The organism is Micromonospora sp. NPDC051227 (assembly GCF_044455385.1).
Classification (GTDB): domain Bacteria; phylum Actinomycetota; class Actinomycetes; order Mycobacteriales; family Micromonosporaceae; genus Micromonospora.
In genome coordinates, this window is the sequence record NZ_JBITET010000003.1 from 179,151 (window position 1) to 235,408 (window position 56,258).

Consider the following 56,258-nt stretch of genomic DNA (forward strand, 5'->3'; position numbering starts at 1 on the left):
GCCGGCGACGCTGGTCAAGGGCCTTGAGTACGACCATGTGGTGGTGGTCGAGCCGGCCGCGATCGTCGCGGCCGAGCCGCGCGGGCTGCACCGGCTGTACGTGGTGCTCACCCGGGCGGTGTCCCGGCTGGCGGTGCTGCACGTTGCGCCGCTGCCCGCACCGCTCGTCGACGGGTCAGCCGGCTGACAGGGCGGTCGCGATCTCCCGCAGCGGGCGGCCCGAGTCGGCCAGCGGCACGTGGAACGACAGCCACGACCCGTCGGCGAAGTCGATCCGCAGCCGCTTCCAGTTCAACCGGTACCTGCCGAACCGGGCGGTGACGGCCGTGCGCGGGACGGACCCGAGCAGTTCGATGTCGGCCTGGGCCCGTTCGTCCGCCGCCGAGTTGGAGAGCAGCCCGACGGGTGCTGTCGCGCCGAGCAGCAGCCGCTGGTCGGTGACCGCCAGCACGAGGGTCCGGAGGCCCGTGCCCTTCGTCGCCACGGTCAGGGCATGGTGCAGCACGGACGCTTGGGAACCTGCCTCGCCTCGACCTCCGACACCGAAGAAGAGCCAGTCGACGGCGTTGTCCGCCCGACCGAAGGTGACGTTCGGTGACAGCACGTTGAGCAGGGCGCCCAGGAAGCCCGGCCCACCCGTGGCGGGTGGCGTCGATGGCTGCGGGGGCGGGGCCGGGGTCAGCCCGCCGCCCGCTCGCACCTGGGCCACCGCGCGAACCTGCTCCCCGGCCGGCAACAGTCGGGTGATCCCGTCGACGTACCGTGCCTGGCTCTCGTCGGCCGTCATCAGCGCCCCTCGTGGTCGGCGGACCGGCGCGGATCGCCGCCTGGGTCGCCGATGACCTCACCGACCAGCTCCCGGACCTGGGCCGCGGCGGCCTCCTGCGCCCGGTTGGCGGCTGCGGTGAACTCCTCGGCCAGGCTGTAGGAGTCCAGTCGCATCGCCCGCGCGTTCAGCTCGGTAGAAATGATCTTGCCGTCGGCCGCGGCGGTCACCCGCACCAGGCCGGAGTCGCTCACGCCCTCGGCGCTGGTCTGCTCCAACTCCGCCATCCGGTCGGCGAGTTGCCGCTGCCATCCGTCCAGGTTGCGAGCCAGCGCCTCGATTCGGTCCAGGGCGGGGAAGGTCATGGCTACCTCTCAGTTCACGATGGAGTCGAAGACATTCTGCACACCCACTGTGTACGGGCCCAGGTCTTCGCTGTACGTGCCGTCCACCAGGTAGTTGCGGTCCTTCTGCCCGTCGGAGATGTCGTGCAGGCCCACGCCGGTGTCCAGCAGGGCACCGCCGAAACCGGGGATGTTGACCGGCGAGACCTGGTTGATGACGAACTTGCCCGGAAAGAGAGTCTTGAACTTCTCGACCTGGAAGGCACGCCCCTCGGGCGTCCAGCCGCCCTTGCTGAGCAGCTTGTACTGCTTCTTCCGCTGCTTGAGCTCCATGACGGTGTCCGCGTACCTGCGGAGCTGCCCGGCCACCTTGCCCAACCGGGCGGCGAGGCGGGTGAGCACCTCGGCGAACCGGGCGACGATCTTCACCATCCGACCCACGGTGGTGGCCAGCCGGGCCAGCACCCGGACCACAGTGGCTGCCAACGAGACGCCGGCGCTCAGTGCCGCGGCCACCGCCGCGATGATCACCTCGGTGAGGAACCAGAGCAGGAACTCGAGGATCAGCTCGACCAGCAGATTGAACGCGTCCACCGCCGCGTTCGCGGCCTCGACCAGCACGTCCTTGGTGCCGTCGAGCCCCTGGGCCAGCTCCTCGATCGCCGCCTCCACCGACTCCATCGAGGCATGGAAGCTCTCGGCGGCGTCGCCTGTCCAGGCGCCGCGCAACCGGGCCCGGTCGGCGATCTGGTCACCGGCGATGTCCCGTACCGCCGCGCCGGTGTCCAGGCAGAGCTGCGCGGCCCGCATCAGGTCGTCCGGTTCGCCGGCGACCAGCTCCAGCAGCTGCTCGAACGGCCAGAGCACCGCGTTGGAGAGCGGCTTGAAGGGTTCGGGCGTGCCCGAGACGATCTGCTCGAAGTAGGTCTTGTTGCGCTGCAACGCCTCGGTGCTCACGCCGGCACCGAACCGTTCGAAGCGCCGGTGCCACCCGACCAGGGGCCGGGCGCGATGACGTCGGGAGCCGGCGGCCGGCCGGGCACGAAGAGATCGGTGTTGGCCACGTCGGTGCCGCTGTAGGCGGCGGCGGTGTCGGTGAGCCCCTCGGCGATGTCCGCCATCATCTCGGCGCCGTCGGCCAGCCCTTGCAGGCACGCCTCGAACTGCTCGGCGTACGTCGCCGCGAGGTTGAAGGACGCCGGCATCACCCCGAAGGCGTGCCGTGGCACGTGCCCGTCGCCGAAGGCGCGGTGCAGCTCGCGGAAACGGGCCGCCCGATCCTTGGACCCGGCGGCGAACGCCGTCAGAGCCTCCGGCTGGACCTCCAACTCATTGCTCGGGCTTGACACGAACCCTCCCCTGTGGCCTGTGCGACCGATCAGTCGCCACGACTGACCACCATAGGCACTGCTCGCCGCATTCGGGTGGTCCCGTCGGTGATGACGGGGTCACCCGGTTCGACTTTGTTCCGTAAAGTAGTTTGCGTGGACCCCGACGATGATTCACCACCCACCGACGCCGCGGCGGCGCTCCGGCTGATCCAGGACCAGCGGTCGGCGACGGCACGCCGGCTCGATCCCGACGCCCGCCTGGTCTACTGGCCGTGGGGTGTCGCCTGGCTGGTCGGCTTCGGCCTGTTCTTCCTGCGGTTCCCCCCGGGTGAGCGGGCGCTGGTCCACCTGCCGAGCTGGCTGCCGCTGACCGTCCTCTTCATACTGCTCGCGGCCGCCGGAGCGACCCAGGCGGTGGTCAGCGTGCGGGCCTACGGCCAGGTGACCGGCGACTCCGCCCGTCGTGGGCAGTGGTACGGGTACGCCTGGGCCCTCGGTTCGGTGAGCGTCTACGCGGGGCTCGGACGGATCTCCGAACACCTGCCGCACGACCTGGCGGCGCTGCTCTGGTCGGCGACCGCCGTCGGGCTGACCGGCGCGCTGCACATGGCCGGCGGGGCGGTCTGGCTGGACCAGGACCTGTTCCGCCTCGGCGTCTGGATCAGCGTGATCAACCTGGTCGGGGCGTTCGCCGGGCCGGGCTGGCACCCTCTCGTCGTGGCGGTGGCCGGCGGTGGCGGAATGCTGGTGGCCGGCGCGCTCGCCCGGCGCCGACAACGACAGCGACAGCAGTCGTGACCGAGCTGGATCCGGTCATCCACGCGCAGGCCCGGCTGCGGGTGGTCGCCACCCTCTCCGCTCTCAACGTCGGCGACAAGATCGCGTTCCCCCGCCTACAGGAGCTGCTCGCGATGACCGCCGGCAACCTCTCGGTGCACCTGCGCAGACTCGAGGACGCCGGCTACGTGGAGATCAGCAAGACCCACCGTGGACGCACCCCGACGACCCTGGTCGGGCTCAGCCGGCGAGGCCGGCTGGCGTTCGAGGAGTACACCGAAGCGATCCGCGCACTGCTCGACCCCACCCCGTCGAAGGAGCAGCCATGACCCTCGCCCGCGCCGAACAGGCCAGCCGCCGGTACGGCGACGTCCTCGCCCTCGACCGTGTCGACCTGGAGGTCCGGGCCGGTGAGCTGGTCGGCCTGCTCGGGCCGAACGGCGCCGGCAAGAGCACCCTGATGAACCTGCTGGTGGGCCTGCGCCGTCCCAGCTCCGGGCGGGTCGAGTTGAACGGTCGCGACCCCCGCGACCCGGCGAGCCGGCGGCAGATCGGGGTCACCCCGCAGGAAACCGGTCTGCCCGGCACGCTGCGCATCGGCGAGGTCGTCGACTTCGTCGCCGCGCACTACCCCGACCCGGTGCCCCGGGCGGAGCTGCTCGACCGCTTCGGCCTCGCCGACCTCGCCCGACGGCAGACCGGTGGGCTATCCGGCGGGCAACGCCGCCGGCTGGCGGTGGCGTTGGCATTCGTCGGCCGACCCCGGTTGGTGCTGCTCGACGAACCGACCACGGGCCTGGACGTGGCCGCCCGGCACACCCTGTGGGAAGCGATCCGGGCCTTCCACGCCGACGGTGGCACCGTGCTGTTGAGCAGCCACTACCTGGAGGAGGTGGAGGCGCTCGCGCACCGGGTGGTGGTCATCGGGCAGGGCCGGGTGCTCGCCGACGACACAGTGGACGCGGTGCGCGGCATCGTTGGCGTACGCCGGGTCAGCCTCGTCGCCGACCACCTGCCCGACCTGCCCGGGGTGGTGCGCACCGAACGGGTCGACGGTCGGCTGCACCTGCTCACCACCGACGCCGACGAACTGGTTCGCGCGCTGGTCACGGCCGGAACGGCCTTCACCGACCTGGAGGTACGACCCACCTCGCTGGAGGAGGCCTTCCTCGCCATCACCAGCGGCGACGCGCCTAACGGGGACGCGCCCGCCGACGCCGACCGAGCCACCGCTGCCGCTGCCGGCGGCCGACCCACCACCGTCTGAGGAGGCCACCGTGCAGCTCGCCCTGGTCCACGCCCGCTACCAACTCCTGGAGATCATCCGGATTCCCGTGGCCGTCGTCGGCAGCGCCTTCTTCCCGGCCGCCGCCATGATCTTCTTCGTGGTGCCGTTCGCCGGCGAGGACTCGGCCGGCGCCACCTTCGCCACCGCGTCGATGGTCACCTTCTCGGTGATGAGCGCCAACATCTTCCAGTACGGCGTCGGTGTCGCCGAAGACCGCGACCAGCCCTGGAACCCGTACACCCGGACCTTGCCGGCCGGACCCGCGCCCCGGTTCGCGGGCCGCGTGCTGGCCGGCCTGGCGCTGACCTACCTCTCGCTGATCCCGGTCGTGGTGATCGGCGCGACGCTGACCGCGGCCCAGATCACCCCGGCGGCGTTCCTGCTGACCGTCGGCACCGTGGCCGTCATCTCGGTGCCGTTCACGCTGATGGGCCTCGCGATCGGCTACTCGCTGCCCAGCAAGGCGGCGATCGTCGTGGCGCAGGTCGTCTTCCTGCCGCTCGCGTTCGGCGGCGGCCTGCTCTCCGCGCCGGGTGAAGCACCCGGGTTCATCGAGACGATCGCGCCTTTCCTGCCCACCCGGGGCGCGGCCGAGCTGATGTGGTCGGCGGTCGGCGACTACCGCGTCGACCCGCTGGCGATGATCATGCTCGGCGTCTGGGTGGTGCTGCTCGCGGCGCTCGCCGGCTGGGCGTACCGGCGGGACGAGGGTCGCCGGTTCAGCTGACGATTCGTCCGTTTCCGCCCCAAGCCGCGGCGGGACGGTGCCAGGATTCCGGCAGGGGGTCGCCGTGGCCGCCCCGGCCGAGAGGGGTCTTGACGTGAGCACCGTCCCGCCGGGTACGCCCTGCTGGGCCGACCTGGCCACCCCGGACCTGACCGACGCGCGGCGTTTCTACCCGGAGCTGTTCGGGTGGACCGGCCAGGTCACCCCGGAGCCCGAGGCGGGCGGCTACACGGTCTTCCTGCTCGACGGCAAGCCGGTGGCCGGCGCCGGCCCGCCCGCGATACCGGACCAGATTCCGATCTGGTCGACGTACCTCGCCACCGACGACGCCGAGCTGGTCGCCGGCCGGGTCGAACGGGCCGGCGGGCAGGTCGTCGTACCCCCGTTCGAGGTCTTCGACAGGGGCTGGATGGCGGTCTTCGCCGACCCGGCCGGCGCCACGTTCAGCGTCTGGCAGCCGCTGGCCATGGCCGGTGCCGAGGTGTTCAACGTGCCGGGCGCGATGAGCTGGAACGAGCTGGTCACCCCCGATCCCGAGGGCGCGAAGGTCTTCTACGAGCTGGTGTTCGGCTGGCAGCCCGACGACCAGGCGGTGGGCGCCATGACGTACACCGGGTGGCGGCTCGGGACGCAGATCGTCGCCGGGATGATGCCGCCGCTGGCCGCCGACTTCCCGGCCGACCTGCCCGCGTACTGGACGGTGTACTTCGCGGTGGCCGACGCGGACGCCGCCGCGGCCCGCGCCTCCGAACTGGGCGGAACGATCCTGGTCCCGCCCCGCGACATCCCGGCGGGCCGCTTCGCCGCCCTCCGCGACCCCCAGGGTGCCCTCTTCTCCGTCATCGACCTGGGCCCCTGACCCAGCGTCACTCGGGCTCAGGGGCGGGTGGGGCGGACCGGGACCACGAGGGGGCCGTGGGCGCCGGGGACCACCCGGACGCTGGCCCGGTAGTGGGTCGCGAGCAGCTCCTCGGTCAGCACCTCGGGCGGAGTCCCGGCGGCCACCACCTGACCGGCGGCGAGCATCACCATCCGGTCGGCGTACTCGCCGGCCAGGGAAAGGTCGTGCATCGTGGCCAGGACGGTCAGGCCGTGCTCGCGGCGCAACTGGTCGACGACTTCGAGCACGTCCTGCTGGTGGCCGATGTCGAGCGCGCTGGTCGGCTCGTCGAGCAGCAGCAGCGTCGCGCCCTGGGCGAGCGCGCGGGCGAGGAACACCCGCTGCCGTTCACCGCCGGAGAGGGTGGCCAGTTCGCGACGGTGGAAGCCGGTGAGGTCCAACTGCCCCAGCACCTCGTGCACGGCGTCGACGTCGGCGGTCGACTCCCGACCCAGGGTCGGGATGTACGGGGTGCGGCCGAGCAGCACGTAGTCCAGCACCGACATGCCGGGCGGCACCACCGGGGACTGTGCCACCGTGGCCACTATCCGGGCGCGGTCCCGACGGCGTAGCGCGGCACTCGGCGTACCGAAGAGAGTGATCGCCTTCGGCGCGGGCAGCAGGCCGCCGACGGCGCGCAACAATGTAGATTTGCCGGCGCCGTTCGGGCCGATCACGGTGACCCACTCGCCCACGGCGACGGTGAGGTCGACGCCGGTCAGGATCGGCGTGCCGCCGAGGGCCACATGCAGCCCGCGCACCTCGACGGCCGGCGCACCGGGGGTGGATTCACGGCTCACGTGAGCACTCGCCGGGCGGTCCGCAGCACGAGGACGAAGAACGGGCCACCCAGCAGGGCGGTCACCACGCCGATCGGCAGCTCGGACGGAGCGGCGACGGTGCGGGCCACCACGTCGGTCAGCGCCAGGAACGCGCCGCCGAAGAGCAGCGACATCGGCAGGATCACCCGGTAGCTGGACCCGGCGAGCAGCCGGACGGTGTGCGGCACGATGATGCCGACGAAGCCGATCAGCCCGGTCGCGGAGACCGCCGCCGCGGTGCCCAGCGAGGCGGCGGCGATCAGCAGGTAGCGGGTGCGCTGCGGGTGCAGGCCCAGACTTCTCGCCTCGTCGTCTCCGACCGCGAGGACGTCCAGCTCGCGGCGGTGCAGCAGCACCACGACGGTGGTCAGCGCGGCGTACGGAAGCACCAGCAGCACGTCGTGCCAACCGGCGGTGGCCAGCCGGCCGAGCAACCAGGAGTAGACCGGCTGGATGCTGTCGGCGTGTCGTTGCAGGAGGTACGTCTGCCCGGCGGAGAGGAACGCGGAGACCGCCACGCCGGCCAGGATCAGCATGGCCGGTGACCCGCGTCGCCCACCGGCCGCGCCGAGCACGTAGGTCATCGTGACGGCGAGCAGCGAACCGGCGAACGCGGCCAACGGAATGGTCATCGGCAACCCGGAGAGCGTGCCCTGCCGGCCGGCGCCGCCGAGGGCGATCGCCGCGGTGACCGCTAGGCCGGCGCCGGCGGCCACACCGAGCAGGTACGGGTCGGCCAACGGGTTGCGAAACACGCCCTGGTAGCAACCACCGGCGAGGGCGAGCAGACCGCCGACGAGCAGGCCCAGCACCACCCGGGGCAGGCGCAGCTCGGTGACGATCGCGATCTCGCGCTCGGTCAGCCCGCTGTCGAGGTGCACCCCGGGAAACAGGTTGAGCAGCTCGGCGGCGACGCTGCCCGGGGGCAGGCTCACCGGGCCGAGCGACACCCCGACGACGAGCGCGACGAGCACCGCGACCAACCCCGCGACCAACCACCGCTTGCGCAGCCCGGCCGGCCGGGCCCCGGACGACAGCCCGGCGGGCCGCGCCGTGGACGGCAACCTGGTAGACGGAGCCACGGCAGGTTGCCCGGCGGGCCGGACTGTGGCGGGTAGCCCGGCGGGCCGGGCCTCGGCAGGAGGCGCGGCCCGCTCAGACGACGGCGGCGGCTCGGCCGGCCGGCCGGTTGGTGCCGGATCGGACACCTGTCGCGGCCCGGTCACCGACGGACGACTGTCACGCGGGCACCTTGGCGACCGCGTCGATGATGACCCGGAGCAGGTCCACGACCCGTGGGCCCCAGCGGGAGGCGACGTCGTCGTCCAGGGCGACGACCTGGTTGTTCTTCACGGCGGTGAGGCCGGCCCAGCCACTGCGCGCCTTGACCGTGTCGGCGCTCTGCTGGCAGCACTTGGCGTCGGCCAGGAAGACGAAGTCCGGGTCGGCCTTGACGATGAACTCCTGGGACAGCTGCGGGTAGCCGAAGTTCTTGCCGTCCGCGTCCGCCGGGTCGGCGATGTTGGTCAGGCCGGCCTGGCTGTAGAGCGAGCCGATGAAGGTCTTGCTGGTGGCGCTGTACAGCTCCGGGCCCAGCTCGTGGAAGTAGGTGAGCTTCTCGGCGCGCTGCGGCAGGTCCTTGACCAGCTTGGCGATGTCGTCCTTCATCCGGGTGGTGACGTCGGTGGCCTGGTCGGCGTGTCCGGTCAGCGTGCCCAGTTCGGTGATCTGCCGGTACGAGTCGTCGAGCGTGGTCGCCGCCGGGGTCTGGTACACCGGAATCTTCAGCTTGCCGAGCTGTTCGACGATCTTGTTGCGGTCGTCGGAGAGCACCACGAGATCGGGGTTCTTACCGGCGATCGCCTCGGCGTTCGGCTGGAAGGCGGAGAGGTCGGTCTTGGGCACGTCGGCCGGGTAGTTCGACTGGTCGTCGACGGCGGTCACCTGCGGGCCGGCACCGATCGCGAAGAGCATCTCGGTGGCGGTGGGCGACAGCACGACGATCTTCTCGGGGCGCTTGTCGAGGGTGAGCGCGCCGACGGTGACCGGGTAGGCGGCGGCCGCGGTGCCGGCGTTCGGCTGGTCGTCGGCCTTATCGGCGCAGGCGCCGAGAGCGAGCGCGGTGACCGCGAGGGTCGCCGCGAAGAGCCGAGGGGTACGTCTGAACATGGGGGCCTCCTGTCGGTCGAGGAGTGTGGTGCTTCGCCGACAGGGACTTTCGTACGCCCGCCCACGAGGCGCCCTTCCTCGAGAGCGCGTATCGCGACCGATCCGTAGGCGACCTGGCTCGTCCCCACCGGCCGGTGGGGCATCACAGTTGCGGGACAGCGCCGGGTTTCGCACCGGCTTCGCTGCGGACTGGTCGCTAAGACGGTAGCGCACCGCCACGAGGTGCCGGATCGATCAAGGATCGATCGGCGCTGGACGATCGACCGGACCGGGGCACCGTAGGGATATGTCCCGTATCTGGAGGCTCGGGAGCGGGTGGTGGGGCCCCGCCGGGGCGGGACGGGGCCCCACCCGATCAGGAGGACGTGATGGTGACGTTGTCCACAGCCGCCTCGACCAGGCTGGCTCCGGACGCGTCCGCCGCCTCGACGAGCACGCGGACCGACTGGCCGGCGTACGGGGTCAGGTTGAGGTTGGCGACCGCCCAGCTCCCGTTACGGTTGCTGGCCGCGCCGGCCTGGGTGAGCAGCGCTGTGGTGCCGCCGTTGTGCACCACGCTCACCCGCAGGTAGTCCGCCGACGAGGCGTTCGAGCCGTGAGCCAGGTACCAGGCGAGCGAGAGGGTCAACGTGCCGGACGACGGCAGGGTCACCGCCGGGGACCGGGCGCTGGTCACGCCGCCGTCGACGTCGTAGTCACCGGCCGCCGAGCCGGCCAGCCGGCCGGTGACCAGGTCGTTGGACCCGGCGTACGGGGTGAGCTGCTTGGCTCCGGAGGACGTGGTCGCCTGGGCGGCGCCCCGCTCGAACGCGCCGAGGGTGGCGGTGTCGGTGCCGGCCGGGTTGATGGTCCAGCCGGTGGCGGTCTCGAAGGTGTCCGACCAGACCGTGGTGCCGCCACCGCCGCCGCAGTACTGCGCCTGCTTGCCGATGGCCCGGTACGGGCAGTCGGCGTACTCGCTGAGGATCAGCACCGCCTCCCGGTTGCGCGAGGTCTGCGCCGGGATCACCTCGTCCGGCGGGTAGAAACCGCCGCCACCGGACGAGCCCGGGTACATCTCGAACGTGTACGCCCAGATGTTGTGGGTGGCCCACATCCAGTCGAGGCTGTCTCCGTCGGTGATGTAGAGGTCGCTGGACTGTTCCGGGGTGTAGCCGTTGGTGGCCGCCATCTGCTGACCGATGGTGGCGAAGGTGTTGTACTGGTCGGCGTTCATCCCGGTCGCGGTGTTCGCTGTGGTGTAGCCGTACGGCCAGAGCACCAACTGCGAGTACGTGTGGAAGTCGATGTTGGCCTTGATCTGCTGCACCCCGCCGACCACCCGGCCGTTGACGAAGTTGCGCAGCGCCTGCGTCTCGGGCGCGGAGAACGCCGACGGGCCCCGGTAGGTCTCCGACGAGGTGCTGCCGGACGAGCCGCCGCAGCATCCCCAGTTGTAGGACCAGTTGCGGTTCAGGTCGGTGCCGACGTTGGACGAGCCGCTGTTGGGCTGCCGGTTCTTGCGCCAGGACCGGTACGACCCGGTGGCGATGTCGTACTCGCTGCCGTCCGGGTTGACCGTCGGCACGATCCAGAGCTCCCGGCCGTTGACGATGTTGGTGATCCGGGAGTCGCTGCCGTAGCTGTCGGTGAAGAGGTTGAGCAGGTAGATCGCCATCTCGACGGTCAGGTGCTCACGGGCGTGCTGCTGGGAGTTGAACAGGATCTCCGGCTCGTTCTCGTCGGTGCCGACGTTGTCGGAGATCTTCACGGCCATCAGGTCGCGGCCCTCGTACGACGAACCGATGCTGATCTTGCGGGCGATCGCCGGGTGGTCGGCGACCACCTGGTTCACGACGGCGGTCAGTTCCGCGTAGTCGTGGTAGTTCGAGTCGGCCGGCGGGAAGGCCTGGGTGCCGAAGTCGCCGGCACCGCGCTCGGCGTTGGGTGGCGGGGCGAGCGGTTCCAGCCGGAAGCCGAGCTTGCCGATCGCGGCGGCCTCGCTCGCGGTGGCCGAGATGTGCAGCACGCCGTGTTCGGAGTAGTCGATGGCGGCTCCGGTGCGGGCCACCGCGTTGCGGTCGGCGAGGGTCCGGGGCCCGAGCACCCGGTAGCCGGCGGCGGCCTGCTCAGCGGTGCGGTCCGGTGCCGGTCGGGCGGCGACCGGACCGGCGGCGACGGTGACGATGCCCAGCCCGGTGACGACAGCGAGCACCAGGACACGGCGGAGGGGGATGGGCGTGCGGAGGGCCATGGACTACCTCCTCGATGGGCGGGAGATCCCGCTCGGTGAAGGACACTTCACCACCTGTCACATGGTCATATCAACATTGATCGCTGCGTTGGCCATCCCAGGCGGATCATCATGGCGGCAATGATTTTCCACCTATCAACATCTGGCGAAACTTCCCTCCAAGCGGAAAACTGACCAGCGACGATGCCCCCTCGACACCGCGGAGCACCCATGGCCAGATCCCGCCTGCGCGCGGCCGCCCTCGCCGGCGTCACCACGCTCACCCTGCTCACCAGCGCCGCGCCCGCGCTGGCGGCCCACCCGCCCGCCCCCGCCCACGACGAGCAGATCACCTACCAGGACTGGTCCGGGCCCGCCGACTGGCACCGCGGCAGCCGGGCCGGAACCCGCGTCGTGCCCGGCGCCCGAGCGGGCGTCACCCTGGCCCGGCCGGCCGGCACCATCGAGTACGCGGACCCGCACACCGGCGCCACCCGCACCTGGGAGTACGGCACCTGGACCTCGCCGGTGACCCGGGTCGGATTCGACGCCACCGAGCTGATCGCCTCCTGGAACGCGGAGACCCCCGCCGGCACCTGGATCCAGGTCGAGATGCAGGGCAGCTACACCAGCGGCGACCAGACCCCGTGGTACGTCCTGGGTCGCTGGGCGTCCGGCGACACCGACATCAAGCGGACCAGCGTCAACCGGCAGGGCGACCCCTGGTCGACGATCTGGACCGACACCTTCAGCATCGACGACGCCACCGCAGGGGTACTGCTGCGGTCGTACCAGCTCAAGCTGACCCTCTACCGCGCACCCGGGCAGAGCGCCGCCCCGGTGGTCCGGATGTTGGGCGCGATGAGCTCCACGGTGCCGGACCGGTTCACGGTGCCGCCGAGCGCCGGGCACATCGCCTGGGGCCGGGAACTGCCGGTGCCGCGCTACTCGCAGAACGTGCACTCCGGGCACTACCCGGAGTACGACGGCGGCGGCGAGGCGTGGTGCTCACCCACCTCGACAGAGATGGTGGTCGAGTACTGGGGACGCAAACCGTCGGCGGCCGACACCTCCTGGGTGGACCCGACCTACCCCGACCCGACGGTCAACCACGCCGCGCGGATGACCTACGACTACGCGTACGACGGCGCGGGCAACTGGCCGTTCAACACCGCGTACGCGGCCAGCTTCCCCGGGCTGGAGGGCCGGGTGACCCGGCTGCACTCGCTGGACGAGCTGGAGCGTTTCATCGCCGCCGGCATCCCCGTCGTGACCAGCCAGTCCTTCCTCGCCAGCGAGCTGGACGGGGCGAACTACGGCACCTCCGGGCACCTGTTCGTGGTGGTCGGCTTCACCGCCGACGGCGACGTGATCGTCAACGACCCGGCCTCGTCCAGCAACGACGTGGTGCGCAACGTCTACAAGCGTGCGCAGTTCGAGCAGATCTGGCTGCGCACCAAGCGCACCAACGCCAGCGGTGGCGTCTCCGGTGGCTCCGGCGGCATCGCGTACCTGATCAAGCCCATCTCAAAGCCCTGGCCCAAGGTCCCCGGCTCCACCAACTGGTAACCCCAGCCACCAGCCACCCGGAGCCCGCCCCACGCGGTTGATCATGAAGTTATCGCCCCGACCACTCGGCGTGTCGTGGCAATAACTTCATGGTCAACGCTGGGAGTCGGGGGTCTGGGTGGGGGGGTCGGTGGGGGTGGGGGTTTGGTCTTCGCCGGCCAGGGCGGAGCGGAGGCGTTCCTTCTCGGTACGGCGGCGCTCGGCAGCTTCGGCGATCTCCCCGGCCATCTCGTCCCGCCAACCGCGCAGCAGGAAGAAGGAGAGCGCGGCGGAGAACACCAACGCCAGCATCAGCTTCAGGAACACGTTCATGTCGACCAGCCAGAGGCCGGCCAGCACGGCGACGAACAGCCCGATCCGGCCCAGCGTGTACTTGAGCGCGGCGCTCACCTGCACCACTCCGTTCTCTCCGTCGCCCGCCAGTGCCGGCGGAAGGGTCGAGCCGCCCGACGGGCGGTCGTGGTCAGCCGGTCCGGCGGGCCAGCCAGCGGACACCCGGGAACCAGAGGGCCGCGTACGCAACTGTGAACGCCCCCGCCGCCAACGCGCCGGAGAGCAGCGGCGGCAACCCCGCGCCCAGACCGGCGATCAGCAGACCGGCGAACACCCCGACGGCGGCGGCGACCACCGCCGCCACCACCCGGGCCGCGCCGAACTCCCAGGCCCGGAAGTCGTCCCAGAACAGCCAGGCAGGCAGGATCACCGCCAGCCAACCGTTGGTGTGCCCGAAGTCGCCGGCGCCGATCGAGGCGAACGCCCAGTCGAACAGCACCAACGCGAGCACGCCGATGACCAGGCCGGCCAGGCACACCCCGAGCAGATCGCCCAGGGTACGGATGCGGCCCTCGACGTCCCGGCGGGGAAACCCACCCTGCTGCTCAGGTCCTCGTTGCTCGGTCATCGACTGCGAGGGTACGTGGTGGCTCAGGCCCAGACCTGCTGCGGCTCGGCGCGCCGCTCGGCCAGCGACGGGGCCTTGTCGTACTCCCGGACCACGTTGTAGCGGGTGTCCCGCTCGACGGGCTGGAAGCCGGCGTCCCAGATCAGGTGCAGCAGGTCGTCCCGGTGCATGGTGTTCGGGGTGCCGTACGAGTCGGCGTCGTGGGTGATCTTGTATTCGACGACGGAGCCGTCCAGGTCGTCCACGCCGAAGTTCAGCGAGAGCTGAGCCACCGACAGCCCGTGCATCACCCAGAAGTTCTTCAGGTGCGGCACGTTGTCGAAGAGCAGCCGCGAGACGGCGAACGTCTTCAGCGACTCGGCCGGCGAGGCCATCGTGGTACGCGCCTGGATCCGGTTACGGATCTTGCCGTCCGCCGAGTCGACGAAATCGTGCTGGTAGCGCAGCGGGATGAAGACCGCGAAGCCACCGGTCTCGTCCTGCAACTCGCGCAGCCGCAGCACGTGGTCGACGCGGTGCCGGGGCTCCTCGATGTGGCCGTACAGCATCGTCGCCGGGGTCTTCATGCCCTTGCTGTGGGCCAGGGCGTGGATGCGCGACCAGTCTTCCCAGTGGCAGGCGTGGTCGACGATGTGCTGCCGGACCTCCCAGTCGAAGATCTCCGCGCCACCACCGGTCAGCGACTCCAGGCCGGCGTCCATCAGCTCATCGAGGATCTCGTCGGCGCTCAGGCCGCTGATTTTCTCGAACCACTGCACCTCGGTCGCGGTGAAGCACTTGAGCTTCACGTTCGGCAGCGCCGCCTTCAGCTCGCGCAGCACCTTCGGGTAGTAACGCCAGGGCAGCGTGGGGTGCAGGCCATTGACGATGTGCAGCTCGGTGAGCTGCTCGTCCTCCATCTCCTTGGCCTTGCGGACCGCCTCGTCGATGCGCATCGTGTACGCGTCCTTCTCGCCCGGCTTGCGCTGGAACGAGCAGTACGCGCAGGACGCCGAACAGACGTTGGTCAGGTTGAGGTGCCGGTTGACGTTGAACATCACCCGTTCGCCGTTCAGCTCGGTGCGCTTGTGGTGCGCCAGCCGCCCCAGCCAGGTCAGGTCGTCACTCTCGTAGAGGGCGACCCCGTCCTCCCGGGTCAGCCGCTCACCGGCGTACACCTTCGCTTCGAGCTCACGCTTGAGTCCGGCGTCCATGGCACGTCCCTTCCACCTGCGGTCCGGATCGAGCGTACGTCGCGGTGCCGACGGGCCCGGCGGCACGGTCGCCGGCAGCGACCCACTTCACCAGACTCTCAGCCTCCCGTAACCCGGCAACGCATCGACATGAGTGGCGCGGTGCGGTAGTAACAAGGTGGGGCGGAACACACACACTGGTACCGTCCCGGCGGTCGCGCCCACCGAGCGCGGCGACGAGCGGTTGGACGGGGAGCGGCATGGTCTACAGCGGGCGCGGGCGACGGCAGCGACGACGGAGCCCGGTGATCTCGCCGGTCCTGCGTCCGAAGCTCTGGGCCGCCCTGCTCGGCGCGATCGCCGCGGCCGTGCTGGCCACCCCCGCGTACGCGGAGCCCGGCGTGCCGACCACCGCGCCGGACACCGGCTCGCGCCCGGCGGTCACCGGCTCGCTTCAGTTGCCCGGCGGCGCGCCGGTCGCTGGCGTGCCCGCCCCGCCGGTGGTCAACATCGGCAACGGCCCACTGGCCACCGCGATCTCCGCCGGTGAGGTCCAGGTCGGCGCGCTCGGCGAGGATTTGCTGGTGAAGCGGCAGAGACGCGTCGACGCGCAGGCGCAGCTCGACGCGGCCGGCAAGGCGCTGGCGACCGCACAGGACGCCCTGCTCCGGGCCCAGCAGACGGCCGACACCGCCGCCGCCGAGGCCGTCAAGGCCGCCGCCGCGCTGCCGCCGGGCGACTTCGCCCAGGACATCCGTGGGCTCAGCCGCCTCCAAGCCATCACCCGTGGCGAGAAGGTCGACGGCGGCACCACCGGCGTGGCCGGGGAGCTGTCCCGGGCCCGCACCGGCGAGCAGGCCGCGTACCAGAAGCACAGCCAGGCCAAGGAACTGCTCGTCGCCGCCGAGGCGGAGTTCACCGCCGGTGAGACGGCGCTCCGCACCGCCGAGGCGAGCCTGCTCAAGCTGCGCCGGGACAACGCCGCCGCGCTGATCGAGATCGAACGTCAGCAGGAAGCCGCCGAGCAGCAGATCGGCGCCGGCTACGTCTCCAACCAGAGCATCAGCGGCATGGCGGCGCACCCCCGGGCACTGGCCGCGGTCCGGTACGCGCTCGCCCAGCTCGGCGACCCGTACAAGTGGTCCGAGGAGGGGCCGAACCAGTTCGACTGCTCCGGCCTGATGTGGGCGGCGTACCGGTCCCCCGGCGCCGACTACTTCGACCTGCCCCGGGTCTCCCGCGACCAGTACGCCGCGACCCGGGGCCGCACCGTCCCGCAGAGCGCGCTGCTCCCGGGCGACCTGCTCTTCTTCGCCTCGGGCAGCAGCTGGACGACGATCCACCACGTCGGCATGTACATCGGCAACGGCAAGATGGTGCAGGCGCCCACCACTGGGGACGTCGTCAAGATCTCGGTCGTCCGCTGGTCCCGGCTGTACGCCGCCACCCGGGTGATCGGAGCGGTGCCGGCACCCCCGGTCGTGACCAATCCGACGCCGCCCGTCTCGCCCCCGAAGCCGACGCCGTCGCCCACGAAGACCACCAAGCCGACGCCGACGCCGTCGCCCACGAAGACCACCAAGCCGACGCCGACACCGTCGCCCACGAAGACCACCAAGCCGACGCCCACGCCGACGCCCACGCTGACGACCACCCCGACGCCCACCCCGACCGGCAACGCCACGCCGAAGCCGTCGAACACCCCGAGCAACACTCCGACGACAGCGCCCTCGGCACCGACCAACGCGCCGATCAGCGCGTCTCCGACGACCACGCCGAAGGCCAGCACGAGCGCGACGGGCAGTGGCAGCGCGACGAGCAGCCCCAGCGCCACGGGCTGATCCGCCACGACCGGCTCCGGCTGTCCGCTCGGGAAGATCTGTGGCACCGTGACAACCAGGCACATCCGACTCGACGTCACGGGTCCGGGTGCGAGCATGGCGCGGAGGGCGGAAATGGCCGAGCAGAGAGATCCGGCGGAGACTGTCGACCCCGTGGTCGACCAGGCCGGCCCACCAGGGCCGGACACCGCCGACCCGGTGGCCGCCAGCGATGCCAGCCCGGCCGCCACCAGCTCGACAGGCAGCGACAGCAGCTCGGCGGACGCCAGCTCCGCTGACAGCGACGCCGGCTCCGCTGACAGCGACGCCGCCCCGGCTGTCAGCGGCCCGGTCGGCAGTGGCACGGCAGCGGCCGTCGCGGACGTCTCGACCGAGGCCGATGACGACGCATCCGCCGGCGGCGACGAGCGCGAGAGCTCGGCAGCCGCACCGGTACGCGCACGTGCCAGCGTCGTGACCGCCGGTGCTCTCCGCAGTGACCTGCCGGCCAGCGCTCCGGTCACCGCGACCACCTACCGTGCGACCGGCTCGGCCAGCCCAGCCGACGTGTCGTTGCCGGGCCAGCGAAGCGACTCCTCCGCGCCGGCCCGGGCCAGCGCCACGGTTCCGAGCAGCAGCCGGGGCACTGCCAGCGCCCTGGGCACACCGGACCGTCGCGAGAGCGCGCCCGCCGTCTATCGAGCCGCGCCGGTTGGTGCCGAGCCGGCCCCGCCCCCGACGCCGTCGACGCCGGAGCCGGAGCCGGAGCCCGACCCCACGCCACCCGGCCCCGGGCCGACCGAGCCGTCGCCACCGGAACCGGAGCCCGCGCCGGCCCCGGGTCCGTACCCGCCCGGTCCGGTGCCGACGCCGAATCCTCGACCCACGCCGCCGCCCGGTCCGGTTCCGCCCGTTCCCGGCCCGCCCACCCCTCCGCCCTCGCCGGTGCCGCCCATCCCCGGCCCGCCGACGCCGCCCGTCCCGAGCCCGCCGCTGCCGCCACCCGGTCCGCCGGTGCCGGCACCGCCGGCCCCGCCCGGCCCGATGCCGGCACCGCCGTTTCCGCCGCCGCCGGCGATGACCGACACGCCCGGCGTACGGGCCAGCGCTTCGGTCTCCGCACCACCGGCCGGGTGGCCGGCCCCCGGTGGGGCGACCCGCCCGACGTCAGGTGCCGGATGGGCCGGGGCAGCCGCCTCCGCGCCGCCGGTGGTGCCCGCACCAGCGCTGCCGAGCTGGCCACCGTCCACCGCCGGGGCCCCTTCGTCGACCGGCAACAGCGGAAACTCCCGGGTGACCGCGCCGCCGAGCGGCCCACCGGCTGGTTCCGCCGGACGGGACGCTGCCGGCGTCCGTGGTGGGCGGCACGACAGTCACACCGACCTGGCCGGCACCGTCTACGGCAACGGCGAGGGCGCCGGCTTCACCACTGTCGCGATCCCCGCCAACGCGGTGGAGACCTCCGGCTCGCTGACCGGGCACATCCTGGCCCAGGGCTGGTCCGACACGCCGGCCGAGCAGTCCAGTAACACCCGGGTGATGATCGTGCTGGCCGCCGCTCTGGGGCTGCTGGTGGCGATCAGTGTCATGGTCGTCCTGCTGGCTGGTGACGCCCTGGACGGTCTGGTGGGCAGCGTGCTCAAGGGGTGAGCCAGCGAGTGCCAGCGATCGTGAGTCCGCCCACTACGGTCGGCCAACCGGCTGGCGGCTTCGCCAGACCGCCGTACACTGGCCGAGATCACTGACCCGGCGCGCGTGGTGTGCGCCCCTGGGCGATCTTGCGGGCGATCCGGCGGTACAGCCGCGGCAGGCCATCGCGAAGATGCGCCCCGCTCGAAAGGTTTTTGTTGACCACCTCTGCTGACCCCAGCACCGTTACGTCCGTTTTCAACTCAGTCCCGGCGGCCGACGCCGTCCGGGAACAGCTCGACGACACCCCGAGCGCGGCCGGCACCGCGCCGGTAGCGACCGCGCAGGCCGAGCCGACCGAGACCGCCGAATCGATCAGCTTCGCCGCTCTCGGCCTGCCCGAGCCGCTGGTCCGCGCGCTGGCGCAGCAGGGCATCACCAGCCCGTTCGAGATCCAGCGGGCCACCGTTCCGGACGCGCTCGCCGGCCGCGACGTGCTGGGCCGCGGGCAGACCGGTTCGGGCAAGACGCTCGCCTTCGGGCTGCCGATGATCGCCCGGCTGGCCACCCGCAACCGGGCCCGGCCGATGCGTCCGCGCGCCCTGGTCCTGGTGCCCACCCGCGAGCTGGCCATGCAGGTCAACGACGCTCTGGTGCCGCTGGGCAAGTCCGTCGGCATCTTCCTCAAGACCGCCGTCGGCGGCGTTCCGTACGACCGTCAGATCGACGCGCTGCGCCGCGGCGTGGAGATCATCGTGGCCACCCCGGGCCGGCTCGGCGACCTCATCGAGCGGGGCATCTGCCAGCTCGACGACGTCGAGGTCACGGTGCTCGACGAGGCCGACCAGATGGCCGACATGGGCTTCCTGCCCGAGGTGACCGATCTGCTGGCGAAGACGCCCGCGAACGGTCAGCGGCTGCTCTTCTCGGCCACCCTGGACGGTGACGTCGACGCGTTGGTCAAGCGGTTCATGACCGACCCGGTCACCCACTCCACGGCGCCGTCCACCGCCTCGGTGTCCACCATGGACCACCACATGCTGTTGATCCCGCCGCACGAGAAGTTCCCGGTGGCGGCCTCGATCGCCGCCCGGGATGGCCGGACCATGGTGTTCGCCCGTACCCAGCTCGGGGTGGACCGGCTGGTCGAGCAGCTCGCGGCCGTCGGCGTACGCGCCGGTGGGCTGCACGGCGGCAAGACCCAGCGGATGCGCACCAAGACGCTCGCCGAGTTCCGTGAGGGCCGGATGAACGTGCTGGTCGCCACGGACGTGGCGGCGCGAGGCATCCACGTCGACGGGGTCACCCTGGTGCTGCACGTCGACCCGCCGAAGGATCCCAAGGACTACCTGCACCGCGCGGGGCGTACCGCCCGAGCCGGTGAGTCGGGCGCGGTCGCCACGCTGGTGCTGCCCAAGCAGCGCCGTACCACCCTGGCGATGATGGAGAAGGCCGGCGTCGCGCCGGCCGAGACCCGGGTCCGGGTCGGGGACGCGGCGTTGGCCGAGCTGGTCGGCGCCCGCGAGCCCAGTGGCGTCCCGGTCCGCGTCGAGGCCGAGCCCCGGGGCTACGGCGACCGCTCCGGCGGCCCGCGCCGGTTCGGTGACCGCACGGGAGGCGACCGGCGCTTCGGCGACCGGCCGCAGGGCGACCGGCGCTTCGGCGACCGGCCCACCAGCGAGCGCCGCTTCGGCGACCGCCCGCAGGGCGACCGGCGCTTCGGCGACCGGCCCACCGGCGAGCGCCGCTTCGGCGACCGCCCGCAGGGCGAACGGAGCTACGGCGACCGGCCGCAGGGCGAACGGCGCTTCGGCGACCGGCAGCACAGCGACCGCCCGCAGGGCGACCGGAGCTACGGCGACCGGCCGCAGGGCGAGCGGCGTTACGCCGATCGGGACACTCGCGGATACGGCGACCGGCCGCAGGGCGAGCGTCGGTTCGGTGACCGGCCGCAGTTCGGTGACCGCGACGGTCGGGGCGACCGACCGACCGGCGAGCGGCGCTTCGGCGACCGGGACGCTCGGGGTGGGTTCCGCCCGGAGAGCCGGGTCCGGGATGACCGGCCCCGCGACGACCGGCCCCGCGAGGACCGCCCGCGTGACGATCGGCGCGGTTTCGGCGGGCGACCGGCAGCACGCACCCACTGATTGATCCACCGAACGCCGTCGTGAAGCCCAGGCTTCGCGGCGGCGTTCGCGCATGCGCTGCCGATAGCGAGCAGGTCGCGTAACGTCCGGCTCATGCCGACCATGCCGAAGTCAATCTTCTGGTCCCGGACTGACACCGCCGGCAGCGAGCAGGTCCTGCTCGACGACGGCCACGGGTTGGCGGCCCGGGGCACTCTGCTCGCCGTGGACCCGATCCCGTGGACCGCCCGCTACCAGCTGGCCACCACGCCGGACTGGGCCACCACCCGGGTCGAGGTCGAGGCCGAGGGTCTCGGCTGGCTGCGCCGGGTGACCCTGGAGCGGACCGCCGGCCGCTGGCGGGTGACCACCGCCGAGCAGGGCAACCTGGACGCGGCCCTGGTCGCGGCCGGTCATCGCCGGGCCGGTCTGCCGGGTACGGACGACCCGGACCGGCTGGCCGACGCGCTCGACGTCGACCTGAGCGGTTCGCCGCTGTTCAACACCCTGCCGGTCCACCGGCTTCGGATGGCGGCCGAGCCAGCCGACGTGGCACACCGGATCACCGTTGCCTGGGTGCTGCTGCCCGGCCTGGAGGTGGTGCCGGCCGAGCAGATCTACACCGGGCTCGGGCCGGGTCGGGTGCGCTTCGCCAGCGGCACCTTCACGGCCGACATCGATCTGGACGACAGCGGCTACGTGGTGCGCTACCCCGGGCTGGCCGAACGGATCGACCCACGCTGATCGGCACCCCGGCGGGCCAGGGCCGCCCGATCGGCCTCAGGCGGGCCAGGCGCACTGGCCGCTTCAAGCGGGCCAAGCCCGCTGACCGGTTCAGGCGGGCCAGGCTCCGCTGGCCAGGAAGCGGTCGATGGTGGCCAGGTGCGGGGTCAGGTCGAGGCCCTGGGCGGCCACCCAGTCGTCGGCGTAGTACGTGTCCGCGTACCGGTCGCCCGGGTCGCAGATCAGGGTGACCACCGAGCCGGTCCGACGCTCGGCGAGCATCTCGGCGATCAGGCCGAACGCCCCCCACAGGTTGGTGCCGGTGGACCCGCCCACCCGGCGGCCGAGCAGCGCCGATCCGGCGCGCATGGCGGCCAGGGAGGCCGCGTCCGGCACCTGGACCATCCGGTCCACCACCGAGGGCAGGAACGACGCCTCCACGGTGGGCCGGCCGATCCCCTCGATGCGGGAGCCCTTACCGGTGCGTACCGACCAGTCGGCGGCCAGCCAGGCCGGGTAGAACGCCGAGTTCTCCGGGTCGACGACGCAGAGCTTGGTGGCGAGCCGGCGGTACCGGGCGTAGCGGCCGATTGTCGCGCTGGTGCCCCCGGTGCCGGCGCCCACCACGACCCAGGCGGGGATCGGGTGCCGCTCCAACTCCAACTGCGCGTAGATCGACTCAGCGATGTTGTTGTTGCCCCGCCAGTCGGTCGCCCGCTCGGCGTAGGTGAACTGGTCCATGAAGTGCCCGCCGGAGTCCTCGGCGAGCCACCGGGCCTCGACCACCACGCTCGCCGGGTCGTCCACCAGGTGGCACCGCCCGCCCTGGAACTCGATCTGCGTGATCTTCTCGGGCGAGGTGGAGGCGGGCATCACGGCGATGAACGGCAGGCCCAGCATCCGGGCGAAGTACGCCTCGGAGACCGCCGTGGAACCCGACGACGCCTCGACGATCGTGGTGCGTGGTCCGATCCAGCCGTTGCAGAGCCCGTAGAGGAACAGTGAGCGGGCCAGCCGGTGCTTCAGCGAGCCGGTGGGGTGTGACGACTCGTCCTTGAGGTAGAGGTCGATCCCCCATTCCCGGGGCAGCGGGAACGGCAGCAGGTGGGTGTCGGCGGACCGATTCGCGTCTGCCTCGACGGCGGCGATCGCCTCGGTCACCCAGGTTCGGCTGGATTCGTCGCACCGGTCGAGATGAGTCACGCTCGGAAACCTAGCAAGCGGGCCAGCGGTGATCAGCGCCGGTCCGGCGGCCTTGACCTGCGGCGTTGGCGGCGCTGACCGGCGCGGCCGGCGGCTCGGACGAGCGGGGTGAGTGCAACGGCCAACCTGGGCAGGGCGTCCAACAGGCGCACCTGCGCTCCCCGCCAGCGGGGCAGGCTGACCACCGGACGTGGCCGGCGGGCCAGCCGGACCGCCCGGGCCGCCACCTGCTGCGCGGTCAGCATCGATCCGGTGAACGAGGCCACCGCCCCCGGGTCGTTCAGCCGGTCGTGCAGCATCGGGGTCCAGATGCCGTCCGGGCAGAGACAGGAGACGTGCACCCGCCGGTACCCGGCCATCCGCAGGTCGGACAGGGTGCCGAGGCTGAACGCCAGCAGAGCGTGCTTGCTGGCCGCGTACACCGTCTCGCCGGGCGCGGCGACCAGCCCGGCCAACGAGACGACGTTGAGCACGTGGCCGTGGCCCTGCCCGCGCATCACGGTCAGCGCGGCGAGGGTGCCGTTCATGGCGCCGTGGGTGTTCACGTGGAGCACCCGACGGCGGGTCGCGGCGTCGTGCTCCCACGACGCCCCGGTGACCAGGATGCCGGCGTTGTTGACCCAGAGGGCCAGGTCGCCCCGGCCTGCGGCGGTCGCGGCGACGGAGGCGCAGGCGTCCTCGTTCCGGACGTCCAGGGCGGCCGACCAGCCGCCGAGCGGCGCCGCGGCGCTCTGCACCGCCACCGGGTCGAGGTCGGTGAGCAGCACCGACCAACCGTCGGTGTGCAGCGCGGTGGCGATGGCGCGGCCCAGGCCGCCGGCAGCGCCGGTCACCACTGCCACGGGACGCGCCGGCGGGGTCATCGGCGCACGCTACCGCCGGCCGCCCGGGCGACACCAGGGGTACGCGGCGGTCAGGCCGCGGGCGGGCCGACCGGCTGGGGGCGGTTCTCCCACTTCGTGGAGAGCGCGATGGCGGTACGGGTGGAGGCCACCCCCGGTGTCCGGTTCAACCGCACGATCAACTGCTCCAGCTCGGCGATCGTGCCTACCCGCGCCTTGAGCAGGAACGACTCCACGCCGGCCATGAAGTAGCAGGATTCGATCTCGGGCAGCACCCGCAGGGACTCGAGCATGTCGTCGCTGTCGGCACCGGAGTCCTCGACGACGCCGATCAGGGCGGTGACACCCAGCCCGATCGACTCCGGGGCCACGTCGGCGCGGTAGCCCCGGACCACGCCACTGCTCTCCAGCTTGCCGACCCGCTCATGCACGGCCGGGGCCGAGAGGCCCACCTGTCGGGCCAACTCGGCGTACGAGAGGCGGGCGTTGCCGCGCAGCAGGTCGACGAGGCTCAGGTCGATGGCATCCACAGAGAGTGACCTTAACCGTTGACACGTAACGTGCGGCCTTCGGCACCCGTTGGACTGAGCGGTGAGTCACTGTTCATAAACCGCCGGTCAGGGCAGAGGTAGCACCAGTAACATTACTAACTCCCCACTCAGTGCATTTTTCGCGTTTGGGCGGACAGGCCATGTCCCTGGTGCTGTAATTGCCATACGTCCCTCATGACGGCTCTGGGCTACGCACCAGCCGGGGGCAGTGTGTTCAGCCGGGGGCTTCGTCGACGCGAGGAGGGGGCTGTGGACACTGGAGATCGCCTGCTGACACCGGGTGAGGTCGCCGCGCTGTTTCGGGTAGACCCGAAAACTGTGACGAGATGGGCGGCGGCCGGCCGGATAGGAAGCATCCGGACTCCAGGCGGGCATCGCCGGTTTCGGGAATCCGAGGTGCGAGCCCTGCTTGAGGGGGAGGGCATGCTGGACGAGGTGGATGAGGTCGGTAAACCACGCAACGTGGGGCCGGCGGCATCCACGGGGCCGGGTCCGGCCAACGCCGGCATGTACTGAACTGGTGCGGACAACGCCACGCGGACCGGGCACCAGTCCGGTCCGCGTCCCGCTTCGGCCAACAGCCGGGCGGCACCACCGCTCGTTCTGAGCAGCACAACGGTGCCCAGCGCGAACGGACGACTCAGCACGAGCGGGACGGCTCAGCTTCGGGCTGCGCCGAGCTGGCCGGACCATCGCCGGAACAGGGTGTGCGGGACGCCGAGCGCGTCCAGCACCTTGCCGGCCACGAAGTCGACCAACTGCTGCGCGCTGGCCGCCGCGCCGGCACCGTAGAAGCCGGGGCTGGCCGGTAGCACCACCGCGCCCGCATCGTGCAGGGCGATGAGGTGCTCCAGGTGGCTGCGGGTCACCGGGGTCTCCCGGGGGACCAGCACCACGGGACGGCGTTCCTTGAGGTTGACCTCGGCGGCGCGCTGCAACAGGTCCTTGGAGAGCCCGATCGCGATGCCCGCGCAGGCGGCCGTGCTGGCCGGGACCACCGCCATCCCGCGTACCCGGTAGGAGCCGCTGCTCGGCCCGGCGGCCAGGTCGCCGGCCGGCCAGTGCCGCACATCCGTAGTGGTCAGGTCCCGGTCCAGCCAGGCGGCGAGGTCCTCGGCCCAGTGCCCGTCACGGAAGGGCCGGCCGGTCTCGTCGAGCACTGTGAGTCGTGCCGCCCGGGACACGATCAGGTCCACCGGCTCGCCCGCGTCGAGCAGTCCGCCGATGACGGCCGCCGCGTACGGCGTACCGGAGGCACCGGAGATCCCGACCACCCATGGTTCCCGCATGCCCCCAGCCTGCCTGGTCCGGCTGGTCCACTGGTGGGCACCCCCGGGTTGGTCCAGTCCGACATGTCGGACGGGGTACCTGCGCATCCCACCGACCTGACATGCTGCCGCTGGCGATTCGCACCGGAACCATCTCGAAGAGGAGGCATCGGTGACGACCGGCGAGATCCTCCGGGCGCTGCGTGGCGAATGTCCGATCCCGCCCCGGCTTCCACCACCACACGCCGATCGTGTGCAGGACTGGCTGCTCGGTCTGCTACCCGAGCTTGGTCTTCCACTGGACGACGCCGCGCTGCACCGGCTGTCCCGGGGCGCCTTCGCCCGGTACGCCGCGCGGCTCTACCCGGCGGCGACCGAAGCCGACCTGCGGGTGCTGGCCGCACTGTTCACCTGGTTCTTCCTGGTGGACGACGCCTGCGACGGGCCGGGTCGGTTGACGCCGGAGCAGATCCGGGCGCTGCGCAACGGCACCCTGGCACTACTGCACCACGGCACCCGGCTGCGACAGACCGGGCTGACCGGCCCGCTGCGGCGACTGCTGGTGCTGGCCTGGCGGGAGCCGCGCCGCCGGATGCCGGCCCGGTGGCGGCACCGTTTCGCCGACGCGGTGGCCCGACACCTCGACGGCACCTGGCAGGAGGCCGTCAACAAGGAGGCCGGCCGCCGTCCCAGCATGGACGAGTACGTCGAGCTGCGTCGGTCGACATCGGCGGCGGAGGTGTCGTACCCGCTTGTCGAGTTCGTCAGCGGCCGGCCGTTGCCCGACCCGGTCTACCACCACCCGCAGCTGCGTCAGATCGCCCGCACCGGCAACGACCTGCTCTCCTGGTACAACGACCTGGCCTCGCTGGAACGGGACCGGGTGACCGCCGCCGGGCACAACCTGGTCCTCGCCATCGAGGCCGAACTGGGCGTGCCGGAGGCGGAGGCGGTCGAACGGGCGGCCGAGCACTGGCGGGAGGCGATGCGGCGCTTCGTCGCGTTGCGCGCCGCGGTGCCGTCGTTCGGCCCGGCGTTGGACGAGGCGGTCGCCGACCATCTCGACGGGATCGCGAACGCCGTGCGCGGGACCATCGACTGGACCTTCGAGAGCGCCCGCTACCCGGTCAGCACCACCCCGCCAGCCTCAGGGCCGTAGGCCGGACCGGACCACCCAGCCTCAGGGCCGTAGGCCGAGCCGGATCACCAGGTCGAGCAGGGCGAAGAGGAACAGCGCGATGCCGACGAACCCGTTTGCGGTGAAGAACGCCCGGTTGACCTTGCTGAGGTCGGTCGGGGTGACCACCAGGTGCTGGTAGGCGAACGCCACAGCGGTCAGCGCCAGCCCGATCCACCAGAGCCAACCGAGACCGATCAGCGCACCGAACCAGATGAACAGGGCGAAGGTCACCACGTGCGCGACGGTGGAGGCGTGCAGCGCGAAGCGCCGACCGTACCGGGCGGGCACGCTGTGCACGCCGATCTCCCGGTCGATCTCGGAGTCCTGGCAGGCGTAGATCAGGTCGAAGCCGCCGATCCACAGCCCCACGGCCGCGCCGAGCAGCCAGGCCGGCCCGGAGCCGTCGAGGGTGCCGGTGACCGCCAGCCAGGCGCCGACCGGGCCGACCGCCTGGGCGATCCCGAGGATGGCGTGCGGCCAGTTGGTGAACCGCTTGGCGTAGGGGTAGACGACCAGCGGCACCACGGCGAGCGGCGCGAGCACCAGGCAGAGCGGGTTGAGCAGGGCGGCGGCGACGAGGAAGACCACAAGTGCGACGGCCGCGCCGGTCCAGGCCGTCCGCACGCTCACCACTCCGGTGACCAGTTCCCGGCCGGCGGTACGCGGGTTCCGCGCGTCGATCTTGCGGTCGAGGATCCGGTTGGCGGCCATCGCGAACGTCCGCGCCCCGACCATCGCCACGGTGATCAACAGCAGGTCGAGCCACCGTACCCGCCCACCGGAACCCTGCATCGCGGCCAGCGCGGAGAGGAACGCGAACGGCAGCGCGAAGACGGAGTGCTCGACGGCGACGAGCTTCAGGAAGGACTTGGTCCGGCCCGGCTTCGCCGTCGGTGCGTCGATGACGGCCATCAGATTCCGTACTCCTTCCAGCGCTTGTCGACCAGGGCAGCGACCTCGGGGGCCATGGTCATTTCCTCCGGCCAACCGCGGGTGTAGCCCTCGGTGGGCAGCTTGCGGGTCGCGTCGACGCCAGCCTTACCGCCCCAGAACTGCTGGTACGACGAGTGGTCGAGGTGGTCCACCGGGCCCTCGGTGAGCAGCAGGTCGCGGGCGTAGTCGACGTTGCCGAAGGCCCGGAAGGCGACCTCGTTGTAGTCGTGCACGTCGCAGTCCTCGTCGACGATCACGATCAGCTTGGTCAGTGACATCAGGTGCGCGCCCCAGATCGCGTTCATCACCTTCTGCGCGTGCTTCGGGTAGCGCTTGCGGATCGAGACGATCGCACAGTTGTGGAAGACGCCGGCGGCCGGCAGGTCGTAGTCGACGATGTCCGGGATCATCAGCTTGAGCAGCGGCTGGAAGATCCGCTCGGTGGCCTTACCGAGGCCGTGGTCCTCCTGCGGCGGCTTCGAGGTGACGATCGAGTGGTAGACCGGCTTGCGCTGCATGGTCATCGCCTCGATGTGCAGCACCGGGAACGGCTCGACCGGCGTGTAAAAGCCGGTGTGGTCACCGAACGGCCCCTCGGGCAGCCGCTCACCCGGCTCCAGGTAGCCCTCCAGCACGATTTGCGCGTGCGCCGGCACCTGCAACGGCACGGTGAGGCAGTCGACCATCTCCACCCGCTCGCCGCGCAGGAACCCGGCGAACAGGTACTCGTCGATGTCACTGGGCAGCGGCGCGCTGGCCGCGTACGAGACGACCGGGTCGCAGCCGATCGCGACCGCGACCGGCAGGCGCTGCCCGAGCCGTTCGGCGACCGCGTGGTGGGCCGTCGAGTCCTTGTGGATCTGCCAGTGCATGCCCAGGGTGTTGCGGCCGTGCTGCTGGAGTCGGTACAGGCCGAGGTTGCGCTTGCCGGTCTCCGGGTGCTTGGTGTGGGTCAGCCCGTAGTTGTGGAAGATCCCGCCGTCGTCGGGCCAGACCTGCAAGCCCGGCAGCCGGTTGAGGTCGACGTCCTCACCCCGGTAGACGACCTCCTGGCAGGGGGCGGTCTTCACCTTGCGCGGCGGCACCGACTTGAGCTGCATGACCTTGCCGAGGCCCTCCCGGATGCCCGACCAGCCGACCGGCAGCTCCGGCTTGATCAGCGCGCCGATCCGGGCACCGACCTCGTCCAGCGAGTCGACGCCGAGGGCCATCGCCATCCGCTTCTCGGTGCCGAACAGGTTGATCGCCACCGGCATCTCGCCCCGGGTCGGACGCTCGAAGAGCAGCGCCGGGCCGCCGGCCCGCACCGTGCGGGTGACCACCTCGCTGATCTCCAGGGTCGGATCGACCGGGACGTTGACCCGGCGCAACTCGCCCGCGCGCTCCAGCGCCGCGATGAAGTCCTTGAGATCGGTGTACGGGAAGCCACGAGCCGCCATGTCGCCCAGTCTCCCGCACCGGCTCCCGCACGGCCCAGGCCGGGTGCTGTGACGCTCGCGATCGCCCCCCTGTCCGCAGCGGGCAGCGGGCGGCGGGCGGAGGCGGCGGGCGGCGGGCGGCGGTTCTAGATCGACTCGGCTTTCAGGAAACCGCGGTGTCCCACCCCGCCGGACACCGCGACTTCAAGGAAGTCGAGTGGATCAACGCTCATGGCCCGCACCTCGGGGCATGGCGGGCGCTTGAGCGGGTAACCGGGCGGGCGGCAGAGAGCGGGGCGGCGGGCGGCAGAGAGCGGGGCGGCGGGCCGCGGGCGGAGGCGGCGATGGGCGTGGAACGGGTTCCGGCGGGGTTCACCGAGCAACGGGCTGGGGTCGGCCAGATCACCATGAACTACGTCCGTGGGGGTGCCGGCCCGCCGCTGGTGCTGCTGCACGGGTATCCGCAGTGTTGGTACATGTGGCGGCACCTGCTGCCCGAGTTGGGGCGCTCCTTCGACGTGGTCGCGCCGGACCTGCGCGGCTTCGGAGGCAGCGACGCCCCGGACGCTGGGTACGACAAGAAGACGGTCGCCGCCGACCTGCACGGACTACTCGACCAGCTTGGCCTGGTCGGTGACCTCCGGCTGGTCGGGCACGACCTGGGGACCATGGTGGCGTACGCGTACGCCGCCGCCCACCCGCAGCGGGTGAGTCGGCTGGTGCTCAGCGAGGCGCCGATCCCCGACGAGAGCATCTACACGTTCCCCGCGCTCACCTCGGCCGGGCCCGGGGTGTGGAACTTCGGCTACTTCTCCATCGGCAACGGGCTTCCGGAGGCATTGGTCAACGGACGGGAGTCGCTCTGGGTGGACCGGTTCACCGACGCGCTGATGGTGCGCAAGGGCAGCATCGCCGGGCCCGACGTCGAGGAGTTCGCCAGCCATCTGCGCGACCCGGCGCACCTGCGGGCCAGCTTCGCCTACTTCCGGGCGTTCGAGCAGGACATCGCGGACAACGCAGCGTACCGGGGCACGAAGCTGACGATGCCGGTGCTGGCCGTCGGGGCGGCGGCCAGCCTTGGTGGGCAGGTCGCAGAGCAGATTCGCCGGTACGCCGACACGGTCCGCGGCGAGGTGATCGAGGACTGCGGGCACTGGTTGTACGAGGAGCGCCCGGACGAGATGCTCGCCCTGCTGCGCGGCTTCCTCCGGGCGTCCTGAGCAGCGACTGTCCGGCACCCCCGGTCAGGCCGCTGGCGTCCAGGCGTGGGCGGCCAGTGGCGGGTCGAGCGGCGCCCGGGTGAGCCGGTTGGCGAAGGTGGACATGGTGTACGCGCCGACGCCGAGCACCACGTCCAGCGCGTGCCGGGGCTGGTAGCCAGCGGTTAGGAAGTCGTCCATCTCGTCGTCGGGCACTGCGCCTCGGTGGTCGAGCACGGCCAGCGTGAACCGGCGCAGCGCCTCCAGTCGCGGCTCGGGGAGCGCCGAGCCGGCGCGTAGTGCGGTGATCAGTTCGGCGGTCGCGCCGAGTTGGGTGAGCTTGCCGGTGTGCAGGGCGACGCAAAAATGGCATTCGTGACTGGTGGAGACCGTCAGGATGACCACCTCCCGGTCCAGCGGGGCGAGGTCGGTCTGTTCGAAGCCCGTGCTGGCGGTGAGGAAGCCGGTGAGCAACTGCGGCGAATCGGCCATCAGCGCCACCGGGGTGGGCAGCCAGCCGAACCGGCCGCGTACTCCCTGGATGGCCCGGCGGGCGGCGGCGGGTGCGGTCTCGGCGGTGTGGGCGGTGAAGACGGACATGGTTACCTGCTTTCCAGAGCCTGGATCGGGGGGCGTTACGATAGTCAACGTGGTTGACGAAATAGTAAACGTGGTTGTCGAGCATGGCAACCGCTGATCCCGCGCGCCCCGGCTTCGCGTTGCCGCTGTTGCTGCTGGCCGGCTTCCGGACGCTGATCGACGACCTGCACGCCGAGTTGGCCCGGGAGGGGCATCCGGAGCTGCGACCGCTGCACGGATTCGTGCTCCAGGCGGTTGGGGCGGACGGCACCACCGCCACCGAGCTGGGCCAGCGGTTGGGCATCTCCAAACAGGCCGCCGGCAAGACCGTCGACCGGTTGGTGGCCGTCGGCTACCTGGAGCGGGCCGACGACCCCTCCGACGCCCGACGGCGGCTTGTCCGAGTGACTCCGCGCGGCGCCGACGGGCTACGCCGCTCGGCCGAGATCTTCGACCGACTGCGTGCACAGTGGGCCGACGCGCTCGGCCACGAACGGGTCACCGCGATGGAGGACGACCTCGGCACGATGGCCTCGGCCAACTGGTTCCGACTCGACGTGCCCGGCTGGTTCGGCGGCTGATCGCGGGCGGCTGTGCGGTGCGACCCGCTGTGGACACCGTTGTGGTCACCGCACCCACCTTCGCCGCGATTGTCGGGCCATGCGACCCACCTGCCGCGCGGTAGCGAGCCTCCTTACTTTGTGTCGTGTCGTGACGCGAATATCGGGGTGACGCGAGCTGAGGCCCTGCCTGGCAGCCCGGCGCGACGACCGCCATCACAAGATCAACTCGGGTTGCAGGAAATCGCGGCGTCCTGGGGCGCAGGACACCCCGACTTCCTGAAAGCCGAGTGGATCAACGGCCGAGCGGGCGCGGCCACCGCCACGTCGCCGACCACGGCTGGTCAAGCCCGGCGGACACATCTCACCGTTCGTGGCGGAACGGCGCGACGCGGGTGCAGGGTTGACCCATGTCGGACGCGTACGTCGTCGGCGACCCGGACGGGCTGTCGCCCCTGCTGGTCGAGCTTCGTGACGCCGTCGCCAGGGAGCTGCACGCCCAACTGGCGATGCGCGGCGAGCGGATCGAACTGGCCGATCTACCGGAGGTGTCCTACCAGGTCACCGTCCAGGTCGAGCGGGCGCTGCGTGCCCGGCGACCGGGGTGGCGGGCACCGGCGGGGTTCGGGTTCGACGAAGATCGCGACCTGGTCGACTGATCGAGAACTGTCACAGGCGATCTCTAAGATCATGGACGCCGGTCGGGTCGGGGTGCTGCAAACCCGGCTTCTTCCGACCGGCTCATCCCTCACCAAGGAGATCGATGAAATCTGTGCACGTTTCGCGTGGCAGGCTCCTGCGCGGCCTGACCGCGCTGGTCGTGGGCACCGCCGGAATCGGTGTGACGGCTGGCCCGGCTGCGGCCGAGGACGACCCCGGCTGGGTCAACGGCTCGCTGGGTGACGTCACGATTGGCGCCCCCGGCGCTGCCGGCCGTACGGTGCCGCTGACCTTGATCAGCACCGGGGCCACCCAGCCCCGGGTGACCATCGACCTGACCGGCCTGGCGGGCGTGGCCACCGCCGGCTTCCCCGACTACTGCGTAACCCAGGGCACCTCGGTGACCTGCCCGATGCCGCCGACGGCCGTCGACGAGGGCGGCACGCTCACCGGCACCGTGCCGGTGGTGTTCCGGCCCGCGCCCGGCGCGGTCGACGGCGCCACCGGCACCCTCGACTACACGGCGCTCGGCGACCAGACCGAGGCGTACACCCAGCAGGCGACGGTCACCGTGCGGTCCGGGCCCGACCTGCTCGACCTGGTCAACGAGTCCCTGACCGGCGTCGAGGTGGGCGACAACCTCGCCGTACCGGTGTCCGTGGTCAATGCCGGCGACCACCCGGCGGTGGATCTGCGGCTCACCATGCGCTTCCCGGCGGGCCTCGTGCCGACCAGCTACCGCAACTGCCGGTACGGCACCAACCAGTCGCTCGCCACCGTGGTGGTCTGCACCGTGCGGGGCACGTTCGCGCCCGGTCAACGCCACGAGCTGCGGGGTGGGCTCGGCACCACGGTCGGCCCGGCGACGCTCGGCAGCAAGCGGATCACCCAGGTCGTAGAGCCGCTGGCCAGTGCCGGGCCGCTCCCGAGCGGCGTGAAGCTCAAGAGCCGCGAGGCCGACCGGGCGCTGCGGCTACGGCCGGTGGGCACTGCGCTCGACGTGCTCCCGGTCGAGGCGACCCGGGCCGACGGCCAGACCTACCTGCGCGGGGTGCACGGCGCCTTCGACATCGTCGCGACGGGCGCGGCCGTCACCGGTGCCGTCGGTGACACCGTGCGGATCACCGTCGGCCTGCGCAACACAGGTCCGGGCGTGCCAGACGGCAGCATCTCCGGCGAGAGCGTCGGGGCCTTCCTCTTCACCCCACCCGCCGGGGTCACCGTGCTGGCCACCCCGCCGGGTTGCTGGTTGAGCGGTGACGAGGAGGAGCCCGAGACCGTCCCGGCAACCTGGTACTGCAACGGGCCGGGATCGGTCTTCCCCGCCGGCACGACTCACGCGGTCGGGTTCGACCTGCGGATCGACAGCCTGTCGGGGGCCCCCGGCGAGGTCCAGCCGTTTCAGCGCTACCCCCGGGTGGACGACGACCCGAGCAACGACATCGCCCCGGTGACCGTGAACTGACCACACCCGCCGAAACGATGCGGGCCGGTCACTGACGGAATCCGTGACCGGCCCGCATCGCGTTGCCACTGTCAGTCCAGCCCACCGTACGAGTGCAGGCCGGTGAAGAAGATGTTCACGCCGAAAAGGTTCATCAGCATGGTGAGGAAGCCGAGCACCGCGATCCAGGTGGCCACGTTGCGCTTCACGCTGGGCGTCGCGCGGGCGTGCAGGTAGCCGGCGTACACCACCCAGGAGATGAACGCCCAGGTCTCCTTCGGGTCCCAGCCCCACGGCCGACCCCAGGCCGCCTCGGCCCAGATGGCACCGGCGATCACCGCGAAGGTGAAGATCGGGAATGCGAAGGCGTGCAGCGCGAAGGTCAGCCGCTCCAGGCCCGCTGCGCCGGGCAGCCGCTTGGCCAGGGTGTACGGGAAGCTCCGCTTGCCCTGCTCGTACCCGTTGCGCATCAGGAAGCCGACCGCCGGCACCACGCCGAGCAGGAAGATGCCGGACGCGAAGACGATCGTCGAGACGTGGATGATGAACCAGTACGAGTTCAGCGCCGGGACCAGCGGCACGATCGGCACGTACAGCACCAGCTCGGCGGTGGCGACCAGCAGCACCATCACCAGGGTGAGGAACAGCCCGAGCTTGCGCAGCGACTGTCGCTTCCAGAGCACCACCAGCCAGGCGGCCACCCCGATGAACGTCACAGTGAGCACGAACTCGTACATGTTGCCCCAGGGCATCCGGTCCGCGGCGAGCCCACGGGTGACCAGCGCCGCCAGGTGCAGCGCGGCGGCGACCGCGGTGGCCCCTACCCCGATCAGGCCCGCAAGCCGGGCCCGCCCTGCGGAACGGTCGACAGTGGGCGGCGACGGGACCGGCGCGGGCGGCGTCGGGACGACACCACCGCCGGCAGCGACCAACTCGCGCACCGGAGCCGCCGTGGCGACCCGGGTACGCACGTTGCCCAGCGCGTACTCGACGGCGTGGCCGATCATCGCGACCAGGTACGCCAGGATCGCCAAGGTCACCAGATTGTCGGAGAGTGCGGACATCACTCGGCTCCTTCTCGCACGCCGGCCCGCTCAGCGGAGTCAGCGCCATCACCAGCTTGTTCGGCACCGCTGACGGCGGCGACCAGCTGGGTGAACTCGTCGGCGAACCCTGGATAGTCGGTACGCGGCAACCCACCGACCTCCATCAAGCTACTACCGCTCGTCGGAGATCCTTCCCCGGGGTCGGCCGGCACCACCCGGAAGAACACCCGGCGGCGCTTCCCGAACAGCGAACCCATCAGCCCGACCAGCAGGACGCCGCAGCTGACCAGCAGCATCGTCGAGCCGGGATCGTGCCGGATGGAGAGGGTGACGTACCGCTCGGTGCCCAGGAACTCGACTGTCGTGCCGTCGTCCAGCTTCCAGGTCTCGCCCTTGCGGAGCAGTTTGGTGCCGACCTCCTTGACCTTGCCGGCCCGCACCTGCCGCTGGTCGAGTTGGTAGACCGAGCCGGGGATGCCGGCGTCCAAGCCGAGGTTGCCCCGGTAGGCGACCAGGTTGAGCGCCGGATTGCGCTCGGTCGGGTACTGCGAGCGGACGAACGGCGCCTGCTCGGGTGCCGTGGGCAGGTAGATGCCGGTGAACGCCATCTGCTGATCCGGTGCGCGCTGGCCGGTCGCCGGGTCGACGTTCGCGTCCGGGAAGGCCGCCAGCCCCTCGCTGGTCAGGCCCATGTCGCCGGTGGTCAGGAACGGCTCGTCACTGATCTGGCTGTTGCCGAACCGGTCGGTGTAGCGGATCACCGGGGCGTACCCGTGGCCGAGCAGGTAGACGCTCGCGTCGTTCAGGCGCAGCGGCGCGTTCACCGAGAAGTCGGCGCTGCGGGTCGGCTCGTCCGGGCCGTCGACGGTGACCGTGGCGTTGAAGAACTCCGGCTGGCCGGACGCCAGGAACCGCGCCTCGAAGTCGTCCAGCCGCAGGCAGAATCGGGGCAGGTCGGCGCTGCTCACCTGGGGGCCGAGCTTCGCTTCGGCGTACTGCTGGCGAGTGTTGCAGAACGCGTTGTCCGCGCCGGCCACCAGCAGCCGGTTGCCGCTCCAGCCGTACCAGGAGCCGAGCGCCACCCCGATCAGCACCGCGATCAGCGAGGTGTGGAACAGCAGGTTGCCGGTCTCCTTGAGGTAGCCCTTCTCGGCGGAGACCTCGTCGCCGCGCACCTCGACGCGCCAGCGGCGCTTGCGCAGCGCCTCCGCGATCGCCCCCGCCCCACCGCGCGGGGCGGGCAGCACGGCGTGCTGCGGCAGCCGGGCCATCCGCTTCGGCGCGGCCGGCGGCCGGGACCGCAGCGTGCGAACGTGGTCGCGCAGCCGGGGGGTGATGCAGCCGATCAGGGAGGTGAACAGCAGCAGGTAGATCGCGGAGAACCAGACCGACCCGAAGACCTCGAACGCGCCGATCCGGTCCAGTCGGGGGGCCCAGTCCGGGTGGTCGACGAAGTACTCGTTGACCTTCTCCGGGCTGATCCCGCGCTGCGGCAGCACCGAGCCGGGGATGGCGGCGATCGCAAGCAGGAAGAGCAGGATCAGCGCCGTACGCATGCTGGTGAGCTGCCGCCACGAGTTGCGCAGTAGGGCCAGCAGCCGGTTCGGCCGGCGGCGTGGCGCGGGCGCCGCGGTCTCCGGTCGGTCGTCGACGACCGTCATCAGATGCTCACCTCGCCCACTCCGACGGTGGTCTGCAGCCAGATCACGAAGCTCTGCCATCCGCCGGAGACCAGGGCCAGACCGATCAGGATGAGCAGGGCGCCGCCGACCCGGGTGACCCAGCGGCTGTTGCGCCGGACGGCGCGGAAGACCCCGAGCAGGCGTTCGAAGCCCAGCCCGAAGACGATGAACGGTATCCCCAACCCGAGGCAGTACGCCACGGCGAGCACCACGGCTCGGTCGCTCTGGCCGCTGGCGGTGGCCATGCCCATCACCGCGCCGAGCGTGGGGCCGGTGCAGGGCACCCAACTGAGCGCGAAGACCGCCCCGAAGACCGGTGCGCCGAGCAGCCCGGCCGACGGCAGCCGGGAGATCCGGAACTCCCGTTGCAGGGCCGGGATCATCCCGAGGTAACTCAACCCGGCCACGATGATCAGCACGCCGACGCCGATCTGCAACTCGCGCTTGTAGTCGAAGAACACCCGGCCGATGCTGGCGAAGAGGATCGCGGTGGCCACGAAGACGACTGTGAAACCGCCGATGAAGAGCAGCGTCCCGGCAAGCACTCGACCCTTGACCGCGCCGACCCGCGCGACCCGCTCCTTGACCGCGACACCCCCGCTGGCCGGCGCGGGATCGGTCTCTGGCCGCCGGCCCTCCAGGTCGGCACCGGCCAGACCGGTCACGTACGACAGGTAACCGGGGACAAGCGGAAGCACGCACGGGGAGAGGAAACTGACCAGGCCGGCGAGCGCCGCCGCGCCGATGGCGAGCAGCAACGGCCCGCTGAGGGCCAGTTGCTCGAAGGTCTCACCCATCAGTTCGACGCCGGCTTCTCGGCGGCGATCCGTTCGACGATCGGTTGCAGGCCCTCCTGCTTGACGGCGGCCCGGATCACCGACGCGATCCGCCCCTCCCGGTCGAGCACCACCGTCGCCGGCACGGTGTTCGGCGGGATGTCCAGGTCGAGCGCCAGCCGGCTGGACGGGTCGAACAGGCTCGGATAGGTGACCCGCCCCTGCTCGAACGCCTTGGCCTTGTCCCGCGAATCCTGGACGTTGATGCCGAGGAAGTTCACCCCGGAACCCTTGGTGGCCTGGTAGACGGCTTCCAGGTCGTCCGCCTCCGCGCGGCACGGCGCGCACCAGGAACCCCAGAAGTTGACCACGACGACCTGGCCGCGGGCCTGGCTGACGTCATAGCTGCCGCCAAGGAGCAGCTCCCCGGCGAGCTTCGGAGGGGCCGAGCGCTGGTCCGGTGCACACTCGAAGATCCCGTCGGTGGTGGCCGTGCAGGTCTTCTCCTGCCCCTTCGACGACGTGCAGCCGACCAGCGCCACCGCGGCGACGGCGGCGAGCAGACCGGCGGTCCACCTCCGGGCGTTCATCAGGCCCCCTTGGCCGTCCGGGCGGTCGCGGAGAGAGCGATCAGGTGCGCGGCCGGCTCGCTGTAGCCGATGCCCGCCACCTTCGCGCCATCGAAGTGGAACGAGGTGAGGCTGGCCAGCCCGCACTGCCGCTTGCGTGGGTCGTGCCAGAGCCGCTTGCGCTCGACGTAGCGGCGCAACGTCCAGATCGGGAGCTGGTGCGACACCAGCACCGCCTCGCGTCCCTCGGCGGCGACCCGGGCGGCGTGCACGGCGGCGAACATCCGCTCGGCGATCACCCGGTACGCCTCACCCCAGGACGGGGTCACCGGGTCGCGCAGCACCCACCAGTTGCGCGGGTCACGGAACGACCCGTCACCCGGGGAGACCTTCTTGCCCTCGAACCAGTTGGCGCTCTCGATCAGCCGCTCGTCCACCCCGACCGGCAGCCCGAACTGGGCGGCGATCGGCTCGGCGGTCTGCTGGGCGCGCTCCAGCGGGCTGGCCACCACGTGCACGACTTCCCGCTCGGCCAGGCCCTGCGCGGCGGCCTTGGCCATCTGCACACCCAGCTCGGAGAGGCGGAAACCGGGCAGCCGGCCGTAGAGGATCCGGTCGGGGTTGTACACCTCGCCGTGCCGAAGCACGTGGACCACCGTCTTGCTCAAGGTCTTCTACCCCCCGTGACCGGCCGCTGCCGCCGCGTTCGCCGCCGTGGGCAGCGCGTCGGCGATGTGTTCCAGAGCGGCGTCGTCCAGCGCCGCCGACACGAACCACGACTCGAACGCGCTCGGCGGCAGGTAGACGCCGGCGGCGAGCATCGCGTGGAAGAACGCCTTGAACGCCGGCACCTGCTGGGTGCGCGCGCTGTCGTAGTCGACCACGTCGGCGTCCGTGAAGAAGACTGAGAACATGCTGCCCGCGTACGACAGTCGGTGCGGGACCCCGGCGGCGGCCAACGCGTCGGACGCCAGCTTGCCCACGACGGCGGCCGTCTCGTCGAGGCGCTGGTACAGCGCGTCGTCGGCGAGCCGCAGGGTCGCCAGGCCGGCGGCGCAGGCGAGCGGGTTACCGGAGAGGGTGCCGGCCTGGTAGACCGGGCCGGCCGGCGCGAGTCGCGCCATGATGTCGGCGCGCCCGCCGAACGCCGCGGCGGGCAGGCCGCCACCCATGACCTTGCCGTACGTCCACAGGTCGGCGTCGGAGGCGTCGAGGCCGTGCCACCCGGCGCGGGAGACCCGGAACCCGGTCATCACCTCGTCCACCACGAGCAGGGCGCCGTGTGCGTGCGCGATCCGGGCGAGCTGCTGGTTGAAGCCGTCGCGGGGGGCCACCACGCCCATGTTGCCGGCGGCGGCCTCGGTGATCACCGCGGCGATGTGCTGGCCCTCGGCGGCGAAGGCCTCCTCGACGGCCCGGATGTCGTTGTACGGAAGCACGATCGTCTCGCTGGCCGCCGCGCCGGTCACACCGGGCGAGTCGGGCAGACCCAGGGTGGCCACGCCGGAGCCGGCGGCGGCGAGCAGCGCGTCGACGTGGCCGTGGTAGCAACCGGCGAACTTGACGATCTTCGAGCGGCCGGTGAAGCCGCGGGCCAGCCGGATCGCCGACATGGTCGCCTCGGTGCCGGAGTTGACCAGGCGGACCTGCTCGACCGGGGTCCGGGCGACGATCTCGGCGGCCAACTCCACCTCCCCGGGCGTGGGCGTGCCGAAGCTGGTGCCTCGGGAGGCGGCGGCCTGGACGGCCTCCACCACCTCCGGGTGGGCGTGCCCGAGGATCAGCGGACCCCAGGAGCAGACCAGGTCGACGTAGCGGCGACCGTCGGCGTCGTACAGCCACGGGCCCTCACCACGGACCATGAAACGCGGGGTGCCGCCGACCGCCTGGAAGGCGCGCACAGGGGAGTTCACCCCGCCCGGCACGATGGCGCGGGCGCGGTCGAACAGAGCCTCGGAGGCCGGCGCGTCGGCTGGGTAGCGGCCGGATCCGGCGGGAAAGATGTCGGTCACGATGCCGCCATTGTGACAGCGCCGGACGGTCAACCAGCAGCCACCCCGTGGTGGGGTTACCCGGCTCACCTGTGACCCGTGCCGGTCAGCAGCGCCGACACGGGGGGCCTCGTGGCCTGGACGGCGACGGCTCGCGGCCTCGACAGGCCAGGTCGGTCGGATCGCGCTAGGCTGACCGGGTGGATCGTGCCGAACTGTCCATCACGCTACACCGGACGGGCGACGAAGCAGTCTTGCGCCTGGCCGGTGAGATCGACATGCTCACGGCAGCCCAGCTCTCCACCGTCGTCAACGAGGTGCTGGCCGACCCCCCGCCGAAGATCGTGCTCGACCTCGGCGGCGTCACCTTCTGCGACTCGCAGGGCCTGGGCACCCTGGTCGTGCTCAGCCGCAAGGCCAGCCACGCGCAGAGCCTGCTGATGCTGACGCACGTGGGCGACTTCCTGATCCGCGTACTGGACATCACCGGCCTGCGCAGCGCCCTGATGATCCGCAACGACCAGCCCACCGGCTGAGCCGCCCCGCCGCGTCAGGCGGTGTTTCCCCAGCGAGCCTGTTCGAGCAGCCGTACTGCCCGGTCGCGGACCTCCGGGTCGTCCGAGCGGAGCTGGGCGGTCGCCTCGTCGACCGCGTCGGTGAGCCGCCGCCACTGTGTGTCGCGCTCCCGGACCAGATCCGACTGGGTGGCGAGCTGCCGGGTCTTCACCCACAGCTCGACGAAGACCGACACCTTCGCTCGGAGCACCCACGGGTCGAACGGCTTGGTGAGGTAGTCCACAGCGCCCACCTGGTAACCCCGAAGGGCGAGCTGGGCGTCCCGGTCGGCGGCGGTGAGGAAGATGATCGGCACGTGCCGGGTCCGCTCGCGGCGCTTGATGTGGCTCGCCGTCTCGAAGCCGTCCATGTCCGGCATCTGCGCGTCCAACAGGATCACCGCGAAGTCGTCCACCAGCAGCTGCTTGAGCGCCGCCTCACCGCTCTCCACCGCCACGGACTGGACCGGCAGGCCCTGAAGGATCGCCTCCAGGGCCGTCAGGTTCTGCCGCCGGTCGTCCACGAGCAGCGCTTTGGCCATCTGGGTCACGAAGTCTCCTCGGTCCGGCTGCCGTTGATCCAGGACGACATCAGCTCGATCAGGTCGTCCAGGTCGACCGGCTTGGTGATGTAGTCGCTGCCCCCGGCAGCGAGCGCCGACTCACGGTCACCCGGCATCGCCTTCGCGGTCAGGAAGACCACCGGAAGGTCGGCGAACCGGTGGTTGCGGCGAATCTGGCGGGTGGTCTCGTAACCGTCCTGGTCGGGCATCATGGCGTCCATCAGCACGATGTCCACCTCCGGATGCTCGGCCAGCAGACGGACACCGTCCGCCCCGTTGTCCGAGTACAGCACGGTCATCCCGTGCAGCTCCAACGCACTGGTCAAGGCGAAGACGTTGCGTACGTCGTCGTCCACGATCAGCACCGTGGCGCCGTCCAGCTGACGGGTGGCCGGTGCCTCCGGCCGTTCCGGCAGCAGTTCCAGCGGCGGCATCAGCAGCGACGACGGCAGCCCGGCGCGCTGCGGCGACGGAGTCTGCGGCGCGACCACTGCGTCCGGGGCCAGCACCTGCGGCACGAACAGGGTGAAGGTCGAGCCCTGACCGGGCGCGGACGAGACGGTGATGGTGCCGCCGATCAGTCGGGCCAGATCGCGGCTGATCGACAGGCCCAGGCCGGTGCCGCCGTACCGGCGACTGGTCGTGCCGTCGGCCTGCTGGAACGCCTCGAAGATGATCGACAGCTTGTCGTCGGAGATGCCGATCCCGGTGTCGATCACGGTGAACGCGATCACCTGCTGGGCGTTCGTCAGCGCCGGCACGTCGAAGACCGCGTTCTCCGCGGCCGGGGCGATCCGCAGCGTCACGGCACCGTTGTCGGTGAATTTCACCGCGTTGGAGAGCAGGTTGCGCAGGATCTGCTGCAACCGCTGCGCGTCGGTCACCAACGCCGGCGGCAGATCCTTGCTCACCCGTACCTGGAAGTCCAGGTTCTTCTCCTCGGCCTGCGGCGCGAACGCCTGCTCGACGTAGCCGCGCAGCTCGGTGAAGCGGATCTCGGTCGGCTCGACGTCCATCCGGCCCGCCTCAATCTTGGACAGGTCGAGGATGTCGTCGATCAGACGTAGCAGGTCAGAGCCGGACCCGTGGATGGTCCGGGCGAACTCAATCTGCTTCGGGCTGAGGTTCTGCTCCGAGTTCTCGGCCAGCAGACGGGCCAGCAGCAGCAACGAGTTCAGCGGAGTCCGCAGCTCGTGGCTCATGTTGGCCAGGAACTCCGACTTGTACGCCGACGCCCGGGTCAGCTGCTGCGCCTTCTCCTCCAGGCCCAGCCGGGCCAGCTCGATCTCCCGGTTCTTCGTCTCGATGTTGCCCTTCTGCTCGGACAGCAGAGTGGCCTTCTCCTCCAGCTCGGCGTTGGTGCGCTGCAACTCCGCCGACTGCTCCTGCATCTCGTGCGCCAGCCGCTGCGACTGGGCCAACAGCTCCTCCGTACGCCGGTTGGCCTGGATGGTGTTGACAGCGATGCCGATGGTGAGCACCAGCCGCTCCAGGAACGACAGGTGCAGCTCGGAGAAGGCTGACACGCTGGCGAACTCGATCACCCCGAGCAGCTCGCCCTCGAACAGGACGGGGAGCACCACCAGGTCGGACGGGGGTGTCTCGGCCAGGCCGGAGCGCAGGGTGAGTCGACTGTTCGGGGAGGCGCTGACCCGGATCGTGCGACGGGAGAGCGCGGTCTGCCCGACCAGCCCCTCACCCGGCCCGAAGGTGACGTCGTGCCCCCGCGCCACGTACCCGTACGAGGAGGTCAGCCGCAGCCGCATGCTGCCGTCGGCGTCGTCGGCTAGGAAGAAGGCGCCGAGCTGGGCGTCGACCAGCGGAGTCACCTCCGTCATGATCATGCGGCAGACCTCGCCGAGGTCGCGCTGGCCCTGCAACAGGCCGCCGATCCGGGCGAGGTTGGAGTCCAGCCAGCCCTGCTCGGCGTTCTTCTTGGTCGTCTCCCGGAGGGTGACGATCATCTGGTTGATGTTGTCCTTCAGCTCGGCGACCTCGCCCTGCGCCTTGACCGCGATCCGCTGGGTCAGGTCGCCCCGGGTCACCGAGGTGGACACCTGGGCGATGGCCCGCAACTGCGTGGTCAGCGTCGAGGCGAGCTGGTTGACGTTCTCGGTGAGGTCGCGCCAGGTGCCGGAGACGCCCTTCACCTGCGCCTGACCGCCGAGCTTGCCCTCGATACCGACCTCGCGGGCCACCCGGGTCACCTCGTCGGCGAACGACGACAACTGGTCGACCATCGTGTTGACGGTCGACTTCAGCTCCAGGATCTCGCCCTGGGCGTCCACCGTGATCTTCTGCGACAGGTCGCCCTTCGCCACGGCGGTGGTCACCGAGGCGATGTTGCGGACCTGGCTGGTCAGGTTCGACGCCATCGAGTTCACGTTGTCGGTCAGGTCCCGCCAGGTGCCGGAAACCCCCTTAACCTGCGCCTGACCGCCGAGCTTGCCCTCGGTGCCCACCTCACGGGCCACCCGGGTCACCTCGTCGGCGAACGACGACAGCTGGTCGACCATCGTGTTGACGGTCGACTTCAGCTCCAGGATCTCGCCCCGCGCGTCCACCGTGATCTTCTGCGACAGGTCACCCTTGGCCACCGCCGTGGAGACCTGGGCGATGTTGCGCACCTGGGCGGTCAGGTTCGACGCCATCGAGTTCACGTTGTCGGTGAGGTCGCGCCAGGTGCCGGCGACCCCACGCACCTGCGCCTGACCGCCCAACTTGCCCTCGGTGCCCACCTCACGCGCGACCCGGGTCACCTCGTCGGCGAACGACGACAACTGGTCGACCATCGTGTTGACGGTCGACTTCAGCTCCAGGATCTCGCCCCGCGCGTCCACCGTGATCTTCTGCGACAGGTCACCCTTCGCCACAGCGGTGGTCACCGAGGCGATGTTGCGGACCTGGCTGGTCAGGTTCGACGCCATCGAGTTCACGTTGTCGGTCAGGTCCCGCCAGGTGCCGGAAACCCCCTTCACCTGCGCCTGACCGCCCAGGTTGCCCTCGGTGCCCACCTCACGGGCCACCCGGGTCACCTCGTCGGCGAACGACGACAACTGGTCCACCATGGTGTTGACGGTGTTCTTCAGCTCCAGGATCTCGCCCTGGGCGTCCACCGTGATCTTCTGCGACAGGTCGCCCTTCGCCACAGCGGTGGAGACCTGGGAGATGTTGCGGACCTGGCTGGTCAGGTTGCCGGCCAACTGGTTGACGTTCTCGGTGAGGTCCCGCCAGGTGCCGGAGACGCCGCGCACCTGGGCCTGACCGCCCAACTTGCCCTCGATGCCCACCTCACGCGCGACCCGGGTCACCTCGTCGGCGAACGACGACAACTGGTCCACCATCGTGTTGACGGTGTCCTTCAGCTCCAGGATCTCGCCCTGCGCCGCCACCGTGATCTTCTGCGACAGGTCGCCGCGCGCCACCGCCGTGGAGACCTGCGCGATGTTGCGGACCTGGGCGGTCAGGTTCGACGCCATCGAATTGACGCTGTCGGTCAGGTCCTTCCACGTGCCGGCCACGTTCGGCACCTCGGCCTGGCCACCCAACTTGCCCTCGGTGCCCACCTCGCGGGCCACCCGGGTCACCTGCTCGGCGAAGAGCCGCAGCGTGTCGGTGAGGTAGTTCATCGTGGCGGCCAGCTCGGCCACCTCACCACGCGCACCGACCGTGATCTTCTGCGACAGGTCGCCCTTGGCCACCGCCGTCGCCACCTGCGAGATCGACCGCACCTGGCCGGTCAGGTTCGACGCCATGGTGTTCACCGAGTCGGTGAGGTCCTTCCAGGTGCCGGCGACGCCCCGCACGTCGGCCTGGCCACCCAACTTGCCCTCGGTGCCCACCTCACGGGCCACCCGGGTCACCTCGTTGGAGAACGACGACAGCTGGTCCACCATCGTGTTCACGGTGCGCCCGATGCGCAGGTACTCACCGCGCAGCGGCCGACCGTCGATCTCCAACGCCATGTGCTGGGACAGGTCACCGTCGGCGACGGCCACGATCACCCGGGCGATCTCGGTGGTCGGTCGACCCAGGTCGTCGATCAGCGAGTTGATCGCTCGCTGCCCCTCCGCCCAGGAGCCGTCCAGCCCCTCGTCGTCGAGCCGCTCGGTGAGCCGGCCGTCGCGACCGACGATCCGGCTGATCCGCCGCAGGTCCAGGTACTGCCGCTCCTGGAGCGAGACCACCTCGTTGAAGGCGTCCGCCACCTCACCGGCCGCGCCGGCTCGGCGGGGAAGCCGGACCTTCAGGTCGCCGCGCCCGATCCGTCGCAGTGCCTCGGCCAACTCACCGAGGAGCGCCTCGTGGTCGGACGCGGACGGATCCGCCACCGACTGCTTCGACGTGGTCATCATTCCTCGCTCAACTCGGGGGCGCCGGTCCGTGCGGACACACCGGCACCCCATATTGTGCCCGCGCGCGCCGTGGTGCCAGGGTGCGCGACCCGCCAGGTGGCATCGATCGCCTCCGGACCCGCCCGATCCGCGTCGGACCGGCACAGCGTGCCGCAAACCTCGCCCGGCTCCCGCACCGGTCGTTTCCACGTCAACACGCGCGCTGCCACCGGTGCCGCTGACCGACGCGACAGCCCGCGATCGGTGATCGGCTTGGCACCCGGCAGGAGGACGGTGGAGGATACGGGGGTGTCAGCCGAGGCGGGGCCCGCGACGGCCGGGGCGCCGGACGGGGCCGTCCGGCGTGTCCGGCTGCCCGCCGACCGCCGTACGCCGGCCGCCGCCCGCGCCGTGGTCCGCTCGGTGTTGACCGAGTCACACCTGGACGAGCTGGCCAACGAGGCGCTGCTGCTCACCACCGAGCTGACCACCAACGCCGTCGAGCACGCCCGCACCGAACTGGACATCGAGGTCGTCGCGGACGAGATCGGGCTCACCGTCACCGTCTCCGACTTCGCCCCCGGTTCCGGCGACGAGTTGACCGTCGGCGACCGCAACGACTCCACCGAGATCAACGAGGTCTCCGTGCGGGGCCGGGGCCTGTTGCTGGTCGACCACTTCGCCAGCCGCTGGGGCACCACGTACCTGCCCACCGGGAAGGGCGTCTGGTTCCGGCTGGACCGCGCTGGCGCCGACCAGCCCTCCAGCGGGACCATCGGCGAATCGACACCGGCCAACGCCAGCCCTCGGACCAGCACCGACGGGTCCGCGCCGAGCGCCAGCGCGATGAGCGAACTCATGCAGACCGCCCCCGACCTGTACGGGGACGACCCGTTGCCCGACTTCGCCACCAGCCTGCTCAGCCGGGTCGCCGAGATGGTGGGCGCAGCCGGCGGCACGATCCGCCTGGACCGGGGCGACGGGCAGGGCAGTCAGGTGCTGGCCCGCTTCGGTCGGCCGCCCCGCCCCGGCAGCGACCTGCTCCGGGTGCCACTGACGGTGCACCGCCCGTACGCCGGGGAGTTGGAGTTGGACGCCGCGCCCTCGGCGTACGCCCAACCGCTGGCGGTGCTCACCGCCGAGCGGCTGTCGCTGCACCTGGAGAACGACCGGCTGCGCCGGGCCGACGTCCGCCGGCAGGTCTGGCTGACGTTCCTGGCCGAGGCGAGCGAACTGCTGGCCCAGTCGTTGGACGTCGACCTGACCATGGCGCTGGTGCCGCAGTTGGTGGTGCCGCGACTCGGCCAGTGGTGCGCGGTGCACACCACCGACGAGTGGGGTCGGCTCCGGTTGGCGGCGGCCAGCCACGCCGACGAGTCGATGCTTCCGCAGCTGCACAAGGTGCTGGCGGAGACCGGGCCGGACTCGATCCAGGCCCGCCTCCGCGAGGCGTCCCGCAGCGCGGCGCAGATCCCCCTGGGCGGGCCGATGGAGGGGTTCGCCGTCCCGCTGATCGCCCGCGGGCAGCGGCTCGGGACCCTGGCGGTGGGGCGGCACCAGCGGCACCGGCACGACCCGGACGAGGTGGCCGTGTTGGAGGACGTGGCCCGACGGGCCGCGCTGGCCATCGAGAACGCCCGCATCCACGCCGAACGCCGTCGGGTGGCGCAGACGCTCCAGCAGTCTCTGCTGCCGCCGGTGCTGCCGCTGGTGGACGGGATCGGCTTCGCCGCCGAGTACGTCCCGACCGGTGACGACGCCGAGGTGGGCGGCGACTTCTACGACGTGGTGCCGCTGCCCGACGGACGCTGGCTGGTGGTGATCGGTGACGTCTCGGGCAAGGGTGTCCAGGCTGCCGCGGTGACCGGGCTGGTCCGCGACGTCATCCGGGTGCTGGTCGGCGACGGCAAACCATTACCGGAGGCGCTGGCGCGACTCAACGAGACACTTGTCGAGCGCGGTGGCGGTCGCTACTGCACGCTGGCGCTGGCAGCGGTCGGGCAGGGCGAGGGTGACCAGTTGGACGTCTCGCTGCACCTCGCCGGGCACGACCGACCGGTGCTGCTTGCCGCGGCGGGCGGCGCCGGGTTCGTCGGCACCGGCGGCACCGCGCTCGGCCTGCTCGACACGATCACCTCGCCGACGGCAAAGGTCACGCTCGCGCCGGGCGATTCGCTGATCTTCTACACCGATGGCGTCACCGAGCGGCGGCGTGGCCGGGAGCTGTTCGGCACCGACCGACTGCGGGACGCCGCCGCGCCCCTGGCCGGATATTCGGCCGACGTGGTGGCCGCCCGGCTGCGCGCCGCGGCGATCAACTTCTCGGTCGAGCCACCCCGGGACGACATCGCCGTCCTGGTGCTCCGCAACGACGCGACCTGACCGTCGGTGTCACAGGCCGCCGGGGAGCCGCCCGGGCGCGAGCCGGTGCTCCGGATCCAGGTGCCGCTTCGCGGCCCGCAACTGGGCCAGGCCCGCCAGCTCACCCCAGAGGTCGACCGCCTGGCGGACCGCCGCCGGAGCGGACACCACCACGCAGCGGCCCTGCCGGGCCAACAGCACCCCTCGGACGGCGGCCAGAATGGACGCCACCCGATCGGCTGCCAGCGCCCCGGGCAGTGCCGCGTGCACCACGCCCAGCCCGGCGGATCCGCGCACCGGCACCGGCGCGCCGGCCGCGTCGCGTAGCGCGTAGACGGCGGCGTGCAGGTCGCCGATCGGCACCTCCAGGCGCAGCGCCGTGTCACCGGGCGCGAACGGGTAGCGGCGCCACCACGTCGGCGCGGAGTGGGCGATCGTCGCCTCCCCGTGCAGCAGGCCGACCAGCCGCTCGGCACGCTCGGTGACGTCGGCGGGGCCGCCCTCCAGCAGCACCACCAGGCTGCCGGCCCGGGACGGGGCGTTGGCCCGGCCGGACATCGACGGATGGCGCTCCCGGGCGGTGGCCGCCGGGTGACCCGGCGGGTACGGCGTACGTGGGCGGGGGGTGCCTCCGGGCAGGTCCAGCTCGATGGCCGACGGCTCCAGCCGAGCCGCGAGGATCGTCCGGACCAGGTCGTGCACCTCCAACGGCGTCCACACCGGGCGGGACACCCAGAGCCTGCTCGCCGGCACCGGCTGCACCCGCAGGCTCGCCGACACCAACACGCCGAGCGCGCCCTGGGAGCCGCAGAGCAGGCGGGCCAGGTCGAGCCCGGGCGCGCCACCGCCGACGCTGATCAGCTCGCCGTCGGCGGCGAGGTAACGCACACCGAGCAGTTGGTCGCAGGGGCTGCCGTGGCGGTGGCGCAGCGGGCCGGCCTCGCCGGCGGCCAGCACACCGCCCACTGTCGCGCCGGGCGAGGGGGCGTCCATCGCGAGCCGCTGCCCGGTGCGCTCCAGGGTGGCCTGAACCGCCCGCAGTGGAGTGCCGGCCCCCACATCGGTGACCAGCGAGTCGACCGGCTCGTGACCGATGCCGGCCAGCCGGCCGGTGTCGAGCAGGATGTCGACCTGAACGGGGGCGGCCCCCCAGTCGATCTTCGTGCCCGCACCTCGCGGCACCACCGCCAGATCGTGCACGGCGGCCAGCCGCAGCACCTCGGCGGCAGCGTGCGGGCCGCCTGGGACGGCCACCCAACGCGCCGGTCTCCCCGCCACCTCGTCGGCCGGCCCGGCCAGCCGGGAGAACGGTGGACCGCAGATCGCCGCCAACCGCCGGGTGATTTCGAGGGCTCCGGACCGGCCGAGGGAACTCGCTGCTGCCGCCATGCCGGCTATCGTACATGTGTTCGAATGTCGTGGCGGCGAGTATCGGGATGCCGCTGGTCCGGCGCGCTGCGGCTGCCGGCCGGTAACGTGGCCGCCGTGACCACCGAGACAGCCCCGCCCGCGGCGAAGCGGGTGCCCAGCGAGCGCACCCACCACGGCGACACCGTCGTCGACGAGTACGCCTGGCTCGCCGCCAAGGACGCCCCGGAGACGATCGCCTACCTGACCGCCGAGAACGAGTACACCGACGCTCGTACGGCACACCTGGTCGACCTGCGCGCCGACCTGTTCGAGGAGACTCGCCGGCGCACCCAGGAAACCGACCTGTCCGTGCCGACCCGCAAGGGCGGGCACTGGTACTACACCCGGACGGTCGAGGGACAGCAGTACGGAGTGCAGTGTCGTCGGGCGGTCCGCGACGGTGAGACCGACCCGCCGGTCAGCGCGGACGGCGCCCCGCTCGACGGCGAGGAGGTGCTGCTCGACGGCAACCTGCTGGCCGAGGGGCACGACTTCTTCTCGCTCGGTGCGTTCGACGTCAGCCCGGACGGTCGCTGGCTGGCCTACTCCACCGACTTCTCCGGTGACGAGCGCTTCACCCTGCGGGTGAAGGACCTGACCACCGGTGAGCTGCTGCCGGACGAGGTGCCGGACACGTTCTACGGCACCGCCTGGTCGGCCGACGCCTCGGTGCTGTTCTACGTGACGGTGGACGACGCCTGGCGGCCGAACCGGGTCTGGCGGCACACCGTCGGCTCCGCAGCCGCCGACGACGTGGTGGTCCACCAGGAGGACGACGAGCGGTTCTGGGTGGGGGTGGAGCTGACCCGGTCGGAGAAGTTCATCCTCATCGACGTGCACAGCAAGGTGACCAGCGAGGTGCTGGTGATCCCCGCCGGCAACCCGGCCGGCGCGCCGGCCGTGATCGCCCCCCGCCGACAGGGCGTCGAATACACGGTGGAGCACCACGGTCACCGTTTCCTGATCCTGCACAACGACGGCGCGGAGGACTTCGCGCTGGCGTTCACCTCGGCGGACGTACCGGGCGACTGGGTGCCACTGATCGAGCACACCCCCGGCACCCGACTGGAGGCCGTCGACGCCTTCGCCAACCACCTCGTGGTGTCGCTGCGCACCGACGGGCTCACCGGGCTGCGGGTGCTGCCGGTGGGCAGTGACGACGGGTACGACATCGACTTCCCCGAGCCGCTGTACAGCGTCGGGTTGGACGCCAACCCGGAGTACCGCACCGGCCAGGTCCGGCTGCGCTACTCGTCGCTGATCACCCCCGACTCCGTGTACGACTACGACCTGGTCACCCGGCAGAGGGTGCTGCTCAAGCAGAAGCCGGTGCTGCCCGGGCCGGACGGGCGACCGTACGACCCGGCCGAGTACGAGCAGCACCGCGACTGGGCGCTCGCCGACGACGGCACCCGGGTGCCGATCTCACTGGTCTGCCGCGTCGGCACCCCCCGGGACGGCTCGGCACCCTGCGAGCTGTACGGCTACGGCTCGTACGAGGCCAGCATGGACCCGTGGTTCTCGGTGGCCCGACTGTCCCTGCTGGACCGGGGCGTGGTCTTCGCGGTGGCGCACACCCGGGGCGGCGGCGAGCTGGGCCGACGGTGGTACGACCAGGGCAAGCTGCTGGCCAAGAAGAACACCTTCACCGACTTCGTGGCTTGCGCCCGGCACCTCGTCAAGGCCGGCTGGACGGCCAGCGACCGGTTGGTCGCCCGGGGCGCCTCGGCCGGTGGCCTGCTGATGGGTGCGGTGGCCAACCTGGCACCTGACGCGTTCACCGGGATCGTGGCGCAGGTGCCGTTCGTGGACGCGCTCACGTCGATCCTCGACCCGTCGCTGCCGCTGACAGTCACCGAGTGGGAGGAGTGGGGCAACCCACTTGAGGACCCCGAGGTGTACGCGTACATGAAGTCCTACACGCCGTACGAGAACGTGGCCGCCCTGGACTACCCCGCGATCCTCGCGGTGACCAGCCTCAACGACACCCGGGTGCTCTACTCGGAGCCGGCGAAGTGGATCGCCCGGCTGCGGGCGGTCGCCCCGGGCGGCGACTACCTGCTGAAGACCGAGATGGGTGCCGGGCACGGCGGCCCGAGCGGTCGCTACGACTCCTGGCGCGAGGAGGCGTTCATCAACGCCTGGATCCTGGACCGCATCGGCCGCGCCTGACCGTCGGGTCGGCATGATCGCGCTCGGTGGTGGGAGTAGTCCCCTCGGCGGCTCGGGGAGACCACCACTTTCGTGATCGGGCGCGATCATGGCCGGGTCGTGTATGCGCGGCCTGGCCTTTCGGGGTTGCGGCGGATGCAGCGGCCTAGACTTCCGGGGTGACCGGGGCTACGGACAGTGACGGCGGAGCCGCCGAAGACGTACGTCGACCGAGCGTGGCGGCGGTGGCGCGGGACCGGCGGGTCTGGCTGATCCTCGCGGTGGTCGCCGGCCTCCTGGTCTGCTGTTGTTCGGCCGTGGTCGGCACCCTGATCGCACTCTCCTCCGGCCTGCTCGCCGCCTGACCCGACGGCGCGGGTCATGCCGGCCGGGGGACAGTTCGGTTCAGGGCGTCCGCAACTCGGCCACCAGCTGACCGAACTGGAACAGCACCCCGAACTCGGTACGCCGCAGCCGGGACCGGGCCGCCTCCGACCAGGTGTCGATGCGGTGCCCGCGCCAGGTGACCTCGCCGGCGTCGGGCCGGAGGATCCCGGCCAGGCAGTGCAGCAGGGTCGACTTGCCGCAGCCACTCGGCCCGGTGACGGCGACGATCTCGCCCTCGGCCACCTCGAGCGTCACGCCGCGCAGCGCGGGCGTCGGGCCGTACGCCCGAACCACACCGCGAGCCTGGAGTTGCGTCACTGATGCACCTCCCGGTGCCAGTCGGCGACCCGGCCCAGGGTGGCGTGCAGCCACCGCAGATCCGCGTCGAGGTGGGCGATCGCGAAATCGGCCGCGACCACGTCGCTGAGGGTGGCGGCCGGGTCGGCCTTGACCGCGGTCAGCTCACGCAGCCGGGCGGTGTGCGCGGCCCGCTGGGCGATCAGGTACGACCGGGCCCGGTCGACATCGGCGACCAGCAGCGCCACCACGACCTTGGCGAAGAGCGTGCTGGCCACGTACGGCATGGGCGGTTCCACTGTGGACAACCACTGGTCCAGTGTGACCCGCCCCTGGTCGGTCAGCGCGTACGCGGTGCGATCTGGCCCGCCCACCCGGTCCTGCCCGGCGGTAGCCACCAGCCCGTCACGTTCGAGGCGGCCGAGAGTGGCGTAGACCTGCCCGAAGGCCAGCGGCCGCGCCCGCGGCAGCCGCTCGTCGTGCGCACGCTTCAGCTCGTACCCGTGCCGGCTGCCCCCAGCGAGCAACCCGAGCAGAACATGCGGCGTAGACACCCCGCCCACTATTCACCCAGCGAATACCCGAGTCAACACCCCTTCCCGCACGCGCCCACCGGTCCTTCACCGCGTTGGCCGGGGGCGGGGGCGGGTGGGGGCGGGGTTAGGGGGACTGGGGCCAGGTGGGGGTGCGGCCGGTCTGGGTCAGGAGGTGGGCCAGGTCGGGGGTTGGGGTGGGGGTGGGGGTGGGTGGTGGGTCGGCGAAGACGCCCATTTTGCGGGCGGTGGGACCCAACTGCTCCACCAGCGCATGCAGCTCGGCCACCGCCTCCGGGGCCGGGTGGTACGGCTGGCCGGTGGCGACCGCGAGGTCCCAGCCGTGCACTGTCAGGTCCAGCAGGGCCATACCGCCGATGACGGGCTGCGGCATGCCCATGCCCGGTGACACGCCCTCCAGGGTGGACGGATCCGACCAGGCGTCGATCAAACGGCCGGTCTCCACCTCGAAGCGGTCCCGCCAGCCGTCGCCCAGGTGGTCGGGCTTCTCGGCCCACTCCACCTGGCGCTTCTCGGCCAGGTCCTGAAAGTTGACCACCACCTGGAAGAGGTGGTTGAGCAGATCACGGACCAGGTAGTCGCTGCACGGGGTGGGCAGGTCCAGCTGGTCGTCGGAGACACCCCGTACGACATTGACGGTTCGCGGCGCGGCGGCCGCCAGCAGCTGGCTAGTCTGAGTGGACATAGGGCCAGCGTATGAGGGTGGTCTTGAACAAATGCGACAGCGACCGCGGGGCGACAGCCGGGGAATTCTCGACCCCGGGCGTCTGCTGCGGGAGGTGCGCTTCCGTCGACACCTGCCGGCGGAGTCGCTGCGCCAGTGGGTCGAGCACTACTGGTTGATCGACTGGGTGTTGGGGGCGCCGTTCGAGCAGCGGGTCGTGCCGCACCCGGCGGTGAACGTGGTGTTCCGGCGGGACGACGACGGGCCCGAGTCCGGCGAGGTGGCCGGGGTGGGCCGCGACCTGTTCCGGATCACGCTCAACGGCACCGGCCGGGTGTCCGGGGTGCAGTTCCGCCCCGGCGGTTTCCACCCGTTCTGGCGGCGTGCGGTCAGTGAGCTGACCGGCCGTAGGGTGCCGCTGCCCGCCGGCCGGCTGACCCGTCCTGACGCCACGGTGGGCGCGGGCACGTTCCCGGGAGCACCCACCTCGGCGGCCAGCGACGACGAGCGCTGCCGGGCGCTGGACACCCTCCTCACCGCCTGGCAGCCGGAGCCGGAGCCGATGGCCGAGGAGGCCGTGCGACTGGCCGAGGCGATCCGTACCGACCGGACGGTGCTGCGCGTCGACGACTTCGCCGCACGGCACGACGTTCCGGTCCGCCGGTTGCAACGGCTGTTCCTTGAGTACGTGGGGGTCGGGCCGAAGTGGGTGATCCGCCGCTACCGGCTCCAGGAGGCTGTCGAACAGGCCGCCGGTGGCCCGGTGAGCTGGGCTGACCTCGCCGTCGACCTCGGCTACAGCGACCAGGCCCACCTGGTCCGTGACTTCACCGCCGTGGCCGGGGTGTCCCCCGCCGCGTACGCCCGCTCGGTGAGCTGAGGAGAGCTGACAGATCAGCGACGGCGCAGGACGACCACGGCGACGTCGTCCTGGATCTCCGGTGGGGCCAGTTCCACCAGCAGTCGGGCGCAGAACTGGTCCAGGTCACCGTCGACGGTCGCGGCGACCGCGGCCAGCGCGGCCAGCCCCTCGTCGATGGTGGCGTCCCGTCGCTCGATCAGCCCGTCGGTGTAGAAGACCAGCGTGGCTCCGGCCGGCACCACGAACTCCAGGTCGGCCGGGCGAGGGGCGCGGACGCCGAGCAGCGGCGCGGCATGCTGCACGAACTCGACCTTGCCGTCCATGACCAGCAGCGGCGGAAGGTGACCTGCGCTGGCCAGCCGGACCCGTCCGGTCGGTGGGTGCAGCAGCAGAACGCAGAGCGTGGCGATCTCGTTCGGCAGCAGGGTCCGCATCAGCTCGTTGACCCGGTGCAGGATCTCGCCGGGCTGGTGGCCCTCGACCGCGTACGCCCGGACCGCGTGCCGCAGCTCGGCCATCACGGTCGCCGCGTGCAGCGAGTGGCCGGCGACGTCCCCGATCGCGAGCAGCAGGTGCCCGTCGAGCATCACCAGCTCGTAGAAGTCGCCGCCCACCTCGGTCTGGGCGCTGGCCGGCTCGTAGCGCACCGCGAGGTCCAGGCCGGCCACTGTGGGTAGCCCACGCGGGAGCAGGCTGCGTTGGAGGGTGACAGCGATCCGGTGCTCCTCGTCGAAGGAGCGCTGCCCCTCCACGGCCGCCGCCACTGCCTGAGCCAGCTGCTTGAGCACCGGGGTCCGCGCGGTCTGGGTGGCGGTCGGGACCACCACGTACAGCGGGGCCCGGTCCTCGCGCAGTCGGGCGGCGGCGACGGTCACCGTGTCGTCCGCCGGCCAGTCCACGAGCGCCCAGTTCGCCGGGGCCTCCACCCGGACCGTCGCCCCGGTGGGCACTCCGGTGTCGTCGACGACCCATGGCACCACGGCGGCCACCGCGCCGGGACCGGCGCAGACGCCGGCGAGGCAGTCACCGTCGAAGGTTTCGGCGATCACCGCCGCCGGACTCTTGAAGATCTGGGCGGCGCCCTCGGCAGCGGCCTCCAGCAGGCGCGCGAAGGTCGGCGCCGCATGCACCGCGACTGTCGTGTCGGCCAACCCGAGCAGCCGCTCGGCGAGCAGTTCGGCGCGCTGCCGGGCCTGGTAGTAGCGCAGCACCGCCCGGGTGGTGGCAATCAGCTCCTCGGGCTCGATCGGCTCGGTCAGGTAGGCGTCAGCGCCCCGGGTCAGCCCCTGGGCACGGTCGGCCACGTCCACGGCGTGCGCCGACACGTGGATCACCGGAATCGCCGGGTGCCGCGCCTTGATCTGTTCGCAGACCTCGTAGCCGCTCAGGTCGGGCAGCCGGACGTCGAGGACCACCAGGTCGATCCGGTCCACCTCGACCCGGGCCAGCGCCTCGGCGCCGTTCTCGGCCTCCAGCACTGTGAACCCGGCCCGGGTCAGCCAGCTGACCAGCAGGTAACGCTTTGTGCGACTGTCATCGACCACCAGGATGGTTGTCGGCATGGCGTCCACGCCGTCACGCCCTACCTGTGGGCAGGGAGACGGTGAACGTGCTGCCTTCGCCCGGCGCGCTGGTCAGCTCCAGCGTGCCGCCGAGCAGCGTCACCAACCGCCGGGCGTACGGCAGGCCGAGGCCGGTGCCGCCGACCCGGGTGGCGCCTGGCACCTGGTAGAACTCCTCGAAGATCCGGTCGTGCAGCTCGGGAGCGATGCCCGGCCCGGTGTCGCTGACCTCGAACTGCCAACGGTCGCCGTGTCGGCTGGCCCGCAGCCGCACCTCGCCGCGCTCGGTGAACTTCAACCCGTTGTGCAGCAGGTTGCGCAGCACCTGACCGAGCAGCACCTCGTCGGTGCGCAGCACTGCCGGCCCGCTGGGCTCCTCCACGACCAGCTCCACCTCCGGGCGGGTGGCCAGCGCGCGCAGGGTGCCGCGCAGTTGACCGAAGACCGGCCGCAGGTCGACCTCGGCCAGCTCCGGCTCGATCCGGCCGGACTCCGCCTTGGCCAGGTCGAGGAGTTCGTTGACCAGGTTGAGCAGGTCCGCCGCCGAGGAGCGGATCAGATCGACCTGGCGGCCCTGCTCGTCGGTGAGTGGGTCGGAGGCGGAGTCGGTGAGCAGCCGTCCCAGACCGATGATCGCCGTGACCGGGGCGCGCAGCTCGTGGCTCACGTTGGCCAGGAACCGGCTCTTCGACTCACTCGCCGCGCGGAGCTGGGCGGACTTCTCGTCCAGCTCGGCGTAGAGGGCGACGACGCCGCGGTTGGTCTCCTCCAATTCCTCGGTGAGCTGGTTGTAGAGCGCCAGCACGCCGCGGTTGGTCTCGGCCAGCTCCTCGTTCAGCACGGCCAGCTCGTCGCGCTGGCTGCGCACCTCGTCGAGTGCGGCGATGAGCTGCCCGTTCTGCACTGTCAGCTCGTCCAGCGCACTGCCCGGCGCGGTACGGCCGAGTTCGGTGCGGAACTCGGCGAGCCGCTCCATGGTCGGCGTCGGCGCGTTGGCCGGGACTCGTCGGGACATCCGTACGACCGTAACCCCCTGGACGGTCGACACGCTCAGTGTGTCGACCAGTCGGGACACCGCGCCGGACTGCGGCTCGTAGCGATCGTCGGGCAGCGGGGACACCGGAGCAAGGTCGGCGCGCAGATGGAACCGGCCGTCGGCACCCGCGTCGACGTGGAAGGAGACGTCCGCTCCCCCGGTCGTCCGTAGCAGGTCCCGGGCCACCTCGCTGAGCGCGGTCGCGATCCGCACCTGGTCCTGGTGTTCGAGGCCGACCACGGCGGCCACCTCGCGGCCTCGTTGGCGGATCACGAAGATGTCCTGCTCGACCCGCAGCGCCATCTGGAGAAGCGGCAGCGCGGTCGGCCCCCCGCTCATGCCCACGACCTCGCGACCAGTACGCAGG

The 56,258-nt window shown here is 71.5% G+C and carries 54 protein-coding genes and 1 pseudogene (2 of these 55 cut by a window edge); 22 read left to right on the forward strand and 33 right to left on the reverse strand.

The annotated features are described in order from the left end of the window. On the forward strand, positions 1 to 187 hold the 3' end of the coding sequence (locus ACIA47_RS08785) for a HelD family protein (protein WP_396706645.1). It extends 2,084 nt beyond the left edge of the window; 187 of the gene's 2,271 nt are visible here — the last part of the coding sequence; its start codon lies beyond the left edge, outside the window; the stop codon is at positions 185 to 187. Here ACIA47_RS08785 and ACIA47_RS08790 read toward each other — a convergent pair. The 4 genes from ACIA47_RS08790 to ACIA47_RS08805 are packed head-to-tail and all read right to left on the reverse strand — an operon-like array spanning position 176 to position 2,459. After that, positions 176 to 787 carry a hypothetical protein gene (locus ACIA47_RS08790; RefSeq protein ID WP_396706647.1) on the reverse strand — a complete coding sequence of 204 codons (612 nt, stop codon included), beginning with the start codon at positions 785 to 787 and terminating at the stop codon, positions 176 to 178. The genes ACIA47_RS08785 and ACIA47_RS08790 overlap by 12 nt on opposite strands. Beyond that, positions 787 to 1,131 (reverse strand): YbaB/EbfC family nucleoid-associated protein, encoded by a 345-nt coding sequence (locus ACIA47_RS08795; RefSeq protein WP_203124388.1) that lies wholly within the window; start codon positions 1,129 to 1,131, stop codon positions 787 to 789. The genes ACIA47_RS08790 and ACIA47_RS08795 overlap by 1 nt, the downstream gene beginning before the upstream one ends. Positions 1,132 to 1,140: 9 nt before the next feature. Beyond that, entirely contained in the window at positions 1,141 to 2,067 is a 927-nt protein-coding gene (locus ACIA47_RS08800) for a WXG100 family type VII secretion target (protein WP_396706649.1), read from the reverse strand. After that, the gene (locus ACIA47_RS08805) at positions 2,064 to 2,459 is read right to left on the reverse strand and encodes a type VII secretion target (protein WP_203124392.1); all 396 of its coding nucleotides are present in this window, start codon (positions 2,457 to 2,459) and stop codon (positions 2,064 to 2,066) included. The genes ACIA47_RS08800 and ACIA47_RS08805 overlap by 4 nt, the downstream gene beginning before the upstream one ends. Before the next feature lie 135 nt (positions 2,460 to 2,594). Here ACIA47_RS08805 and ACIA47_RS08810 point away from each other — a divergent pair, with 135 nt between their 5' ends. The 5 genes from ACIA47_RS08810 (at position 2,595) to ACIA47_RS08830 (ending at position 6,092) form a co-directional block, all read left to right on the forward strand. Beyond that, on the forward strand, positions 2,595 to 3,239 hold the full coding sequence (locus tag ACIA47_RS08810) for a transporter (protein WP_396706652.1): 645 nt from the start codon (positions 2,595 to 2,597) through the stop codon (positions 3,237 to 3,239). Beyond that, on the forward strand, positions 3,236 to 3,547 hold the full coding sequence (locus tag ACIA47_RS08815) for a transcriptional regulator (protein WP_203124396.1): 312 nt from the start codon (positions 3,236 to 3,238) through the stop codon (positions 3,545 to 3,547). The genes ACIA47_RS08810 and ACIA47_RS08815 overlap by 4 nt, the downstream gene beginning before the upstream one ends. Beyond that, positions 3,544 to 4,485, forward strand: a complete 942-nt coding sequence (locus tag ACIA47_RS08820) for an ABC transporter ATP-binding protein (protein ID WP_396706654.1) — start codon at positions 3,544 to 3,546, stop codon at positions 4,483 to 4,485. The genes ACIA47_RS08815 and ACIA47_RS08820 overlap by 4 nt, the downstream gene beginning before the upstream one ends. A gap of 10 nt (positions 4,486 to 4,495) precedes the next feature. Beyond that, positions 4,496 to 5,233, forward strand: a complete 738-nt coding sequence (locus ACIA47_RS08825) for an ABC transporter permease (RefSeq protein ID WP_203124398.1) — start codon at positions 4,496 to 4,498, stop codon at positions 5,231 to 5,233. Positions 5,234 to 5,327: 94 nt separating this feature from the next. Further along, positions 5,328 to 6,092, forward strand: coding sequence for a VOC family protein (locus tag ACIA47_RS08830; protein ID WP_396706656.1), 765 nt, complete (start codon positions 5,328 to 5,330; stop codon positions 6,090 to 6,092). 17 nt (positions 6,093 to 6,109) lie between these two features. Here ACIA47_RS08830 and ACIA47_RS08835 read toward each other — a convergent pair whose 3' ends face one another. From ACIA47_RS08835 to ACIA47_RS08850, 4 genes are all read right to left on the reverse strand, one after another. Then, complete coding sequence (locus tag ACIA47_RS08835; protein ID WP_396706658.1) at positions 6,110 to 6,913, reverse strand: ABC transporter ATP-binding protein; 804 nt, start codon at positions 6,911 to 6,913, stop codon at positions 6,110 to 6,112. Further along, entirely contained in the window at positions 6,910 to 8,016 is a 1,107-nt protein-coding gene (locus ACIA47_RS08840; RefSeq protein WP_396706660.1) for a FecCD family ABC transporter permease, read from the reverse strand. The genes ACIA47_RS08835 and ACIA47_RS08840 overlap by 4 nt, the downstream gene beginning before the upstream one ends. A 157-nt stretch (positions 8,017 to 8,173) precedes the next feature. Continuing rightward, on the reverse strand, positions 8,174 to 9,103 hold the full coding sequence (locus tag ACIA47_RS08845; protein ID WP_396706662.1) for an ABC transporter substrate-binding protein: 930 nt from the start codon (positions 9,101 to 9,103) through the stop codon (positions 8,174 to 8,176). A gap of 355 nt (positions 9,104 to 9,458) precedes the next feature. Then, the gene (locus tag ACIA47_RS08850; protein ID WP_203124402.1) at positions 9,459 to 11,336 is read right to left on the reverse strand and encodes a M14 family metallopeptidase; all 1,878 of its coding nucleotides are present in this window, start codon (positions 11,334 to 11,336) and stop codon (positions 9,459 to 9,461) included. Positions 11,337 to 11,546: 210 nt separating this feature from the next. Between ACIA47_RS08850 and ACIA47_RS08855 the strand changes: the two genes are divergently transcribed. Next, positions 11,547 to 12,884: a C39 family peptidase gene (locus ACIA47_RS08855; RefSeq protein ID WP_396706665.1), complete on the forward strand. Its 1,338-nt coding sequence runs from the start codon at positions 11,547 to 11,549 to the stop codon at positions 12,882 to 12,884. 93 nt (positions 12,885 to 12,977) lie between these two features. Here ACIA47_RS08855 and ACIA47_RS08860 read toward each other — a convergent pair whose 3' ends face one another. The 3 genes from ACIA47_RS08860 to mqnE form a co-directional block, all read right to left on the reverse strand. Continuing rightward, a complete protein-coding gene (locus ACIA47_RS08860; RefSeq protein ID WP_396706667.1) occupies positions 12,978 to 13,274 on the reverse strand; it encodes a DUF4229 domain-containing protein in 297 nt (98 codons plus the stop codon). A gap of 73 nt (positions 13,275 to 13,347) precedes the next feature. Further along, entirely contained in the window at positions 13,348 to 13,785 is a 438-nt protein-coding gene (locus ACIA47_RS08865) for a hypothetical protein (protein WP_396706669.1), read from the reverse strand. A 23-nt stretch (positions 13,786 to 13,808) separates the two neighbouring features. Continuing rightward, positions 13,809 to 14,978 carry an aminofutalosine synthase MqnE gene (gene mqnE, locus ACIA47_RS08870; protein ID WP_091395685.1) on the reverse strand — a complete coding sequence of 390 codons (1,170 nt, stop codon included), beginning with the start codon at positions 14,976 to 14,978 and terminating at the stop codon, positions 13,809 to 13,811. A gap of 239 nt (positions 14,979 to 15,217) precedes the next feature. Here mqnE and ACIA47_RS08875 point away from each other — a divergent pair, with 239 nt between their 5' ends. The 4 genes from ACIA47_RS08875 to ACIA47_RS08890 all read left to right on the forward strand — a co-directional run bounded on the left by ACIA47_RS08875 (position 15,218) and on the right by ACIA47_RS08890 (position 21,276). Then, entirely contained in the window at positions 15,218 to 16,798 is a 1,581-nt protein-coding gene (locus ACIA47_RS08875; RefSeq protein WP_396706671.1) for a C40 family peptidase, read from the forward strand. 114 nt (positions 16,799 to 16,912) lie between these two features. After that, on the forward strand, positions 16,913 to 18,427 hold the full coding sequence (locus ACIA47_RS08880; protein ID WP_396706673.1) for a hypothetical protein: 1,515 nt from the start codon (positions 16,913 to 16,915) through the stop codon (positions 18,425 to 18,427). 197 nt (positions 18,428 to 18,624) lie between these two features. Beyond that, positions 18,625 to 20,553 (forward strand): DEAD/DEAH box helicase, encoded by a 1,929-nt coding sequence (locus tag ACIA47_RS08885; protein ID WP_396706675.1) that lies wholly within the window; start codon positions 18,625 to 18,627, stop codon positions 20,551 to 20,553. 102 nt (positions 20,554 to 20,655) lie between these two features. Next, positions 20,656 to 21,276, forward strand: coding sequence for a putative glycolipid-binding domain-containing protein (locus tag ACIA47_RS08890; RefSeq protein WP_396707333.1), 621 nt, complete (start codon positions 20,656 to 20,658; stop codon positions 21,274 to 21,276). Positions 21,277 to 21,366: 90 nt separating this feature from the next. Here the strand turns inward: ACIA47_RS08890 and ACIA47_RS08895 are convergent, their stop codons facing one another. From ACIA47_RS08895 to ACIA47_RS08905, 3 genes are read right to left on the reverse strand one after another with little or no spacing between them, the layout of a single operon-like run. Further along, a complete protein-coding gene (locus ACIA47_RS08895) occupies positions 21,367 to 22,458 on the reverse strand; it encodes a PLP-dependent cysteine synthase family protein (RefSeq protein WP_112603213.1) in 1,092 nt (363 codons plus the stop codon). Between the two features lie 32 nt (positions 22,459 to 22,490). Further along, a complete protein-coding gene (locus ACIA47_RS08900; RefSeq protein ID WP_396706677.1) occupies positions 22,491 to 23,321 on the reverse strand; it encodes an SDR family NAD(P)-dependent oxidoreductase in 831 nt (276 codons plus the stop codon). Positions 23,322 to 23,371: 50 nt separating this feature from the next. Then, positions 23,372 to 23,830: an Lrp/AsnC family transcriptional regulator gene (locus ACIA47_RS08905; protein ID WP_396706679.1), complete on the reverse strand. Its 459-nt coding sequence runs from the start codon at positions 23,828 to 23,830 to the stop codon at positions 23,372 to 23,374. Between the two features lie 270 nt (positions 23,831 to 24,100). On the opposite strand from ACIA47_RS08905, the gene ACIA47_RS08910 reads away from it, so the two are divergent. Then, positions 24,101 to 24,367: a BldC family transcriptional regulator gene (locus ACIA47_RS08910; protein WP_007454516.1), complete on the forward strand. Its 267-nt coding sequence runs from the start codon at positions 24,101 to 24,103 to the stop codon at positions 24,365 to 24,367. 143 nt (positions 24,368 to 24,510) lie between these two features. On the opposite strand, the gene ACIA47_RS08915 is transcribed toward ACIA47_RS08910, so the two are convergent. Continuing rightward, positions 24,511 to 25,140 (reverse strand): UbiX family flavin prenyltransferase, encoded by a 630-nt coding sequence (locus ACIA47_RS08915; protein ID WP_396706681.1) that lies wholly within the window; start codon positions 25,138 to 25,140, stop codon positions 24,511 to 24,513. Positions 25,141 to 25,291: 151 nt separating this feature from the next. Between ACIA47_RS08915 and ACIA47_RS08920 the strand changes: the two genes are divergently transcribed. After that, entirely contained in the window at positions 25,292 to 26,278 is a 987-nt protein-coding gene (locus tag ACIA47_RS08920) for a terpene synthase family protein (protein WP_396706683.1), read from the forward strand. A 21-nt stretch (positions 26,279 to 26,299) separates the two neighbouring features. Here ACIA47_RS08920 and mqnP read toward each other — a convergent pair whose 3' ends face one another. Both mqnP and ACIA47_RS08930 read right to left on the reverse strand, forming a co-directional pair. Beyond that, positions 26,300 to 27,211, reverse strand: a complete 912-nt coding sequence (mqnP, locus tag ACIA47_RS08925) for a menaquinone biosynthesis prenyltransferase MqnP (protein ID WP_396706685.1) — start codon at positions 27,209 to 27,211, stop codon at positions 26,300 to 26,302. Beyond that, positions 27,211 to 28,671, reverse strand: coding sequence for a menaquinone biosynthesis decarboxylase (locus ACIA47_RS08930; protein ID WP_396706687.1), 1,461 nt, complete (start codon positions 28,669 to 28,671; stop codon positions 27,211 to 27,213). Before ACIA47_RS08930 ends, mqnP begins: the two co-directional genes overlap by 1 nt. Positions 28,672 to 28,826: 155 nt before the next feature. Between ACIA47_RS08930 and ACIA47_RS08935 the strand changes: the two genes are divergently transcribed. Next, a complete protein-coding gene (locus ACIA47_RS08935; RefSeq protein ID WP_396706689.1) occupies positions 28,827 to 29,870 on the forward strand; it encodes an alpha/beta fold hydrolase in 1,044 nt (347 codons plus the stop codon). 24 nt (positions 29,871 to 29,894) lie between these two features. On the opposite strand, the gene ACIA47_RS08940 is transcribed toward ACIA47_RS08935, so the two are convergent. Then, entirely contained in the window at positions 29,895 to 30,449 is a 555-nt protein-coding gene (locus ACIA47_RS08940) for a carboxymuconolactone decarboxylase family protein (protein ID WP_396706691.1), read from the reverse strand. 83 nt (positions 30,450 to 30,532) lie between these two features. On the opposite strand from ACIA47_RS08940, the gene ACIA47_RS08945 reads away from it, so the two are divergent. The 3 genes from ACIA47_RS08945 to ACIA47_RS08955 all read left to right on the forward strand — a co-directional run bounded on the left by ACIA47_RS08945 (position 30,533) and on the right by ACIA47_RS08955 (position 33,113). Continuing rightward, positions 30,533 to 31,009: a MarR family winged helix-turn-helix transcriptional regulator gene (locus tag ACIA47_RS08945; RefSeq protein ID WP_396706693.1), complete on the forward strand. Its 477-nt coding sequence runs from the start codon at positions 30,533 to 30,535 to the stop codon at positions 31,007 to 31,009. A 389-nt stretch (positions 31,010 to 31,398) separates the two neighbouring features. After that, positions 31,399 to 31,647: a hypothetical protein gene (locus ACIA47_RS08950; RefSeq protein WP_396706695.1), complete on the forward strand. Its 249-nt coding sequence runs from the start codon at positions 31,399 to 31,401 to the stop codon at positions 31,645 to 31,647. Between the two features lie 104 nt (positions 31,648 to 31,751). Beyond that, a complete protein-coding gene (locus tag ACIA47_RS08955; protein WP_396706697.1) occupies positions 31,752 to 33,113 on the forward strand; it encodes a hypothetical protein in 1,362 nt (453 codons plus the stop codon). A gap of 71 nt (positions 33,114 to 33,184) precedes the next feature. Here the strand turns inward: ACIA47_RS08955 and ccsB are convergent, their stop codons facing one another. Genes ccsB through hemL form a run of 6 tightly spaced genes read right to left on the reverse strand, consistent with a single transcriptional unit; the run spans position 33,185 to position 39,177 of the window. Next, a complete protein-coding gene (ccsB, locus tag ACIA47_RS08960; RefSeq protein WP_396706699.1) occupies positions 33,185 to 34,156 on the reverse strand; it encodes a c-type cytochrome biogenesis protein CcsB in 972 nt (323 codons plus the stop codon). After that, positions 34,156 to 35,799: a cytochrome c biogenesis protein ResB gene (locus tag ACIA47_RS08965; RefSeq protein WP_396706701.1), complete on the reverse strand. Its 1,644-nt coding sequence runs from the start codon at positions 35,797 to 35,799 to the stop codon at positions 34,156 to 34,158. The genes ccsB and ACIA47_RS08965 overlap by 1 nt, the downstream gene beginning before the upstream one ends. Then, a complete protein-coding gene (locus tag ACIA47_RS08970) occupies positions 35,799 to 36,617 on the reverse strand; it encodes a cytochrome c biogenesis CcdA family protein (RefSeq protein WP_396706703.1) in 819 nt (272 codons plus the stop codon). The genes ACIA47_RS08965 and ACIA47_RS08970 overlap by 1 nt, the downstream gene beginning before the upstream one ends. Then, entirely contained in the window at positions 36,617 to 37,186 is a 570-nt protein-coding gene (locus ACIA47_RS08975; protein ID WP_396706705.1) for a TlpA family protein disulfide reductase, read from the reverse strand. Before ACIA47_RS08975 ends, ACIA47_RS08970 begins: the two co-directional genes overlap by 1 nt. Further along, positions 37,186 to 37,833 (reverse strand): histidine phosphatase family protein, encoded by a 648-nt coding sequence (locus tag ACIA47_RS08980; protein WP_238411523.1) that lies wholly within the window; start codon positions 37,831 to 37,833, stop codon positions 37,186 to 37,188. Before ACIA47_RS08980 ends, ACIA47_RS08975 begins: the two co-directional genes overlap by 1 nt. 6 nt (positions 37,834 to 37,839) lie before the next feature. Further along, a complete protein-coding gene (hemL, locus tag ACIA47_RS08985; RefSeq protein WP_203123341.1) occupies positions 37,840 to 39,177 on the reverse strand; it encodes a glutamate-1-semialdehyde 2,1-aminomutase in 1,338 nt (445 codons plus the stop codon). Between the two features lie 179 nt (positions 39,178 to 39,356). On the opposite strand from hemL, the gene ACIA47_RS08990 reads away from it, so the two are divergent. Further along, positions 39,357 to 39,692 carry an STAS domain-containing protein gene (locus ACIA47_RS08990; RefSeq protein ID WP_088951070.1) on the forward strand — a complete coding sequence of 112 codons (336 nt, stop codon included), beginning with the start codon at positions 39,357 to 39,359 and terminating at the stop codon, positions 39,690 to 39,692. 14 nt (positions 39,693 to 39,706) lie between these two features. Here the strand turns inward: ACIA47_RS08990 and ACIA47_RS08995 are convergent, their stop codons facing one another. Continuing rightward, the gene (locus tag ACIA47_RS08995; protein ID WP_091395745.1) at positions 39,707 to 40,261 is read right to left on the reverse strand and encodes a two-component system response regulator; all 555 of its coding nucleotides are present in this window, start codon (positions 40,259 to 40,261) and stop codon (positions 39,707 to 39,709) included. Next, positions 40,258 to 44,628, reverse strand: coding sequence for a HAMP domain-containing protein (locus ACIA47_RS09000; RefSeq protein WP_373861493.1), 4,371 nt, complete (start codon positions 44,626 to 44,628; stop codon positions 40,258 to 40,260). Before ACIA47_RS09000 ends, ACIA47_RS08995 begins: the two co-directional genes overlap by 4 nt. Positions 44,629 to 44,916: 288 nt before the next feature. On the opposite strand from ACIA47_RS09000, the gene ACIA47_RS09005 reads away from it, so the two are divergent. After that, positions 44,917 to 46,989 carry a SpoIIE family protein phosphatase gene (locus ACIA47_RS09005; protein WP_396706708.1) on the forward strand — a complete coding sequence of 691 codons (2,073 nt, stop codon included), beginning with the start codon at positions 44,917 to 44,919 and terminating at the stop codon, positions 46,987 to 46,989. 9 nt (positions 46,990 to 46,998) lie between these two features. Here ACIA47_RS09005 and ACIA47_RS09010 read toward each other — a convergent pair whose 3' ends face one another. Further along, the gene (locus ACIA47_RS09010) at positions 46,999 to 48,357 is read right to left on the reverse strand and encodes an FAD-binding oxidoreductase (protein WP_396706710.1); all 1,359 of its coding nucleotides are present in this window, start codon (positions 48,355 to 48,357) and stop codon (positions 46,999 to 47,001) included. A gap of 96 nt (positions 48,358 to 48,453) precedes the next feature. Between ACIA47_RS09010 and ACIA47_RS09015 the strand changes: the two genes are divergently transcribed. Further along, positions 48,454 to 50,550, forward strand: a complete 2,097-nt coding sequence (locus ACIA47_RS09015; protein WP_396706712.1) for a S9 family peptidase — start codon at positions 48,454 to 48,456, stop codon at positions 50,548 to 50,550. A 158-nt stretch (positions 50,551 to 50,708) separates the two neighbouring features. Next, positions 50,709 to 50,894, forward strand: a complete 186-nt coding sequence (locus tag ACIA47_RS09020; RefSeq protein WP_203123352.1) for a hypothetical protein — start codon at positions 50,709 to 50,711, stop codon at positions 50,892 to 50,894. 52 nt (positions 50,895 to 50,946) lie between these two features. On the opposite strand, the pseudogene ACIA47_RS09025 reads toward ACIA47_RS09020, so the two are convergent. The 3 genes and pseudogenes from ACIA47_RS09025 to ACIA47_RS09035 all read right to left on the reverse strand — a co-directional run. Further along, a pseudogene (locus ACIA47_RS09025) lies at positions 50,947 to 51,234 on the reverse strand (ATP-binding cassette domain-containing protein); the annotation flags it as partial. After that, complete coding sequence (locus ACIA47_RS09030; RefSeq protein ID WP_396706714.1) at positions 51,231 to 51,767, reverse strand: PadR family transcriptional regulator; 537 nt, start codon at positions 51,765 to 51,767, stop codon at positions 51,231 to 51,233. The pseudogene ACIA47_RS09025 and the gene ACIA47_RS09030, both read right to left, overlap by 4 nt. Before the next feature lie 106 nt (positions 51,768 to 51,873). Next, a complete protein-coding gene (locus ACIA47_RS09035) occupies positions 51,874 to 52,452 on the reverse strand; it encodes a TIGR03086 family metal-binding protein (RefSeq protein WP_396706716.1) in 579 nt (192 codons plus the stop codon). Between the two features lie 31 nt (positions 52,453 to 52,483). Between ACIA47_RS09035 and ACIA47_RS09040 the strand changes: the two genes are divergently transcribed. Next, positions 52,484 to 53,311, forward strand: coding sequence for a DUF6597 domain-containing transcriptional factor (locus tag ACIA47_RS09040; RefSeq protein WP_396706718.1), 828 nt, complete (start codon positions 52,484 to 52,486; stop codon positions 53,309 to 53,311). A 14-nt stretch (positions 53,312 to 53,325) separates the two neighbouring features. Here the strand turns inward: ACIA47_RS09040 and ACIA47_RS09045 are convergent, their stop codons facing one another. The 3 genes in view from ACIA47_RS09045 to ACIA47_RS09055 are tightly spaced (at most 13 nt apart) and all read right to left on the reverse strand, a layout consistent with a single transcriptional unit that may run on beyond the window. After that, positions 53,326 to 54,855 carry a SpoIIE family protein phosphatase gene (locus ACIA47_RS09045; protein ID WP_396706720.1) on the reverse strand — a complete coding sequence of 510 codons (1,530 nt, stop codon included), beginning with the start codon at positions 54,853 to 54,855 and terminating at the stop codon, positions 53,326 to 53,328. Between the two features lie 13 nt (positions 54,856 to 54,868). Next, positions 54,869 to 56,230, reverse strand: coding sequence for a sensor histidine kinase (locus ACIA47_RS09050; protein WP_396706722.1), 1,362 nt, complete (start codon positions 56,228 to 56,230; stop codon positions 54,869 to 54,871). Further along, positions 56,227 to 56,258: the final stretch of a SpoIIE family protein phosphatase gene (locus ACIA47_RS09055; RefSeq protein ID WP_396707335.1), read on the reverse strand. 982 nt of this gene lie beyond the right edge of the window; the window shows 32 of its 1,014 coding nt (coding positions 983–1,014); the start codon falls outside the window, past its right edge; the stop codon is at positions 56,227 to 56,229. The genes ACIA47_RS09050 and ACIA47_RS09055 overlap by 4 nt, the downstream gene beginning before the upstream one ends.

Coding starts and splice junctions, on each gene's coding strand:
- ACIA47_RS08790 (WP_396706647.1), bottom strand. CDS start 787: ATGACGGCCGACGAGAGCCAGGCACGGTACGTCGACGGGATCACCCGA.
- ACIA47_RS08795 (WP_203124388.1), bottom strand. CDS start 1,131: ATGACCTTCCCCGCCCTGGACCGAATCGAGGCGCTGGCTCGCAACCTG.
- ACIA47_RS08820 (WP_396706654.1), top strand. CDS start 3,544: ATGACCCTCGCCCGCGCCGAACAGGCCAGCCGCCGGTACGGCGACGTC.
- ACIA47_RS08845 (WP_396706662.1), bottom strand. CDS start 9,103: ATGTTCAGACGTACCCCTCGGCTCTTCGCGGCGACCCTCGCGGTCACC.
- ACIA47_RS08850 (WP_203124402.1), bottom strand. CDS start 11,336: ATGGCCCTCCGCACGCCCATCCCCCTCCGCCGTGTCCTGGTGCTCGCT.
- ACIA47_RS08855 (WP_396706665.1), top strand. CDS start 11,547: ATGGCCAGATCCCGCCTGCGCGCGGCCGCCCTCGCCGGCGTCACCACG.
- ACIA47_RS08865 (WP_396706669.1), bottom strand. CDS start 13,785: ATGACCGAGCAACGAGGACCTGAGCAGCAGGGTGGGTTTCCCCGCCGG.
- mqnE (WP_091395685.1), bottom strand. CDS start 14,978: ATGGACGCCGGACTCAAGCGTGAGCTCGAAGCGAAGGTGTACGCCGGT.
- ACIA47_RS08875 (WP_396706671.1), top strand. CDS start 15,218: ATGGTCTACAGCGGGCGCGGGCGACGGCAGCGACGACGGAGCCCGGTG.
- ACIA47_RS08880 (WP_396706673.1), top strand. CDS start 16,913: ATGGCCGAGCAGAGAGATCCGGCGGAGACTGTCGACCCCGTGGTCGAC.
- ACIA47_RS08890 (WP_396707333.1), top strand. CDS start 20,656: ATGCCGAAGTCAATCTTCTGGTCCCGGACTGACACCGCCGGCAGCGAG.
- ACIA47_RS08900 (WP_396706677.1), bottom strand. CDS start 23,321: ATGACCCCGCCGGCGCGTCCCGTGGCAGTGGTGACCGGCGCTGCCGGC.
- ACIA47_RS08915 (WP_396706681.1), bottom strand. CDS start 25,140: ATGCGGGAACCATGGGTGGTCGGGATCTCCGGTGCCTCCGGTACGCCG.
- mqnP (WP_396706685.1), bottom strand. CDS start 27,211: ATGGCCGTCATCGACGCACCGACGGCGAAGCCGGGCCGGACCAAGTCC.
- ACIA47_RS08930 (WP_396706687.1), bottom strand. CDS start 28,671: ATGGCGGCTCGTGGCTTCCCGTACACCGATCTCAAGGACTTCATCGCG.
- ACIA47_RS08940 (WP_396706691.1), bottom strand. CDS start 30,449: ATGTCCGTCTTCACCGCCCACACCGCCGAGACCGCACCCGCCGCCGCC.
- ACIA47_RS08945 (WP_396706693.1), top strand. CDS start 30,533: ATGGCAACCGCTGATCCCGCGCGCCCCGGCTTCGCGTTGCCGCTGTTG.
- ACIA47_RS08950 (WP_396706695.1), top strand. CDS start 31,399: ATGTCGGACGCGTACGTCGTCGGCGACCCGGACGGGCTGTCGCCCCTG.
- ACIA47_RS08955 (WP_396706697.1), top strand. CDS start 31,752: ATGAAATCTGTGCACGTTTCGCGTGGCAGGCTCCTGCGCGGCCTGACC.
- ccsB (WP_396706699.1), bottom strand. CDS start 34,156: ATGTCCGCACTCTCCGACAATCTGGTGACCTTGGCGATCCTGGCGTAC.
- ACIA47_RS08965 (WP_396706701.1), bottom strand. CDS start 35,799: ATGACGGTCGTCGACGACCGACCGGAGACCGCGGCGCCCGCGCCACGC.
- ACIA47_RS08970 (WP_396706703.1), bottom strand. CDS start 36,617: ATGGGTGAGACCTTCGAGCAACTGGCCCTCAGCGGGCCGTTGCTGCTC.
- ACIA47_RS08975 (WP_396706705.1), bottom strand. CDS start 37,186: ATGAACGCCCGGAGGTGGACCGCCGGTCTGCTCGCCGCCGTCGCCGCG.
- ACIA47_RS09000 (WP_373861493.1), bottom strand. CDS start 44,628: ATGATGACCACGTCGAAGCAGTCGGTGGCGGATCCGTCCGCGTCCGAC.
- ACIA47_RS09010 (WP_396706710.1), bottom strand. CDS start 48,357: ATGGCGGCAGCAGCGAGTTCCCTCGGCCGGTCCGGAGCCCTCGAAATC.
- ACIA47_RS09035 (WP_396706716.1), bottom strand. CDS start 52,452: ATGTCCACTCAGACTAGCCAGCTGCTGGCGGCCGCCGCGCCGCGAACC.
- ACIA47_RS09040 (WP_396706718.1), top strand. CDS start 52,484: ATGCGACAGCGACCGCGGGGCGACAGCCGGGGAATTCTCGACCCCGGG.
- ACIA47_RS09045 (WP_396706720.1), bottom strand. CDS start 54,855: ATGCCGACAACCATCCTGGTGGTCGATGACAGTCGCACAAAGCGTTAC.
- ACIA47_RS09050 (WP_396706722.1), bottom strand. CDS start 56,230: ATGAGCGGGGGGCCGACCGCGCTGCCGCTTCTCCAGATGGCGCTGCGG.